This window comes from Seohaeicola zhoushanensis (assembly GCF_014656415.1).
GTDB classification, from domain to species: Bacteria; Pseudomonadota; Alphaproteobacteria; order Rhodobacterales; family Rhodobacteraceae; genus Seohaeicola_A; species Seohaeicola_A zhoushanensis.
Genome location: NZ_BNCJ01000002.1, coordinates 180,101 through 234,859, shown reverse-complemented (window position 1 = coordinate 234,859; position 54,759 = coordinate 180,101). Strand labels below are relative to the sequence as shown.

Sequence of the window (54,759 nt, the reverse complement as noted above, 5' to 3'; positions counted from 1 at the left end):
TTGGGAACAGTCTACCCTGTCCGCCCGCCGGCGGAAAGGCGCTCGGATTGAAACGGCGAGGCCTCGCTCAGCCGGCCTCGGGCGGCTCCTGGTCGAGCTGGTTCAGCGCGGTCAGCAGGTCGAGCAGGGTATCGAACCGCTCGGGGCCAAGGCGGGTGCGCACCTCTTCGAGGAAGGCGAGGTTCTTGTCGAGGTTCTCCTCGATCAGCCGGCTGCCCCTGGGCGTGATGCGCACGATCTGGCGGCGGCGGTCGGTCTTGTCGGTCTTGCGCTGGATCAGCTTCTTCTCGTCCAGCTTCTGCAGGATGCGGGTGAGGCTGGGCAGCAGCAGGCAGGATTGCTCGGCGATGCGGGTCGGCTCCATCGGGCCGCCCTCTTCCAGCACCCGCAGGACGCGCCATTGCTGCTCGGTCACGTCGACATCGGCGAGAAGGTTGCGAATCGGCCCCATGACCTTTTCACGCGCCCGCAGAAGCGCGATGGGAAGCGACCGGGATGTGGACAACAAGGGTTTGGACATAGACCATTTTTGCCGATCCGCGACAACTGTGCAATGCTGTTGAGCAACGCCCTCCTTGACGGCACCGCAGAAAATGATAAACATGTTAAATATATCGGCTGCGGGGGAGCTTGCCGGGAATGCCGCATATCACTGTCGACTACTCGCCGAACATGGAAGACCGGGCCGATATGGCCGCACTTTGCGACCTGCTGCGCCGGGCCGCAATCGAAACCGGCGTGCTGCCGATGGCGGGCGTGCGGGTGCGGGCGATCCGGGCCGATCACACAAGCATCGCCGATGGCGATGCGGCGCATGGTTACGTCGATATCGCCCTGCGGCTGCGCGGCGGGCGCGACCTGGCCACGCGCAAGGCGGCCACGGCCCATGTCTTCGCCGCGGCCGAGGCCTTTCTCGCGCCGGCCATGGCGCGGCATTCCATCGCGCTCTCCTTCGAGATGCGCGACATCGACCCCGAGCTTTCGCCCAAGGCGGGCAACATCCGCGACCACCTGAAAGGGGAGGCTCATGACTGAGCTGCAGGCCAACCTCGACCGCCTCGGCGGGCTGCTGGAGCGGTTCCGCCGCGACGGGGTGATGAACCTGATCGGCGGGCAGAGCGTGCCGGCGCAGTCGGGCGCGACGTTCGACAATGGCTCGCCGGTGGACGAGAGCCACATCTGCGCGGTGGCGCGGGGCGGCGCGGCGGACATCGACGCGGCGGCCCAGGCGGCGAAGGCGGCCTTCCCGGCCTGGCGCGACATGGGCGGCGAGGCGCGGCGCAAGATCCTGCACCGCATCGCCGACGCCATCGTGGCCCGGGCCGAGGAGATTGCGCTCTGCGAATGCTGGGACACCGGGCAGGCGCTGCGCTTCATGTCCAAGGCGGCGTTGCGCGGGGCCGAGAACTTCCGCTTCTTCGCCGACCGCGCCCCCTCGGCGCGCGATGGGCAGATGCTGCCCTCCGAGACGTTGATGAACCTGACCACGCGGGTGCCGATCGGGCCGGTGGGGGTGATCACGCCCTGGAACACCCCCTTCATGCTCTCGACCTGGAAGATCGCCCCTGCCCTCGCGGCGGGCTGCACGGTGGTGCACAAGCCCGCCGAGTTCTCGCCGCTGACCGCGCGGCTGCTGGCCGAGATCGCCCGCGACGCCGGGCTGCCGGAGGGGGTGTGGAACCTGGTCAACGGGCTTGGCGAAGAGGCCGGGAAGGCGCTGACCGAACACCCCGATATCAAGGCCATCGCCTTTGTCGGCGAAAGCCGCACCGGGTCGATGATCATGAAACAGGGCGCCGACACGCTGAAACGGGTGCATTTCGAGCTGGGCGGCAAGAACCCGGTGGTGGTCTTCGGCGATGCCGATCTCGACCGCGCGCTCGATGCGGCGATCTTCATGATCTACTCGCTGAACGGCGAACGCTGCACCTCCTCCTCGCGGCTGCTGGTCGAGGAATCGGTGGCCGACAGCTTCCTCGCCCGGCTGACCGAGCGGGTGAAGCGCATCAAGGTGGGCCATCCGCTGGACCCGGCAACCGAGGTCGGGCCGCTGATCCACGAGACCCATTTCGCAAAGGTCTGCTCGTATTTCGACACCGCCCGCGCCGAGGGCGCGACCATCGCCGCCGGCGGCGCGCGGATCGGCGAAAAGGGCTGGTATGTCGCCCCGACCCTCTTCACCGGGGCCGACAACGCCATGAAGATCGCGCAGGAGGAAATCTTCGGCCCGGTCCTCACCGCCATCCGCTTCCGCGACGAGGAGGAGGCGCTGCGGATCGCCAATGACATTCCCTACGGCCTGACCGCCTATGTCTGGACCAACGACCTGACCCGCGCGCTGCGCTTCACAAACGTGCTCGAGGCGGGGATGATCTGGGTGAACTCGGAGAACGTGCGCCACCTGCCCACCCCCTTCGGCGGGGTCAAGGCCAGCGGCATCGGCCGCGACGGCGGCGACTGGTCCTTCGACTTCTACATGGAGACCAAGCACATCGGCCTCGCCACCGGCCAACACAAGATCCCGCGCCTCGGAGCCTGATTTCTCTTCTTTCCAAATACCTCCGGGGAGTTTGAGGGGCAGCGCCCCTCATCACAGAAAATCGAATGCGCGGCACGCGCTCATTTTTGGACCGCGCCGCCGCAGGAGGAGATGACGAAAATGCCGGTTCCCGCAGCGAACCTCTACCCGCCGTTCAACATCGTCCGGCTGAGCCACGTCGAATACCGCGTCACCGATCTCGCCGCCTCGCGCGCCTTCTATGTCGACACGCTTGGCCTGCAGGTGACCGACGAGGACGATCAGACCATCTACCTGCGCGCGATGGAGGAACGCGGCCATCATTGCATCGTGCTGGTCAAGGCCGGTGCGCCTTCGGTCGGGGTCCTGGGGTTCAAGGTCTTCGACGAGGGCGATCTCGACAGGGCCGCGGCCTTCTTCACCGCGCGCGGCCTGCCGGTCGAATGGGTCACCCGCCCCTTCATGGGCCGCACCCTGCGCACCCGCGATCCCTGGGGCATTCCGCTGGAGTTCTACGCGCGCATGGACCGGCTGCCACCGATCCACCAGAAATACAAGCTTTACAACGGGGTAAAGCCGCTGCGGATCGACCATTTCAACATGTTCGCCGCGGATGTCGATGCCTCGGTCGGCTTCTACAACGACATCGGCTTCCGGGTGACGGAATATACCGAGGACAGCGAGACCGGCCGGCTCTGGGCCGCCTGGATGCACCGCAAGGGCGGCGTGCATGATGTCGCCTTCACCAATGGCCTTGGGCCCCGCCTGCATCACACCGCCTTCTGGGTGCCGACCCCACTCAACATCATTGACCTGCTCGACCTGATGAGCACCACCGGGTATCTCGCGAATATCGAGCGCGGGCCGGGGCGGCATGGCATCTCGAATGCCTTCTTCCTCTACGTGCGCGACCCGGACGGGCACCGGATCGAGATCTATTGTTCGGACTACCAGACGGTCGACCCCGACCTGGAGCCGATCCGCTGGAATCTGAAGGACCCGCAGCGCCAGACGCTCTGGGGCGCGCCGGCGCCGCGGAGCTGGTTCGAGGAGGGCTCGATGTTCGAGGGGGCCGAACCGGTGGCCTCGGCATTGCAGGCGCAACCGATCATCGCGCCGTAGGGAGGGATTGGGCATGAAGTGGGATGAATTCGGCGCTTGGGGCGCGCGGGTCTCGGAATGGGCGCAGGCCTATCACCAGACGGTGGGCGACCGCCCGGTGCGGGCGCGCACCAGGCCGGGCGAGGTGCTGAACGCCCTGCCCGTGGCCCCGCCCGAGACGCCGGAGTCGCTGGAAGAGGTCTTCGCCGATTTCGAGCGGGTGGTGATGCCCGGCATCACCCATTGGCAGCATCCCCGCTTCTTCGCCTATTTCGCCTCGAACGCCGCGCCGGCCTCGGTGCTGGCCGAGTTCCTGGCGATGGCGCTCGCGCCGCAATGCATGCTCTGGCAGACCTCGCCGGCGGCGACCGAGATGGAAACCCGGATGATGGACTGGCTGCGCCGGGCGCTCGGCCTGCCCGAGCCGTTCCAGGGGGTGATCCAGGATTCCGCCTCTTCCGCCACGCTCGCCGCCGTGCTGACCATGCGCGAGCGGGCGCTGAACTGGACCGGCAACAGCGAGGGGCTGGCGGGCAACGACCGCGTGCGGATCTATTCGACCGCCGAGGTGCATACCTCGATCGACCGGGCGATCTGGATCTCGGGCATCGGCATCGCGAACCTCGTCCGCATCTCCACCAGGGGCGCCGGGCGCGGCATGGACCCCGAGGCGCTGGAGGCGGCGATCCTGGCCGACAGGGAGGCGGGGATGCTCCCCGCCGGGGTGATCCTCTGCGTCGGCGGCACCAGCACCGGGGCGAGCGATCCGATTGCCGCCTGTCTCGAGGTGGCCGAGCGGCATGGGCTCTATTCCCATGTCGATGCCGCCTGGGCCGGGTCGGCGATGATCTGCCCCGAATTCCGCCATCTCTGGGAAGGCGTCGAACGGGCCGACAGCATCGTCTTCAACCCGCACAAGTGGCTGGGCGTGCAGTTCGACTGTTCGGCGCATTTCCTGAAGAACCCCGACAGCCTTGTGAAGACGCTGGCAATCAGCCCGGAGTTCCTCAAGACCCATGGCGCGGACGGGATCATCAACTATTCGGAATGGTCGGTGCCGCTGGGCCGCCGCTTCCGCGCGCTCAAGATCTGGTTCGTGCTGCGCGCCTACGGGTTGGAGGGGCTGCGCGCCCGCCTGCGCAACCACGTCGCCTGGGCGCGGCAGTTGCATGACCGGCTGGCGGCGGAGCCCGATTTCGAGATCGTCACCCAGCAGATGTGGTCGCTCTTCACCTTCCGCTATGCGCCCGAGGGCGTGGCCGACCTGGATGCGCTGAACTTGCGCCTTGTCAATGCAATCAACGACGATGGGCGTATCTACCTGACCCAGACCCGAGTCGACGGCGCGATGGCGATCCGCTTCCAGGCCGGGCAGTTCGAGACGACCGAGGCAGACGTCATGATGGTACATGACGTCGTCACCGAGATTGCGAGGGGGCTGACATGAGCCGGTTTGCAAGCTTTTCCGCCGGGGGAGAGACCTTTTACGGCGCGATCATCGAGGGCGGCGCGGTGGCGCTGTCGCCGGAGTTCCCGCAATGGCCGACGCTGAAGGACGTGATCGCGGCCGATGGGCTGCACACACTGGCGATGGCGGCGCGCAACAGCGAGGTGACGCATTCCTCCTTCACCTACGAAATCCCGATCCCGGCGCCCGAGAAGATCATCTGCGTCGGCGTGAATTTCCCCGACCGCAACGCGGAGTACAAGGACGGCCAGGAGGCGCCGGCGAACATGTCGCTCTTCGTGCGCTTCCCGCGGTCGTTCACCGGGCACGGCCGGGCGCTGATCCGGCCGAAGGCCTCGGATCAGCTCGACTACGAGGGCGAGATCGCTGTGGTGATCGGCAAGGGCGGGCGGCATATCCCCGAGACCGAGGCGCTGAGCCATGTCGCGGCGCTGACGCTCTGCAACGAGGGCACGCTGCGCGACTGGGTGCGGCACGCCAAGTTCAACGTGACCCAGGGCAAGAACTTCGACGCCTCGGGCGCGATGGGGCCTTGGCTGGTGCCCTTCACCCATCCGGCGCAGATCGAGGACGTGCGGTTGACCACGCGGGTCAACGGCGAACTGCGGCAGGACGACCGGACCGGGCGGATGATCTTCCCGGTGGCGCGGCAGATCGCCTATATCTCGACCTTCACCACACTGGTGCCGGGGGACATCATCGTCACCGGCACGCCGACCGGCGCGGGGGCGCGGCTGGACCCGCCGCAGTTCCTCAGGCCCGGTGACGTGGTCGAGGTCGAGGCCGAGGGCATCGGCATCCTGCGCAATACCGTCGAGGACGAGGCATGACGCCAGAGCAGGTTGCGGCAGCGGCCGATGCGCTATTCGAGGCCGAGCGCAGCGGCGTGCAGACCGGGCTGCTCTCGCTCGCCTGGCCGGGCATGGGCATGGATGACGCCTATGCGGTGCAGGCGGCCTTCGTCGCACGGAAGATGGCGGCGGGGCGCAAGCGGATCGGCTGGAAGATCGGGCTGACCAGCCGAGCGATGCAGGACGCGCTGAAGATCGACACGCCGGACAGCGGGATATTGCTCGACGACATGCTCTTCGCCGATGGCGCCGAGGTGCCGGCGGGGCGGTTCATCCAGCCGCGCGTCGAGGCCGAGATCGCCTTTGTCATGAAGGCGCCGCTCTCGGGCGGCGAAAGCCGCGAGGCGGTTATCGCGGCGACCGAGACTGTCGCGCCTGCGCTGGAGATCCTCGACACCCGCGTCCTGCGGGCCGATCCGGCAACCGGCCGCGCGCGGATCATCACCGACACCATTTCCGACAATGCCGCCAATGCCGGGATCGTGCTGGGGGCCGAGCGCCATGCCATCGACGCCTTCGACCTGCGCTGGGTCGGGGCGGTGGTGACGCGCAACGGGGTGGTCGAGGAGACCGGCCTCGGCGCGGGCGTGCTGAACGACCCGGTGACATCCGTGCTCTGGCTGGCGCGACGGATGGCGCAATACGGCCAGCGGATCGAGGCCGGCGACCTGGTGCTCTCGGGCTCGTTCATCCGGCCGGTCGAATGCCCGCCCGGCGCGCGCATCGCGGCGGATTTCGGGACGTTCGGGAGCGTTTCGGTGCGTTTCGGATAGGCGAATTCCTTCGAGGAATTCGGTCCGTTTTCCTGCGAGGAAAACGGGCGCCGGCGGTTGGGTCGGGACAAAAATCCTCGCAGGATTTTTGACGTTTTCCGCGAGGGACAACGGCTCAGCGGGCCTTGATCTGCGCCGCCGCCAGGGCATACCCGCCCGCCGCGCCGTCGATGAAATGCACGTGGTCCTCCTGCATAGCCGAGGGCACGATGCAGGTCATCATCGCCTCCTCCTGCTCGTAGAGACCGTAGCGGATACTGCCCTCGGCCTGCGCCGCGTCGAGTACCGCGCGCAGGCGGGACACGGTCTCGGGGTCACAATCGAGCGTCATCTTCAGCCCGTCGTCGAACTTGCGGAAATCGGCGTTGCGGCCGACCGCCTGCTTGTAGGCGCGCGGGTCGAAGCGGCCGACGCGCAGGTCGAAACGGAGCACCGCCCAGGCGAAGAAGGTCTCGGCCAGCAGGGCAAGGCGGTTGCGCCGGCCCGCTTGTGCCTCGAGCGCGATGCCCGAGGGCGGCCAGCCGACCGGGGCGCCCTGCACCGGTATCGGGTGGCCGTCGCGGTCGAGCGCACGGGCGATGGACAGCACCGCCTCGGCGGTCCGGGCAAAGCCCGTGCCGGGCACGCCCCCTGCGGGCACGATGACCAGCGACAGGATGGTGCCGTTGCGGGCGCGGATATGCGACCAGCGGCAGGAGAGGCCGGTGAGGTCGGGCCGGGTGCCGGCCCTTGCGGGCGGCAGGGCGAATTCACCCGCCTTCATCCGCGCCTCGAGCCAGGCGATCCCGCCCCCGGCGAACATCGCGTAATCGACATCGGGCGAGGCCTGGTGCCTAGCCACCGCCACGTCGACCCCGGCCGAGCGGATCTGCACCAGGCTGGCCTGGGCGATGCGCAGGGTGATGCCGAATTCCTCGCCCGCCCAGCGCTGCACCGCCGCCAGCTGCGCCGCCGCGATGCCCGCCTGCCCCGGCGCGGTGGCAAAGGCCGCGCCGTCGCCGCCGAAGACATAGGGAAAGGCCCGCCCGCCGGCGGCATTGATCTGCGCCGAGATCACCGCCGCGCCGATCATGTTGACCGTCTTGTAGCGCCCCGCGGCGATCTCGCGGGTCGAGCCGACGATATCGGCGCATCCCACCACCCAGTCATCGGGCAGCGCGGCATAGCTCGCGGGATCGGCCAGGGCCTCGAAGGCGGCGAGCCGGGGCAGGCTGTCGTAGAAGGCGGCGCTCTCCATGCCCCTGTCTAGCACCCTGCCCGGCCGCCTGGATAGCGCCTGCGCGATTGCCCGCTTGCGCCCGGCCGCCCGCCGTGCCACGCAGGCGGGACCTTTCGGGAGGAGGACAATCGAAATGCAGGCCGGTCTGGTCCTTCTTTGCCTTGCCTATGTGCTGAGCCAGTTCTTCCGCGCCTTCCTCGCGGTGCTGACCGCGGTGCTGGAGCGTGACATCGGCGCGCGGCCCGAGGACCTGGCCGATGCCTCGGGTCTGTGGTTCCTCGCCTTCGCGGCGATGCAGCTGCCGGTGGGCTGGCTGCTCGACCGGGTCGGGCCGCGGCGCACCGCCTCGACCCTGCTGCTGCTCGGTGGCGGCGGCGGCGCGGCGGTTTTTGCGCTGGCGAGTGCGCCCGCGCATATCAGCGCCGCCATGTTCCTGATCGGGATCGGCTGCTCGCCCGTGCTGATGGGCTCGTATTACATTTTCGCCCGTGAATATCCTCCGGCGCGCTTCGCCACGCTGGCGGCGCTGATGCTGGGCATGGGCTCGGTCGGCAATCTCGTCGCCTCCTATCCCACCGCGCTGGCGGTGGAGTGGATCGGCTGGCGCGGGGCGCTCTGGACCCTGTCGGCGCTGTCGGCAGCGGTGGGGCTCGGAATCTGGATGACCGTCCGCGACCCGGCCCGCCACGAGGGCGGCGGCGGCGGATCGGTGCTGACGCTGCTGAAGCTGCCGGTGATGTGGACCATCCTGCCGATGATGTTCGTCTGCTACGCCCCCTCGGGCGCGGTGCGCGGGCTGTGGATCGGCCCCTATCTGCGCGACGTCTTCGGCCAGGACACCACCCAGATCGGCACCGCCACGCTGATCATGGGCTGTGCGATGATCGCCGGCACGCTCTGCTTCGGGCCGCTGGACCGGATGCTCGGCACCCGCAAGTGGGTGATCTTCGCAGGCAACCTCGGCGGCGCGCTGGCGATGCTGGCGCTGGTGGCGGTGATCGACCATTCGGTGGCCGCCTCGGTCATCCTGATCGCCGTGGCGGGCTTCATGGGTGGCACCTTCGCGCCGATGATCGCCCATGGCCGCGCCTTCGTGCCGCCGCACCTGGTGGGGCGCGGGGTCACGCTGATGAACCTCTTCGGGATCGGCGGGGTCGGGCTGATGCAATTCGCCTCGGGCCGGATGCACCAGAGCTTTGCCGGCGGCGCGGACCCGACCGCGCCCTATGCGGCGATCTTCCTGTTCTTCGGCCTTGCCCTGCTGTTGGGTACGGCGATCTACCTCTTCTCGCGCGACAGTCTGGATTAAGGCCTTTCCCCAGCCAAGCTTTGCCTATATGGAACCGGCGCCGGATCGCGCCGGCCATTCTTGGAGAAGAAAAATGGGTTACCGCGTCGTCGTTGCGGGCGCCACAGGCAATGTGGGCCGCGAAATGCTGAACATCCTGGCCGAGCGCCAGTTCCCGGTGGACGAGATCGCTGCGCTGGCATCGCGCAAATCGCTCGGCACCGAAGTCAGCTTCGGCGACAAGACCATCAAGACCAAGGATCTGGACACCTTCGACTTTACCGGCTGGGACATCGCGCTCTTCGCCGTGGGGTCGGGCCCGACCAAGGAATACGCCCCCAAGGCGGCCAAGGCCGGCTGCGTGGTGATCGACAACTCGTCGCTCTACCGCTACGACCCGGATATCCCGCTGATCGTGCCTGAGGTGAACCCCGAGGCCGTGATGGGCTATGCCAAGAAGAACATCATCGCCAACCCGAACTGCTCGACCGCGCAGATGGTGGTGGCGCTGAAGCCGCTGCATGACCGCGCGAAGATCAAGCGGGTGGTGGTCTCGACCTACCAGTCCGTTTCGGGCGCCGGCAAGGACGGCATGGACGAGCTCTGGGACCAGACCAAGGCGGTCTACAATCCGACCGACGACAAGCCGGCGAAGAAGTTCACCAAGCAGATCGCCTTCAACGTGATTCCGCACATCGACGTCTTCATGGAAGACGGGCAGACCAAGGAAGAGTGGAAGATGGTCGTCGAGACCAAGAAGATCATCGACCCCAGCATCAAGGTCACCGCGACCTGCGTGCGGGTGCCGGTCTTCGTCGGCCACTCGGAAGCGGTGAACGTCGAGTTCGAGGAGTTCCTCGACGAGGACGAGGCCCGCGAGATCCTGCGCGAGGCGCCGGGCTGCATGGTGATCGACAAGCGCGAGAACGGCGGCTACGTGACCCCGATCGAATGCGTCGGCGACTTCGCCACCTTCATCAGCCGGATCCGCCAGGACTCGACCATCGACAACGGTCTGAACATGTGGATCGTCTCGGACAACCTGCGCAAGGGCGCGGCGCTGAACGCGGTGCAGATCGCCGAGCTGCTGGGCAACCGGGTGCTGAAGAAGGGCTGAAGCCCCTGGCCCTCCTCCCGGACGGGGGGAGGGGTTTTCTTTGTAATGACCGGAGAGGTCGCGGCCCCTGGGGCGGGCCGCGCATGGGGGCGCTGCCCCCGCCGCGCCTGCGGCGCGACTCCCCCGGAGATATTTTCAAAGAAGAGAAGCAGCAGGCGGGGCGCGGTTAGGTCGGCCTTAACGCCTTTGCGGCATATGCTGACTGGCCACCGATTCCCGGCCAGGAGCGCGCATGGAAGAGCTGCATTTCAACTGTCCCGCCTATCTTGCCCAGCGGTTCTGGCTGATGTGCGCCGAGCGGCGCGAGACGCCGGGCGCGGTGCTGCGCGAGTTCATGCTGGGCGAGATTTCGAAGACCGATGCGGGGTTCGAGTTCGACCTGAAGGCGATCACCGGGTTCGACGCCTGGGCCATCCGCGAGGGTAAGCAGGGTGGCACGCAGAGGTAGCCCCGGCTTGATTTGCGCGCGGCCTTGGCAGAGGCTGAGGGCATTGCTGCCCGAGGTATTCGTCATGCGCGTTCTTCTTCCCCTCGTCGCCTTGCTGATCGGCTCTCAGGCGCTGGCCGAGGACATCGTTCTGGCGAGCCCGGTCACCGGCGCGACCGTCTACACCGCGGGGGCCGAGATCGTGCGGCGGGTGCCCTTCTCGGTGCCACCGGGCAAGCACCGGCTGATCCTGCAGGATCTGCCGGCCTCGACCGATTTCGAAAGTATCCGCATCGAGGCGGAGGGCGTGGTGGCGGGCCCGCTGACCATGCGCTCGGATTTCACGCCGCCGCGCGACCGGCGCAAGCGGCCGGAGGTGCAAGCCGCCGAGGCGCGCGTCGAGGCGCTGGAGCGGCAGATCGAAGGGGTGCGCGACCGCGCGGCCGCCGCGCGCCTGGCTGTCGGGGCGGCGGAGGTGCGCAGGCAGTTCCTCGGCGATCTCGGCAAGGCTGAAGGCATGGCGACCGCCGGGATCGATGCGCTGCGGGCGCTGTCGCAGATGATCGGCGACGAGGCGCTGGACGCGGCGCGGGCGGCGCAGCTGGGCGAGATCGACGCCCGGCGCACCGAGCGCGGGCTGGCCGACCTGGAGGACCAGCTTGCCGATGCCAGACAGGCGCTGGCGGCGGTGACGCCCGAGAGCGGCGCGCGGGCCTATCTCGCGCTGGAGGTCGAGGCGGCGGCGGCGACCGAGGGGGCGCTGACGCTGAGCTATTACACGCAGGATGCCTTCTGGGTGCCGGTCCATGACCTGCGGCTCGACCGCAAGGCGGGGCGGCTGGCGATCGAGCGGGGCGCCCATGTCGGCCAGCACACCGGCGAGAGCTGGCGCGAGGTGGCGCTGGTGCTGTCGACCGCCGAGCCCGCAAGCCAGATGGAGCCGCGCGAGATCTACCCGCGGCTGCGGCGGATCGAGGACCCGGTGGTCTATCGCGATGCCACCGCCGGGGCGCGGCTGGCGGCGGCGCCGATGGCCGAGCCGGTGGTCGTGGCGCAGCAGAAGGCGATGCTGGACCTGAGCGGCCATGTCGCCACCTACCGCTATCCCGAGCCGGTGACCGTGACGACGGACGCCGACTCGGTGCGGCTGAAGCTCGACACATTGGAGCTGGAGGCGAAGATATTCGCCCGCGCGGTGGCGGGATACGGCGAGAGCAGCGCCTTCCTCGGTGCCCATGTGGTGAACAGCAGCGGCGAGGAGATCCTGCCCTCGGTCCAGTCGGCGCTCTATGTCGATGGCAGCTATGTCGGCTCGACCGCCACGGAAGCGATTGCCGCCAATGACAAGGCAGACCTGTTCTTCGGCCCGGTGAAGGGGTTGCTGCTGGACCGCGTGGTCGAGGACGAGAACGAGGGCAACCGCGGCTTCATCAGCCGCTCGAACGAACAGGGCGAGACGGCGCGGCTGACCCTGCGCAACCTGACCGGCGAAGCCTGGGAGGTGACGGTGCTCGACCAGGTGCCCTATGCGACGCAGGAGGAACTGGAGATCACCTGGCAGGCCGACCCGCGCCCGGATGTGACCGACTGGCAGGACAAGCGCGGCGTGCTGGCCTGGGAGCTGAGCATCGGGCCCGGCGAGGAGAAGCGGATCACCCTGCGCCAGAAGCTGAGCTGGCCCGAGGGCAAGGTGCTGCAATAGGGGCGCGCAGCCGCGCCCCCGCGCGCGGTCAGACCGGGATGAACTTGCCGGTGTCGCCTTCGTACCAGGCCAGGCCGCCCTCGCCGATATCGGTCCAGAGGCCGTGCAGGGTGAGCTGGCCCTCGTCCACCGCCTGCTTGACGAAGGGGAAGGTCATCAGGTTCTCGAGCGAGGCGACCACCGCGAACTGCTCCAGCGTGCGGATCTGCTGGGCGCCGTCCTCGATGTCCTTCACCAGCTCGAACTTCGGCTTGAGGATGTCCATCCAGCGGCCGACGAAGCTCTCCTTGACCTCGAGCTGCGGGGCCTTGCCCTGGCACATGTCGAGGCAGCCCTGCACGCCGCCGCATTGCGAGTGGCCGAGCACGATGAGATGCGCGACGCCGAGCACGGTCACCGCGTATTCCACCGCGGCCGAGGTGCCGTGATGGTCGCCATCGGGTTCGTAGGGGGGCACCAGGTTGGCGATGTTGCGGTGGATGAAGAACTCGCCCTGGTCGGCCCCGAAGATCGAGGTGACATGCACACGGCTGTCGCAGCAGGAGATCACCATCGCGCGCGGATGCTGTCCGCCCGAGACGAGTCGGCGGTACCAGGCCTGGTTCTCCTTGTAGGTGGTGGCCTTCCAGCCGTGGTAACGCTGCACCAGATACTGTGGCAGGGGGCGGGCGGTACTCACATCAACTCTCCTTGCGCGGATTGCTTCCGGGGTCAGATAGCGCGGATTGTTACCGAATTTAAGGGAATAAAGCACGGCGCCTAAACCTTTTGCAAAGATCGCAGGCGCATGGTCGGCGCCTGCCGTGGGGGCGGGAAAGAGCTTAGGGGTGCGTGGTGGCCGAAGTGATGGACCTTGTTCAAATCGAGAGCGTGCGGCTGGATCAGGACCGGCTGCACGCGCTCTACCTGCAGATGGGCGAGGCCGGCGCCGAGGACGTGGTCTGCCGCGCCATCGAGGAGCTGGCGGTGCGGCTGGCCCATTGCGAGCGGCTGTGGCGGGAACAGGACCTGGCCGACCTGCGCAAGAGCGCGCGCTCGCTGATCGCGATCTCGGACCAAGTGGGCATGACGACGCTGGCGCGGGTGGCGCGGGACGTGACGCTGTCGATCGACAGTGGCGACCGGATCGCCGTGGGGGCGACGCTGTTCCGGCTGATGCGGATCGGCGACCGCTCGCTGACCGCGGTCTGGGACTTGCAGGATATCTCTATCTGATATGACATAAACGCCCCTTGCAGCCCCCGCCATGGGGCGTAGGCTGCGCGCCGACCGTTCCGACGCAAGAGGCCCCACATGCCCTATCAGTTCGCCCCGCCCACCGATGCCGCCCTGCCCCTGCACGTGATCGAGGCCGCCGCGCTTGACGCCTGGCTTGACGGGCAGGCGCCAGAGGTTGCGGCCTGGGTCCGGCTCAACGGTTTTGCCGGCAAGATCGGCCAGGCGCTGCTGGTGCCGGGCGCCGGCGGTCTCGCGGCGATGGCGCTGGCGGGCTATGGCTCGGCGCGCGAGCGCGCGCGCGGGCATTTCGCGCTGGCGGCGGCGGTGGCGAAGCTGCCCGAGGGCACCTATGCGCTGGCCTCGGGGCTGGAGGGGCCCGAGCGCGAGACCGAATGCCTGGGCTGGCTGCTCTGCGACTATGCCTTCGACCGCTACCGCAAGAAGCATCCCCGCGCGGTGCGGCTGGTGGCGCCGGAGGACGTCGACGCGGCCCGCATCGAGGCGATTGCCGCCGCCGAGGCGATGGTGCGCGACCTGGTCAACACCCCGACCTCGGACATGGGGCCCGACCGGCTCGAGGCCGCCGCGGCCGAGCTGGCGCAGGCACATGGCGCGCGGTTCTCGTCGGTGGTGGGCGACGACCTGCTGGAGCAGAACTTCCCGATGATCCACGCGGTGGGCCGCGCCTCGACCACCGCGCCGCGGCTGATCGAGTTCCGCTGGGGCGAGAGCGGGCCGAAGCTGACGCTGGTCGGCAAGGGCGTCTGCTTTGACACCGGGGGGCTGGACCTGAAGCCCGCCGCCAGCATGAAGCTGATGAAGAAGGACATGGGCGGGGCAGCCAACGTGCTGGGCCTGGCCGCGATGATCATGACGCTGAAGCTGCCGGTGCAGCTGCGCGTGCTGATCCCGGCGGTCGAGAACTCGGTGGCGGGCAACGCCTTCCGCCCCGGCGACATCCTGACCTCGCGCAAGGGGCTGACGGTCGAGATCAACAACACCGACGCCGAGGGCAGGCTGGTGCTGGCCGATGCGCTGGCGCTGGGGGCCGAGGAGGCGCCCGACCTGATGATCTCGATGGCCACCCTCACCGGCGCGGCGCGCGTCGCCGTGGGGCCGGATATCGCGCCCTTCTACACCGATGACGACGACGCGGCGGCGCGGCTGGCCGAGGCGGCGAAGGCGGTCGACGACCCGGTCTGGCGGATGCCCTTCCACGCGCCCTACGAGAAGAAGATCGAGCCGGGCATCGCCGACCTCGACAACGCGCCCGAGGGCGGATTTGCCGGGTCGATCACCGCCGCGCTGTTCCTGCGCCGTTTCGCCGGAGACGGGCGCTACATGCATTTCGACATCTACGCCTGGCAGCCGTCGAGCGAACCGGCACAGCCCAAGGGCGGCTCGGGCCAGGCGATCCGCGCGCTGTTGCAGGCAATTCCGGGCATCGCCGCATCATGAGCGACGCCCGCGAAATGCTGTTCAGCGGCCGGGTTGCGCATGAATCGCTGCGCGGCAAGGTCGAAGCCGAGAGCTATGTTCCCGGCCGAACGCGCCGCATCTGCCACCCGGTCGCCGACGTGCTGCGCGCGGCCGGTCCGGGGCGGCTGGACCGGCAGCTTCTGATGGGCGAGCCCTTTCTCGAGATCGACCGCAAGAACGGCTACAGCTTCGGCCGGGCCGAGTTGAGCGGCTTTGTCGGCTGGGTGGCGACCAAATCGCTCGACGACGGGCCGGCAGCGACGCACCGGGTCGCGGTGCGGATGACGCTGGCCTTCGCCACGCCCGATATCAAGACGCCTGCGCCGACGAGCCTGAGCCTGAACAGCCGGCTCTGCGTGATCGGCAGCGAGGGGCGGTTCCTGGTCACCGACGAAGAGCGGTATATCCCCGCCAGCCATCTCGCGCCGCTCGACAGCCCCGCGACCGACCCGGTCGAGGCCGCGCGGCTGCTGCTTGGCACGCCCTACCTCTGGGGCGGCAACTCGGCTTTCGGGATCGACTGTTCGGGGCTGGTGCAGGCCAGCCTGCGCGCTTGCGGCCTGCCCTGCCCCGGCGACAGCGACCAGCAGCGCGTGCGGCTGGGCACCGAGATGCCGGCGGGCACGCCCTATGCGCGCGGCGACCTGCTGTTCTGGCCGGGCCATGTGGTTACTGTGTCGGGGCCCGAGACCATCCTGCACGCCAATGCGCATTACATGGCGGTGGTCGAGGAACCGATTGCCGAGGGTCTGGCGCGGATGGGCCCGCCCATCGCGCACCGGCGGCGATAGGCCTATTCGACCGCGCGGATCAGCTTGCGTTCGAGCACGCGGAGCACCGTGCGCAGGTCGTGTCCGCGCTTGAGGATGCGCCCGTCCATGCCGACGACCGAATACATTCCCTGCCGGCCACGCAGGCGGGGATGCTTCTCGATCCGGTAGAGCGGGTTCTCGGCGGTGCGGCGGAAGACCGAGAAAACCGCCATCTCGCGCAGGCAGGAAATGCCGTAGTCGCGCCATTCGCCGGCGGCGACCATCCGGCCGTAGAGCGTCAGGATTTCCTGCATCTCGCGGCGGTCGAAGGCGACCTGTTCCTGCATGTTCGGGAACGGATAGGGCGGCTGGATCGTCATGACACAAGACTTGCGCCAAACGCCGCGCAAATCAAGCCTGTTGCGGGCCCCGGAAGCGTAGCGCGAAACGGCCGTCCGCCTGCGGCAGGCGGTCGGGGTCGTCCTCGGCGGTATCGAGCCAGGTCTCGGCCAGCGGCGCGATGCGGGCATAGGTCTCGGCCACCTGGCGGCGCGGCTCGGCCAGCGGCGTGTCGGCGGGCATCAGCTCGGGCGGCAGGTCGGCGTAGCGCAGCACGATGCGGCGCCAACGGTGGATCAGCAGCATCCGCGCGGCGGCGGCGTCGAGCGGGTCGCTGATCACCGTAGTGTGCAGCGCGCGCAGGTCGCACGCCAGCCCGTCGAGCGCGGCGCGATGCGCCTCGGGCAGCAGCGTGGCGCGCCAGGCGTCCGAGAGCCGGGCGAGTTGGCCGGTCACCAGCAGGTCGGCGGGGCCGGCCTCGTCGGCGGGGGTCAGCCGCAACTCGGGTGCGCCGCCGGTCAGCGTGGCGGCCAGCGCCCATTCGGCGACCGGGGCGCGACGCGGGGCGGCATAGATGCGGGCGGTGGCGGGGGCAAAGGTGTCGAGCCCCTCCTGGCTGAGGCGGTAGAGGCTGAGCCGCCCGCGCCGCTCGCTGCTGACCCAGCCGTCCTGGCCAAGGCGCGACATGGCGGTGCGCATGGTGCCCTGCTCGACCCCGACGCGGCCCAGCAGGCGGCCAAGCCGCCCCGAGGAGACCGCGCCGCCGCGATGCTGGAACAGGTCGCCAAAGGCGGTGATGACCAGCGACCAGACGCGCAGGCGGCCCTGCGCGTGGAGGTTTTCGATCAGCGGGGCAATCGGGTCGCTCATGGGGGCATGGACTTACCCGGCGCGGCCGGTCTTCACAAGACCGGCTCAGCGTTCGGGCGTCTGCCAGTCCGAGGGCGGCACATGGCGGCGGCGAAGCCGCAGGGCGAGGCCCACGGCCACCCCGACCGAAATGGCGACGGTGAGGTCGGCCACCACCGTCAGCAGCAGTGTCATCACGATCAGCAGCCGGTCCGAGCGGCGCGCGGCCATGTAGCCCTTCCACTTGTGCGGCTCGCTCATGTTCCAGGCGGTGAGGATCAGCAGCCCGGCCAGCGCCGGCATCGCCAGATAGCCCGCCAGCGGCGCGGCCAGCAGCATCACCAGCAGCACGGTCAGCGCGTGAACGATGCCCGCCACCGGGGTGCGCCCACCGGCGCGCACGTTGGTCGCGGTGCGCGCGATGGCCCCGGTGGCCGGCAACCCGCCGAACAGGGCCGAGCCGATATTGGCCGCGCCCTGGGCGATCACCTCGGCATTGGGGCGGTGGCGGTCGCCGATCATGCGGTCGGCCACCATGGCGGAGAGCAGCGACTCGACCCCGGCCAGGAAGGCGATCACCAGCGCCGAGGGCAGCAGTTCAACCACCCGCTCGTAGCTCAGCGCCGGCAGCGCGGGCATCGGCAGGCTTGAGGGCAGATCGCCAAAGCGCGACTGGATGGTGTCGACCGGCAGGTCGAACAGCGCCACCGCGCCCGAGGTCAGGCCGACGGCGACGATCAGTCCCGGCAGCTTGGGGGCGAGGCGGCGGAAGAGAACGATCAGCACCATCGTCGCCAGCCCGATAAGCAGCGAAACCGGGCCGAGGCTGGCCCGCGCCTCCCAGAGCGCAGGGAGTTTTTCGAGGAAGTCCGCCGGCACATGGGCCATGGACATGCCGAAAAGGTCCTTGATCTGGCTGGTGGCGATGATGACGGCGATGCCCATGGTAAAGCCACTGACCACCGGTTCGGGGACATATTCGATCAGCACGCCGGCGCGCAGCCAGCCGGCCAGCAGCAGGATGATGCCGGCCATCAGCGTGGCCAGCACCAGCCCGTCATAGCCGTATTTGGCGATGACGCCGTAGACCACCACGATGAAGGCCCCGGTCGGCCCGCCGATCTGCACCTTGCTGCCGCCGAGCAGCGAGATCAGCAGCCCGCCGACGATGGCCGTGATGAGCCCGGTGCCGGGATCGGCGCCCGAGGCGATGGCGATGGCGAGGCTGAGTGGCAGCGCCACCATGGCGACGCTGATGCCGGCCAGCAGGTCGGCCGTGAAGAGCCGCCTGTCATAGACCGGGAGGGTACTTAGGATCTGGGGACGCATGATGCGCCGAGCCTAACGCCCGGCGCATCTGCCGCAATGGAAATTACGCGCCCGCGTCAATTGCTCGCGGTCGAGGTCAGCCCGTCGGGCCTGCCCACCACCACGAAGTGCAGGTTGGCGGGGTCGAGCAACTCGCGCGCCACGCGGTTTGCCTCGTCCAGCGTCACCGCGTTCACCATGTCGTTGCGGGTGGCGATGTAGTCGATCGGCAGGTTCTGCATCTGCATACCCAGCAGGATCTCGGCGATGTCGCCGTTGCTGTCGAAGCGCAGCGGATAGGCCCCGGTGAGATAGGTCTTGGCGTCGGCCAGTTCCTTCTCGGTCACGCCGTCCTGCGCCATCTTGGCCCATTCGTCCTTGATGACCTGCACCGCCTCGGCGACGGTGGCATTCCCCGAGGAGACCGAGCCCATGTAGACCGAGGCGAGATCCTTGGGCGCGAGGTAGGAGTAGACGCCATAGGTCAGGCCACGCTTTTCGCGCACCTCGTTCATCAGGCGGGATTCGAAGCCGCCGGCGCCGAGGATCTGGTTCACCACATAGGCGGCGAAGAAGTCCTTGTCGTCGCGGTCGATCCCCTTCTGGCCGAAGACCGCCACCGATTGCGGCGTGTCGAAGTCGATCACGGTGACGCCGCCCGAGATGGTCACATCTGCCTTGGGCGGCAGCGGTGCGCCGGTGGCGGGCAGGTCGCCCAGCAGCGTGTCGAGGAGTTTGCCCAGCTCCTCGGGGGTGATGTCGCCCACGGCCGAGACATAGAGCCGGTCACGCGCGAAAACCGCCTTGTGCGCGGCGAGCATGTCGTCGCGGGTCAGCGCGGTGACCGAGTCGATGGTGCCCTTGCCGTCGCTGCCATAGGGGTGGGTGCCGAAGGCCATGGCCGAGAAGGCATTGCCGGCGATGTCGCGCGGGTCCTTGGCGTCGGAGGCCAGCCCCGAGAGCACCTGCGCGCGCACCCGGTCTACCGCGTCCTGGTCAAAGCGCGGCGCGTGGATCGACTGGTGCAGCAGGGCCACCGCCTCGTCGCGGTTCTCGGTCAGGAAGCGGGCCGAGATATCGACGGAATCGTCGTTTGAGCTGTAGCTGAACGAGGCCGCGAGCCCTTCGAGCGCGCGGGCGAAACCGCGCGAGTCGAGCTCGGCCGAGCCTTCCTCGAGCAACGCCGTCATCAGGTAGGTCGCGCCCCGCTTGCCCGGCGCATCGAGCGAATTGCCGCCCCGGAAGCCGAGTTCGAGCGCGGTGAAGGGGATCGAGTGTTCCTCGACCAGCCAGGCCTTGATGCCGCCCGGCGAGGTCACTTCCTGGATCTTCACCTCGGCCCAGGCCGGCAGCGCGACGAGGAAGGCCGCGACGGTCAGTGCAAAACGGATCATTGGGTAACCTCCCCATCGCGCATCAGCCAGCCGGTGACCGAGCTTTCGTCGCGGAACACGTCCTGCGCGGCCTTCATGATGTCCTCGGCGGTGATCGATTGCAGCACGTCGGGCCAGGCCTGCACGTCCTCGACCGTCAGCCCCACCGCCAGCGCGCGGCCATAGCGGTTGCCGATGCTGCTGACGTTGTCGCGTTCATAAACCTGCGAAGCGCGGAGTTGCATCTTGATGCGGTCGAGCATCTCGGCGTCGACGCCCTTCTGCATGAAATCGGCAATCGCCTTGTCCATCGCCTCCTCGGCCTGTTGCAGCGTCACGCCGGGGGCCGGCACCACGACCAGGTCGAAGGTCGTCTTGTCGAGCGTGGTGCCATTGTAGAAGGCACCGGAATAGACCGCCGTCTGAGTGTCGAACTGCAGCTTTTCGGTCAGGAAGGAGGTGGTGCCGCCGCCCAGCAGCTCGGCCAGCAGCGAGAGCGCCGCGGCCTCCTTCTGGTCGCCGCTGTTGCGTTCGGGCGCGAGGTAGGAGCGGCTGATGTAGGGCTGCGCCACGCGGGCGTCGCGGTAGGTCAGGCGGCGCGCGGCGGTCTGCGGCGGCTCCTGCGTGCGGTAGCGCTGCGGCAGGTCGGGGTTGGCGGGGATCTTGCCGTAATATTCCTCGGCGAGGGTCTTCACCGCGTCCGGCTGCACGTCGCCCGAGACCACCAGGATCGCGTTGTTGGGCGCGTAATAGGTGCGGTAGAAATCGAGCGCGTCGGCGAGCGAGAGCTCTTCCATCTCGTGCCGCCAGCCGATCACCGGGGTGCCGTAGCGGTGGTTGAGGAACTGCGCCGCGCTGACCTGCTCGCCGAAGAGCGCGCGGGGGTTGTTGTCGGTGCGCTGGTTGCGCTCTTCCAGGATCACGTTGCGCTCGGTCACGATGTCCTGCTCGGACAGGCGCAGGTTGACCATGCGGTCGGATTCCATCTTCATCATCAGCCCGAGCCGGTCGGCGGCGACCCGCTGGAAGTAGGCGGTGTAGTCGTAGGAGGTGAAGGCGTTGTCCTCGCCCCCATTGGCCGCGACCGTGGCCGAGAACTCGCCCGGCTTGAGCGTGTCGGTGCCCTTGAACAGCAGGTGTTCTAGGAAGTGGGCCACCCCGCTCTCGCCCACGGGTTCATCGGCGGAACCGGCGCGGTACCAGACCATCTGCTGCACGACCGGCGCGCGGTGGTCCTCGACCACCACCACCATCATGCCGTTGTCCAGGGTGAAGGTCGTGACCGCCTCGTTAGCACGCACCGGCGCGGCAAACATCAGCGTCAGCGCCACAAGGGGCGTCAGAACACGTTTCATCAAAGGTCCTTTCCTCGCATGTCCCACTAGTTACGCCCCGCGCAGGCGCGTTCAAGTGGATTGCAGAAAAGTAAGATTCCGTGAGCGCGCGTCAGCGGTTGCGCGCCGGCGGTGAGGTCGGGGTCTCGCGGCCCGAGTAGCGCCAGCGCTGGGTCTCGTCGAACGGGTCGATCTTGTCGCGGCGATAGGCCTGCGAGTAGCGGTCGACCGGGAACAGCCGGAAGCGGCCGCTGCGCGCCGATCGCTTGCGGAACTTGGCGTCGGCCTCGGCCAGCGCGACGCGGGTGTCGGCGGGCACGCCATAGCGGCTGGCCTGGGCCAGCAGCGCGGCGTCGGTTGCCGGGACGGCGGTCTGGCCCAGCATGTCGGGCTTGCCGCCCAGCGCGGCCACGGCCTCGGCATTGGGGTTGATGTCGGTGATATTGGTGCCGCCCGGCGTCGGCTCGGGCAGCGCGCGCAGCTCGACCGGCATGGTCAGCGGCTTGGCCGGCATCACCAGGAACTCGTCGGGGCCGTCACCGTTGTGCCGCAGGTCGTGCAGACCCTTGTTCGAGCAGCCGGAAACCCCGACCGCCAGCGCCAGAACGACCAATCCCACCAAAGTCCGCAACGGTCCACTCCCACCTGTTGACGGGGTTTTAACGCATATCCCCGCCGGGGTCACGATCCCTTTTTGCGCTTGGATGCGCGCGAGTCGAACAGGATCAGCATCCCGGCCCCAAGGAAGATGAAGATATCGGCGACGTTGAAGACGAAGGGATTGCGGATGGTGCAGCAGGACATGTTCAGGAAGTCGAGCACATAGCCATAGGCCAGCCGGTCGACCACGTTGCCCAGCGCGCCACCGATCAGCAACCCGGCGCCGATCAGCAGCGGCAGGTTGCTGGCGTGGCTGCGGCGCACCCAGACCAGCACCGCCCCGACCACGATCAGCGAGAAGACGATCAGCACCCAGCGCGCGGCGTCGCTGTCGCCGTCGAGGAGGCCGAAGTTGATGCCCCGGTTCTCGCCGTAGCGGAAGGTCAGCAGCGGCGGCAGCACGTCGATCTGGTGGCGCGTGGCCAGCCCCATCGCGTGCACCACCGCGTATTTGCTGGCCTGGTCGAGCAGCAGCGCGACCAGCGCGGCGAGGGAGAGCGCCCGCATCGCCGCTCAGTGCCGGAAGTGGCGCATGCCGGTGAAGACCATCGCCAGCCCGGCCTCGTCGGCCGCCGCGATGACCTCGGCGTCGCGCATCGAGCCGCCCGGCTGGATTACCGCCGTCGCCCCGGCCGCCGCCGCCTCCATCAGCCCGTCGGCGAAGGGGAAGAAGGCGTCGGAGGCGACCACGGCGCCCTTGGCGAGGCTTTCCGGCAGGCCGAGCGCGTCGGCCATGCGCTGCGCCTTGATGGCGGCGATGGCGGCGCTGTCGACCCGGCTCATCTGGCCGGCGCCGACGCCGACGGTCGCGCCGTCACGGGCATAGACGATGGCGTTGGACTTGACGTGCTTGGCGACCTTCCAGGCGAAGAGCAGGTCGGCCATCTCCTGCGCGGTGGGCGCGCGTTTGGTCACGACCTTGAGGTCGTTCTGGGCGATGCGGCCCGCGTCACGGTCCTGCACCAGGAAGCCGCCCGCGACCTGGCGGAAGGTCAGCCCTGCCGCCGAAGGATCGGGCAGCGCGTCGGTCAGCATCAGGCGCAGGTTCTTCTTGGCCGCGAAGATCTGCAGCGCGGCGTCATCGGCGCCGGGGGCGATCACCACCTCGGTGAAGATGCCCGAGATCGCCTGCGCGGTCACCGCGTCCAGCGGACGGTTCAGCGCAACGATGCCGCCGAAGGCCGAGGTGCGGTCGCAGTCGAAGGCGCGCTCGTAGGCTTGCAGCAGGGTCTCGCCCACTGCGACGCCGCAGGGGTTGGCGTGCTTGATGATGGCGCAGGCCGGGGCGTCATTCGCCGCGAATTCCGCCACCAGCTCGTAGGCCGCGTCGGTGTCGTTGATGTTGTTGTAGGACAGCTCCTTGCCCTGCACCTGCCGCGCGGTGGCGACGCCGGGGCGGGCCGAGCCGTCGGTGTAGAAGGCCGCCGACTGGTGCGGGTTCTCGCCATAGCGCAGGGTCTGCGCGAGCGTGCCCGCAAAGGCGCGGCGGCGCGGCGTGGTCTCGCCGATGGCGCCGGCCAGCCAGGTCGAGACGGCGGCGTCATAGGCGGCGGTGCGCGCATAGGCGGTCAGCGCGAGGCGCTTGCGGAAGGCCAGCGAGGTGGAGCCGTCGTTGGCTTCGAGTTCCGCCAACAAGGCGGCATAGTCCTCGGTGTCGATCACAACGTTGACGAAGGCGTGGTTCTTGGCAGCGGCGCGGATCATCGCCGGGCCACCGATGTCGATGTTCTCGACGCAGTCGTCGTAATCGCCGCCCTTGGCCACGGTGGCCTCGAAGGGGTAGAGGTTGACGACCAGCAGGTCGATGGCGCCGATGCCGTGCTGTTCCATCGCGGCGACATGGCCCTCGTCGTCGCGCAGGGCCAGCAGGCCGCCGTGGACCATCGGGTGCAGCGTCTTGACGCGGCCGTCCATCATCTCGGGAAAGCCGGTCAGCTCGGAGACGTCCTTGACGGCCAGACCGGCCGCGCGCAGCGCGGTGGCGGTGCCGCCGGTGCTGACGAGTTCCACCCCGCGGGCGGCCAGGGCATGGCCAAGCTCGGCCAGCCCGGTCTTGTCGGAGACGGAAAGCAGGGCGCGGCGGACGGGGTGCAGGTCGGTCATGACGGATCCTAGGTTGGGGCAGCAGTCGCGGCTGCCTTTAGAGCATCTGCGCGGCAGAGTTAACCGCCTTTCTTGTCGCGCCAGTTGTTCCGTCGGCGCCGAAATCCGTCGCGGATTTCGGACCGTTTTCCGGCGAGGAAAACGGCGCGGCGGTTGGGCCGGTTCGTGATCGCGCCGGGGCGCAGGCGAAATCCTCGCAGGATTTCGGCCGTTTTCCGCGCCGGAAAACGGCGGCTCAGCTCTCGAAGACCGGCTCGTCGCGCGCCAGGTCGCGCACCGCCACCGCCGTCTCATGCGCCTTGGCCAGCGTCCAGCGCACCCGCGTGGCATGGCCGACCGCCCGCCCCGAGACCACGATCTGCCGCGTGGCGCGCGGCTTGAGGCGGCCGTTCTCGAGGTAGACGCTCGGCTCCAGCGCCAGGTCGAAGGCCCCATCGTGGCGGAACACCCAGATCTCGCCGCTCTTCAGCGCCATGGAGACCGCCGCGCCGCCGAGGTCGAGCGTGGCGTCGACATCGGGATGCAGGTGCAGGCGGATGTCGAAGCCGATCCCGGCGAGGTTCACGGCATCCATCGCCTTGTCAAAGCGGCGCTTGTCCGCATCTTCGAGCGCCAGCAGCATGTCCTCGCCCGCCATGCCGCGCCCGTCGAAGGCCAGCTCGAGCGTGCGTGCATGGGTCAGGCCGAAGTTCTTCACATAGCCGTCATGGCCGCCGCGAAAGCGCAGCCCGTCGGCCATGTCCGAAAGCTCGATCGGCACCCTGGTCGCGGTGTCGCGCAGTGACTCGATGCCCGGATCGCGCGGGTCGGCGACGAGACGGCCGCTGGAATAGCCCTCGATGCAGAGCGTCGAATGCGAGGGCGTTGCCCGCCCTGCCCGGCGCCATTCCGCGCCGAAGGAGACGCCCGAGCCGCAGTTGACCACCAGCGGCCGCCGGCCCGAGGTCAGCTCGAAGGCCAGGGTCGAGGCATGGGCATTGCCCGCCGCCGCGCCCGAGGGCGGCACCGCCGCGTCGATGATGACGCTGGTGCGCCGCGCGCTCATCCTGGCATAGCCCATCGACAGGCCCTTCGGCTCGCCCGGCTTGACGTGGCTGGCCGCCAGCGCGTGGTCGAGCCGCCCTTCCAGCCCGCGCCCGCCGCCGTGGAACCGGGCCAGCCCGCCGTCGGCATGGCGCAGCGCGCGCAGGGTCGGCGCGATCCGCTCGATCGCCGCGGTATGGGCGTGCGGCGCGCCCCGGCCCACCTCGTGCAGCACCGCGGCGGCCCAGTTCAGCAGGGTGAAGACCTCGAGCAGCTCTTCGGGGTTGCGCGTCGGCAGGCCGCCCTGGGCGTCGATCTGTGTGGCGCATTCCTGCGCCAGCGCCTTGACCGCCGGATCGGCCATCTCCTCGCGCCCCTCCAGCGAGAGGCCCGAGAAGACCAGCCCGGTCAGCGCCTCGAAACGCGCCAGGCCCGGCGCGGCGGCGTTCCAGCGTTTCGACAGGAACCAGGTCTGCGCGGCCAGCGCGCGGAAAAAGGCCTCGCTCTGCTCGCGGCTCTGCCCGCGCAGCAGGAAGATGGCGTGGTTGATCCAGCGGATCACCCGGCGTCCGGTCAGGTCGGGCGTCCAGCCCGGCCCGGTGCCGTTGCCATAGGCCTCGATCCAGCCCCAGAGCCAGCGTTGCGCCTTGGCGCGCGCCGCCATGTCGCCCACCGCGGCAAGATCGTCGAGCCAGGCGAAGCCGTGGCGCTCGCGGTCGAAGGCGGCGGTCGGGGCCTCGACCTCCCACAGACCGGTGTTCGGGCTTTCGACCAGGTAGCCGGCGAAGAGGATATTGCCCGCGATCAGTTGCCGGCCCCGCGCGAAACTGCCCACGGTGCGCGGTTCGGGCTGCGAGACGAAGCCCTTGACCGCCTTCTGCCGGCTGCTCATGCGCGCGTAGAGGCGGTTCAGGAACCGCAACCGCCGTCCGGCAAGGGTATCGGGGGTCGACATGCGCTCTGCCTCTCACGCTCTCCGGCGTCTTTCGGGCAGCATATCGTCAAAGCGGCTGCAAGTCACCGCTGTTTCGCCCCGCCCGAAACGGGCGGCGGCGATCAGCCGGACTTGCGCAGGCAGGCGATGTAGAAGCCGTCCATGCCGCCGCGCTCGGGCCAGTAGTCGGGACGCAGCCGCAGCCCGCCCTCCTCGGTCAGCCATTGCGGGTGGACGCCGGGCAGGCCCAGCGCCGCGCGGTCGGCGCGCATGTCGGGATAGGCGGCGAGCGCCTCCTCGACCTGCACCTCGCCTTCGTCGGGGATCAGCGAGCAGGTGCAATAGACCAGCCGTCCGCCGGGGCGCACCAGCGTCCAGGCATGGGCCAGCATCTGCGACTGCAGCTCGATCAGCCCGCCGATCTCGTCGCCGACACGGGCGTGCGGCAGGTCGGGGTGGCGTCGGATCGTGCCGGTTGCGGAACAGGGCGCGTCGAGCAGCACGGCGTCATACTGGCCCTGGTGCTCCAGCGCGTCGCCGACGACGACCTGCGCCGACAGGCCGGTGCGGACGAGGTTGGCCTGCAACCGCTTCAGCCGCTGGTCGGAGAGGTCGAGCGCCGTGACCTCGGCCCCGGCGGCGGCGAGCTGCATGGTCTTGCCGCCCGGCGCGGCGCAGAGGTCGAGCACCCGCTCGCCCGGTTGCGCGTCGAGGATGCGCGCGGGCAGCGCGGCGGCGGCATCCTGCACCCACCAGTCGCCGCTGTCATAGCCCGGCAGCGCGGTGATCTGGCCCGGCTGGGCCAGCCGGAGCGAGCCGGTCGGCAGCAGCTCGGCGCCGGGGATCTCGACTGTCGCCGCCGGTTTCAGCGTGAGGTCGAGCGGCGCACCGGCGAAATGGGCGGCTTCCATGGCGTTGACCGCGGGCGTGCCCCAGGCGTCGATCAGCGGGCCGCGCAGCCAGTCAGGCAGGCGGGGCACGCGCAGGGCGTTCCAGGCCTCGGGCCCTTCGGCGGCGATCTTGCGCAGCACGGCGTTGACCAGCCCCTTGAGGCCCGCCGTGGCGCGGTCGGCGCCGACAAGGCCGACCATCGCGTTGACCACCCCATGCGCGGCCTCGCCGGCGCAGAGTTCCACCGTGCCGACGCGCAGCGCGTTCTTCACCGTCAGCGGCGGCGGCTTGCGCAGGTATTTCGCCAGCATCCGGTCGGCGCGTTCCAGCCCGCGCAGCGTGTCGAGCGCCAGCCGGTTTGCCCGCGCGCGGTCGGCCGGGTCGAGCCCGTCAAGCGCGCCGAAGCCCTGCAATTCGGACATCAGGCGGTGTTGCTCGCCCAGCACCTGGTCGAGCAGGTAGATCGCTCCGGCCCTTGCGCCGGTAATGGTCTTGTTGTCTTTCAACGCGCTGGAACCTTGCCCCTCGGGAAGAGCGGCCTATAACAGGGCAGTCCCTGCAAAGGAAGCCAAATGAGCGACGAAGCCCGCCCCGATCTGCCCCCTGCCGCCCAGCGCGCGCTGGCCGAGGCCGCGGAACGCCGCAAGGCCGCCGAGGCCGCGCCGAAGCCACCGAAGGAACTTGGCGGGCGCGACGGCCCCGATCCGGCCCGCTATGGCGACTGGGAGAAGAAGGGCATCGCCATCGACTTCTGAACGGTCAGTCGTTCAGACGGAATTCGGCCGAGGGCCCCTTGCCCCTGTCCGAGGTGAAGCGGATGCGGCTGCCCTTCACCCGCACCTCCTGGCAGTTGTAACCGAGATCGTCGCCGCCCCAGTTCAGGTCGCGGCAGAAGTAGCCGTCCTGCCAGGTCCAGCGGCCCGAGACCTCCCAGCGCGCGCCGGTGCCGCTGATGGTGCCGGCGGGCGAGACCTCCAGCCGGATTAGCGGGCGGGTCAGTGTCTTGCCTGCGACGAGCGCGCGGAACTGCTCGGCGTCGGCAATCTTGGCGTATTCGGCCTGCGCCGGGGTGGCGCAGAGGAGCATGAGCGAGAACGGCTTGAGCATGGCATCGGTCCGATTTCTGTGACCGATACGGCCGAGCGGCCCGACTGGATCACGCGGCGCGCATGAAACGGCCCGGCGGCTGGCCGACATGGCGACTGAAGGCAGTGCTGAAGGTGCTGGCCGAGCCATACCCGATCCGCCGCGCCACCTCGTCGAGTGGCAGGTGGCCCGCGCGCAGCAGGTCCTTGGCCAGCGCCATGCGCCAGGACAGCAGGTATTCCATCGGGCGCAGGCCGACAGTCCGGGCAAACCGGTCGAAGAAGGCCGAGCGCGACATGCCCGCCGCGCGGGCGAGGTCCGTCACCGTCCAGCCGCGCTCGGCATCGCCGTGCATTGCCCGAAGCGCCTGGGCGATGCGGGCATCGGCGAGACCGCGCAGCAGGCCCGGCGGGGCGTCGCGGCCCGGTTCGGCGCGCAGTGCCTCGATCAGCAGGATCTCGACCAGCCGGGCGAGGATAAGCTCGCGCCCCGCCTCCTGCCGCGTGGCCTCCTCGCCGACCATGCGAACGAGTTCGGTCAGGCGGGGCAGGCCCCGGATATGGATCTGGGCGGGGAGCAGCGCCACCAGCAGCCCGGCATCGGGCGAGCCGAACTCGAAATAACCGCCATAGAGCCGCACGTCGGGCGGGCCGTCGGGGCGGCCGTGCCGTATCTCGTCGATGGTTGCGGGCAACTGGTGGGGATCGACCAGCCGGGGATGGACGAGATCGAAGCCCGACATCTCGAAGGCCGGAGTGGCCGGCAGCAGCACGAAATCACCCGCCTCCAACACCAGCGGCGGCGCGCCCTCGACCGCCAGCCGGCAGCGCCCCTCGGTCACCGCGCAAAAGCCCGGCGCGCCGAAGGTTGCATAGCGCACGCCCCAGCGGCCGGCGCCGCTGATCGTCTTGGCCTGCACGGCGCGGGGGCGCAGCAGCTGTATGACCTGGGAGAGCGGATCGGACATTTTCGGACTATTGCAAAGCAAAACTGGATCATGCGTGGATGATAGTCCTGATCCTGCCGGTTATCTCTGCCCTGTCAACAGCAAAGACAGGAGTTCGACATGCCCACCATCCTCATCACCGGCTGCTCGTCCGGCTACGGACTGGAAACCGCCCGCCGCTTTCTGGACGAAGGCTGGGAGGTGATCGCCACCATGCGCCGCCCCGAGGCCAGCCCCCTGCCCGCCTCGGACCACCTGCGCCTGCTGGCGCTCGATGTGACCAGGGCCGACAGCATCGCGGCAGCCATTGCGGCCGCCGGCCCGCTCGACGCGCTGGTCAACAATGCCGGGATCGGCGTGGTTGGCGCCTTCGAGGCGACGCCGATGGCGCATGTCCGCAGGGTGTTCGACACCAATACCTTCGGCGTGATGGCGATGTGCCAGGCGGTGATCCCGCAGATGCGCGCCCGCCGCGCCGGCACCATCGTCAACGTGACCTCGAGCGTGACGCTGGCGCCGATGCCGCTGGCCGCCGCATACACGGCGAGCAAGATGGCGATCGAGGGCTTTACCGGCTCGCTCGCCCACGAGCTTGGCCATTTCGGGGTGCGCGCGAAGCTGGTCGAGCCGGGCTACGCCCCGACGACGCGCTTTGCCGCCAATACCGACGTGAAGGTCGAGGACCTGATCCCCGAGTCCTATTCGGCCTTTGCCGCCCCCATCTTCGCCGGCTTCGCCAACCCGCCGCTGGTCACCCGCGAGGCGGATGTGGCCGAGGCGGTCTGGCAGGCGGTCGGCGATTCAACCGGGCGCCTGCGCTGGCCGGCGGGGCCGGATGCGGTGGCGCTGGCGGCTCAGAGCCCCAGCACGTCGGCCATGCTGTAGATCCCCGGCGCGCGGCCCTGACCCCAGATCGCGGCCTTGAGCGCGCCGCGCGCGAAGACCGAGCGGTCGGTGGCGATGTGGCGCAGGATGACGCGCTCGCCGGGGGCGAGGAACATGACGTCATGCTCGCCCACGATGTCGCCGCCGCGGATGGCGCTGAAGCCAATGTGGCCCTTCTGGCGCGCGCCGGTGATGCCGTCGCGGCCACGGTCGGCCACGTCCCTGAGCTGAACGCCCCGGCCCGCCGCCGCCGCCTCGCCGAACATCAGAGCGGTGCCCGAGGGCGCGTCGACCTTGTGGTGGTGATGAGACTCGACGATCTCGACGTCGAAATCCTCGTCCAGGGCTTCGGCGATCTTGCGGGTCAACTGGGCCAGCAGGTTCACGCCCAGGCTCATGTTGCCCGAGCGGATGATGACCGCGTGGCGCGCGGCGGGTTCCAGCGCGGCGATCTGCTCCTCGGTCATGCCGGTGGTGCCGATCACGTGGACCGCCCGCGCCTGCGCCGCCAGCGCGGCGAATTCCAGCGTGGCCTCGGGGGTGGTGAAATCGACGATGCCCTGCGCCTTGGCGAAGGCGTCGACAGCCTCGTCCGTCACCGTCACGCCCAGCGCCGGCCCGCCCATGGCGGTGCCGATATCCTGGCCGACCCAGGGGTGGCCCTTGCGTTCCACGGCGCCGACCAGCCGCATCTTGTCGTTCTCGCCGATCATCCTGATCAGCATCTGCCCCATGCGCCCCGAGGCGCCGGTGACAACGAGTCCGGGGGTATGGGTCATGTCGGTCTCCGTTTTTCGCTTATCCGCCGCATAGCGGTTTGCGCGCTCCTTGGCAAAGGGGCTGCGAGAGCGTAGATGGTCGGGCATGTCACGCAACAGAACACATGACGGCGGCGGGCCGTCGCAGCGGCAGCTCCGGGTCGGCGAACTGATCCGACGGGCCCTCTCCGAGGTGCTCGCCCGCGGCGACGTGCACGACCCCGACCTGAACCGCATGTCGATCACCGTCGGCGAGGTCCGCACCTCGCCCGATCTGAAGATCGCCACCGCCTATGTGCTGCCGCTGGGTGGCCGCGGGCAGGAGGACGTGCTCAAGCTGCTCGCCCGCAACAAGGCCGAACTGCGCCGCCAGGTGGCGAGCCGGCTGGCGCTGAAGTTCGCGCCCGAGTTGCGTTTCCAGCTGGACGAGACCTTCGACCGCCTCGACGACACCCGCCGGATGTTCGAACAGGACGCGGTGCGCCGCGACATCGAGGAGTGATCCGGGCGCTTGCGGCGCTCTTCCTCGCCGCCCTCGCCGCACCAGCGGCGGCGGGCTGCCGCGAGGTGAGCTACATGGGCGACGATTACACCGTTTGCGAGGTCGAGATGGAAGGCGCCGACCTGCGGCTGTTCCTGAACGGCCCGGACGGGCGGCCCTATGGCCAGTTCGGCGCGGTGGACCGCGCGCTCGAGGCCGAGGGGCGCGAGCTGGTCTTCGCGATGAATGCCGGCATGTATCACTCCGACCGCTCGCCGGTGGGGCTCTATGTCGAGCACGGGCAGGAAAGCGCGGGCCTCGTCACCCGCGCCGGGCCGGGCAACTTCGGGCTGGTGCCCAACGGCGTCTTCTGCATCGCCGCCGGCCGTGCCGAGGTGATCGAGACCCAGGCCTTCGCCGCCCGCGCGCCCGCCTGCCTCTATGCCACGCAATCCGGGCCGATGCTGGTGATCGGCGGCCAGCTGCACCCGCGGTTCCTGCGCGACAGCGACTCGCGCTATGTGCGCAACGGCGTCGGCACCAGCGCCGACGGCCGCCGCGCGGTCTTTGCCATCTCGCAGCGCGCGGTCACCTTCCACACCTTCGGCAGCTTCTTCCGCGACCACCTGCGCACGCCGAACGCGCTCTATCTCGACGGCAGCATCTCGCGCCTCTACGCGCCCGAGCTGGGCCGCAGCGATGTCGGCTTTGCCATGGGGCCGATCGTCGGGCTGGTGGCGCCGCGCAACTAGTCGGCGCGCGATTGCTCTCTTTCCTTTCAAGGTCCGTTTTGCGAAACTCGCGCCAAGGAACCGCTCCGGCGGCAATGGAATTTACCATGACAGGGCCCATATTGGCCTGACGATTTCGATCAACGGGAGTGTTTGAGAATGGCCGACTTCGACGCATTGGTACGCGACTCTCAGGCGAAGGTGGCCAAGAGCCAGGCCGAGATCCAGGCGATGACCAGCCGGATCGAGGCGGCGCGCGCCAAGATCGAGGCCGGAGAATCCGACATCGACATCGAGAACGCGACGCTCGACGACGTGCACAAGCATACCGACGTGATGAACGCCAACATCGCCGAGCTGATCATGGGCCTCGACGACGTCACCAGCGCCTTTTCCCGCGATTTCGACGAGATGCGCAACAAGACCGGCTGGGAGAGCTTCGTCGGCATCTTCTCCAAGGCCAAGTCGGATTCGATGCGGCAGGAGCGGATGCGCATGGCCAGCATCGACGACAAGCTGCAGGACCTGATCTCCAAGTCGGACGTGATCGTCAAGCTGCTCGACGGGCAGCTCGCCATGCTGGAGCAGCAGAAGACCAAGGTGGGCGCGAACCTCTCGACCACGCTGGACGAGCGCGAGGCGGTGGTGGGCGAGCTGGAGACGCTGCGCGCCGATATCCTGGCGATGGACCCCAAGATCATCGAGCTGGAGAACAAGATCAGCATGGAGCAGGACGCCGCGGCGCGCACCAAGCTGGAGACGGAACTGGCCGAACTGAACGCGCAATACAACGAGATGGTGCAGCAGGAGCAGGTCAAGCTCGCCAAGAGCCAGACGCTGGAGCGCTATATCGAGAAGGGCAAGACCTGGGTCGACTCGCTGCAGAACCAGGCGGCGACGCAGATGGTGCTGATCAACAAGCTGCAGACCGACACCAAGCAGCGGGTGGTGCTGTATGACGCGCTGTCAAAGTCGCTGAAGACCGCCCAGCAGCAGGACGTCGCCCACCGCATCAACGAGATCGGCGTGAAGACCGACCAGGAGGCCCAGACCGCCATGGCCACCATCGGCACCGCCACCAACCAGAAGATGGCCGACATGCTGGAAGCGCACGAGGGCCACATGGTCTTTGCCCGCGAGGTGCTGGAGGCCAAGGCCAAGGCCGACGAACGCTTTGCCCGCCGCTTTGCGGCGATTGTCGAGAAGCATGACAAGAACCTCTATGGCGAGTGAGGACAGCTTGTAGGATCCCGAAAAATCCCTAAATTAGCTAATATCGGTAATTTAGGGATTACGGAGGCGGATATGCGGGAATACTCCTCGACCGAACTTGCCAACAACACCGGCGACGTGCTGTCGGCCGCCGCACAGGAGGCCGTGGAAATCACCCGGCATGGCAAGCCGCGCTTCGTGCTCATGAGCCGCGAACGCTATGAGCGGCTGATCGCCGGAAGCGATACGCGCCACGCGGTGCGCAACGAGGATCTGACCGATGCCGAAGCCGGGCAGCTCATCGCGGCGCTGGAAGATTCGATCAGAAATGACTGATGGCGCGCAACACGGCGATGTCTGGAACTATCCCTATCTTCGGGCCAGGCAGGCGCGTAAGGGCGAGTCCGGGGGCAGGAAGTCCCGCCCCTGCGTCCTTGCCGTGACGATCGGCAAGGCAGAGGGGCGGACATGGGTCGTCCTGCTCGCGGTCACGACGCAGCCGCCCGCGCCGGATGCCCATGCTCTCGAAGTTCCCGAGACGGAAAAGCGCCGCGCCGGTCTCGACACCGGGCGACCCATGTGGGTGATCCTGGACGAACATAACAGGGATATCGTGGAAACCTCCTTCTACTTCGAGCCGCAGGGGAAGATCGGCCGCATCGGCGCCCCTTTCCTCAAGCAGGTCCAGGCCGAATTCATCAAGGCGTTGAGGGAACGGCGCTCTCTCGCGGTCGGGCGTGCGGATGCCTGAGAACATCACCAACCTCGCCGACGATCACACCGGCCTGTCGGACACTTTCGTCAGCCGCCGCTACTTCCAGAAGTTCGAGACGATCATGTCCCATCTGGGCCGGGTCGGCGGGACGATGGAGGCCGAGGGCAAGCTGACGCGCGAGGAGGTCACGATCCTCACGCGCTACATGGTGGCGCTCACCTACACCTTTCGCGCGCTCAGCCTGAAATACCTGATGGTGGGCCGCGACACCGGGAGGTTCTTCGGTTCGCTGACCATCGACACCTCGGACAGCGGCTTCCCGGTCGCCTCGGAGCTGATGACGATGGCGAATGATGCGCAACAGGCGGCCTCGCACCTGGCCGGGATGCCCTCGGAGGAGCAACTCAAGGAAGAGATGGTGCGCACCATCATCGGCGAGCGCGAGATCCCCACCAAGCTGCAGTTCGCCCTGTCGCAGCGGAAGTATTACCAGGAGTTGGTGCGGGGCAGCCTGTTCTGGGTGCAGAACCATCCCGAGAGCCAGTGGATCGGCAATCTCTCGGACGAGCGCCGCCGCTTCCTGCTGCACTGGGCGGCCTATGACACCCAGACCAACCTGCCGGTGATCTACCTGATGGAAGTCGAGGACACCGGGCGCACCGCCCTGCCCAAGGACCAGCGCCGCTGGCCCGAGGTGCAGGCGCACCTGATGGCGCAGGCCCTGGGCGGGCTGAAGCTTTTGACCATCGCCAAGGGGTTCGACGAGGATTTCGACGACCTGCACCCCAAGCGGCTGCGGCGCTGGCACATCGGGCCGATGTATTCCCACGCCTTCACCCACCAGACCGGGCCGCTGCGCCAGGTGCTGGCCGAGGCCGACGCCCCCGAGGGACAGGACTGGGCGCTGGTCTGGACGGTCGAGGAGTTGCAGAGCGAGAGCGTCAAGCAGGAACGCTCGGGCTGGTTCGGCACGGTGGAGCGCGAGGTCTTCGCGCTCGACCCCTTCGCGGGGCGCGGTGCGGATACCGGCGCGACGCTGACGGAGCGCATGATCATCCTGCCGCAGCGGCCGTTCCAGGTGCTGGCCGAGCACAACCCGCCGGGCTTCGCCAGCGTTCGGAAGTTCGTGGTTGGCGAGGGGGGGCGGGTGCTCAGGTATTGACGGTTAGGAAAGGTGCGCCTGAAGGCGCACCCTACGGCACCACGGCATGAACCACGTAGGGTGCGCCTTCAGGCGCACCATTACCGGGAACACCCACCCGGCCCACCGCCGGACCGTCTCCGGTGGGAGTATTTGAGAAGAGAAGAATTACAGGGAGCGCGCCGAGATGAGCCTGAATGCCGACCAGATGGAACTGCGCGAGGAGGACATCCGCAAGCACTATGCGGCGTCAGTGGCCATGCTCGAAGGCTTCGACCATGCGCCGCGCATCGCCAGGGCGACCGCCGCCGCCCCTGCCCCGGAACGCTCGTCCGGCATCGGCACGCGGCGGGCCTTCCGTTCGACCACGCCGGGGCTGGTGACACGGCAGACCGCCCGCCCCGAGGGGGTGCGCCTGCTGGAACGGATCGAGGCGGCCGATGACGGCGACGCCATCGTCTCGACCGGCCAGGCGACCGCGATGAACGCCCTGCGCCGCGCGGTGGCGATCGCGCTGGCGGTGACGGACAATTTCGCCACCGCCACGCCGCTGGCCGACCTCAAGCGCGCCAACCTCGCCGGCAACCTGCCCGCCGCAGGCCGGACCGAGTTTTCCGAACTGCTCGCCGCCGAGGCGCTGGTGGCGCTGCATGTCTTCGGCAATGCGCTGGCCTACCTGCTGTCGTCCCATGCCAGCGAGGTCAGCGTCGAGGTCGGCGAGGTCGAGGAGATCCTGACCGACAACAGCCTGCTGGCCCTGCATGGCGCGCTCTGGGAGCTGGACCAGGACATCGCCACACATGCCAGCGACGACGCCCGGCTGATCGCCACCCTGGCCGCCTTTGCCGAGCAGCTGATGGAGAAGGTCGCCTTGCGCGCCCAGAATGCCGGGCATCTTGGCGCCTTCACCGGGGCGACCTGGAAGGTCGATGCGGATGACCTGACGATCCGCGGCTTCACCCCGGCGTCCAAGGCGAAATCCTCGACGCTGACCATGACCTTCAAGAAGCCGAACGAGGTGGTCGGCAACCATATCGCCAAATACCAGGCGATGAAGCTCAGCAAGATGCTGATGGCCTATGATTTCGAGCGCCGGCTGAACCCCTTTGCGGAACTCGGCGGCTTCATCTTCACCTTCATGGGCGATGGCAAGCCCGGCACCGGCAAGACCACGCTGATCCAGATGATGGCCGGCCTCATCAACGATTACTGCCAGAACGCGGGCTATCCGTTCCGCTACCAGAACCTGAGCGTCGACAATATCGACAGCTACCAGGGCAAGTCGGGGCAGAACGCCAAGGCCTTCATCAACAACGTGCTCGACCCCACGGTGATCGGCTTCGGCACCATCGACGACATCGACCAGCTGGCCGGCAAGCGCGGCGACCGGCAGTCCAGCGCCGGGCAGCTGGAGATCACGGCGGTGCTGATGGAGAGCTTTGCCGGGGCGAACACGGTGGTGCGGGGCAATTGCACCTTCGGCATGTTCTCGAACTACCCCGAGAACGTCGACGACGCCCTGCGCCAGCGCGCCGGGGCGCGGTTCCTGGTCGATGGGCCGCAGACGCGCGAGGATTACATCGACATCCTGTCGCTCCTGATGGGCAAGAACCACTCGATCCCGCTGGGGGCGCATGAGTTGTTTGCCGCGCAGGAGATCAAGAAGGCGGTGGCGGCCAGTTTCGAGAGCCATTCCAGGCCGCATGAGGAGGGGCTGATAGCGGTCTTCGACAAGGTCCACGCGCAGGTCGGCGCGCTGGATACGATTGCCAAGCTGGGGACCTATCTCAAGGCGATCCAGGAAGCCGACGAACGCTTCACGGGGCGCGCGATCAAGAACATCACCGACGCGATCAAGGTGCGGGCGATGGACTTCGAGCTGCCGGACGAATGGATGGAGAACCCCGAGCTGTTCCTGTTCAAATCCTACGACGAGAAGAAGGCGATGATCGCGGAGCTGCGCCAGCCGATCACGGTCGAGATGGTGATCCAGGAGATCAATCGCTATGCCGATTCCGAGTTCCGCTATGCGGACAAGTCGGATGAGGTGGCAATCGACAACATGGTCCGGGAGTTCGGACGAACAGAGGAGGCGAAGAAGAGGTATCTGGAGGGGAAGGCCTGACGCTGGCCTCACCCTTCCAGAGTGAATTTATGAGCAATATTTTATCGGAAAGGATTTCAACATGGCAGTTCCCACCTACCTTCAGCCGCAGCCGCACAAGCTCCGCAAAGGCGAAACGGTTGTCTCGGTGCTGAAATCGAAGGGTTTCCCCGCCAAGGCCGCAGACTGGGTCTTCGGCCTGGATGCCAACAGGAAGCTGCGTACGGACAAAGGCTATAAATCCCACACCGAACTGCAGCCCGGCGATGTGATCCACGTCCCGGTGCTGACCAAGGATCAGATCCACCTGATCATCGAGATGATGATGAAGCTGCAATTCGAGGCCAGTTCGCTGGTCAGGGCCGATGACTTCCAGCAGAGGGTCTATGACACCGAGGACGCGATCAACAAGGCGAACGCGCAGCTGGAACAGATCTGGAGGTCGATGCCCCCGGCGGGGCAGGCGCTGCGCAACTCGGCCGAGGAATGCAAGAAGAAGCTCTATCGCAGCCCGGCCTGGAACGACGTGGTCAAATGCATGACCGAGATCGAGAAGTGGGGCAAGGAGCGCCAGAAGCTCGACAAGGACACGCTGAGCCGGGTCAACCAGCTGGAAAGCACCCTGCGCAAGGCACAGTCCGAACTCTCCTCGGCGCAGACCGTATTGCAACGCCTGACGCAGATCGCGACGAATATCGAGAAACACGCGCAGTCGGTGGAGAACACCCTGCGGCCCTTCGCCTCCAGCAAGTTCTGACGGTTGGAGCGATTGCGCGAATTTCGACACAGCGCGCGGGGGCCCGCCGGCCCCCGCGAAGGCGAGGAGGCGAGGCGCATGCGCCGTTTCGAAGGGACTACAGCGGATACACTCCCATGATCCTCGCCATCGCCCTCCCCATCTTCCTCCTCATGGCCCTCGCCGCCGCTCTGCCCCACCTGCTGCTGCGGCTCTTCCCCGAAACCTTTGCCGGCGTCCTGCTCAACGCAGCCGTCTGCGCCTTGCTGGTGACGGCAATCGCGGCGGGCTATTTCTTTGCCAGCTACCTCGCCCGGAGCACTGCCCTGCTCGACCTTGCCGGGATCGCCCCGGCGGAGACGGTGCTGCATTTCCTGAAGCTGGGCCTGGGGGCGGGTCTGGTCTGGGGGCCGGTTCTGGTGTTGAGTGTCAGCTACACCCCCTCGCGGTGGAAGGAGAACGTCTGGTGAAGGCCCCGGCCATCTGTCCGACACGAGGAAGCGTCGCGCCTCCCCTCCCCCTCGTGGGGAGGGGATGGGGGTGGGGGGCGCTGCCGAAAGGGCGGGCACGATGACCCGGATCGCTCGGCAGACCCGAGCCCATGCGCGTCGGCTCAGGTCGGAGATGACGCCACAGGAGCAGCGGCTCTGGCGCGAGTTGCGCGACCTGAACCGGCGGCTCGGCACGCATTTCCGCCGGCAGGCTCCGGTCGGCCCCTATATCGCCGATTTCGCCGAGCTTGGCCGGCGGCTGGCGATCGAGGCCGATGGCGGCGGGCATGGCGGGCCCGCGGACAAGGCGCGCGACGACTGGTTCGTGGCACAGGGGTTCCGGGTGCTTCGGTTCTGGAACACGGAGATACAAGGGAATATCGACGGCGTGATGCAGACCGTTCTCGAGGCGCTCGACGGGGGCGGCCCCCCTCCCCCATCCCCTCCCCACGAGGGGGAGGGGAGGCGCGGGCCCCTGCGGTCGCGTTCAGACAGAACCGGGGCGGGACAGATCGAGGACAGACAGTCATGAAACGTCTCATCGAAAAGGGCCTGATGTTCGGCAATCTCTACCGCGTGGCCTCGCCCGCGCTGGTGGAGCGCTACAACCGGGCGCTGGAGCATCTGACCGGCAAGCGCACCAAGCTCAGCGATTTCCACATCGACCTGTCGGGCTACTCGCCCGAGATCGGCGATGAATTCGACGACCTGCTCTATCTCAACCACAACGGGGTGAACCGGCAGTTCATCCTGCTGTCGACCGAGCAGAAGTCCTGCCCGCTGCTGAACGTCAAGTTCTCGACCTCGCGCACCATCCTCAAGCAGTTCATCGCGGACAACGAGGCGCAGCTCTTCGCGCTGACGGCGACCGATGCGGTGGCGGGCGAGCTGGTCAATTCGGTCTTCGACATCTCCGAGCCGCGGAAGCTGTTCGAGGTCGCCAAGATCCGTGTCGAATGCGACACCACCGGCGGCACCATCCGCCATGCCGAGAAGCTGACCGAGCTGGTCGGGCGGTTCAAGGCCGAGGAGGATGGCTGGTTCGATGACGTGCTGATCGCCGAGATGATCGGGCTGGCGCAGAAATCGGGCGATATCACCCGCAACCCGGTGCGGCTGAAACGGCAGGACTATGAGCAACCCGACTTCTGGACCGCGCATTTCGGCGGGCTCTACCTGTTCCAGTCGGTGGCGCATCCGGCGGTGATTTCAAGCGGGCCAAAGGAAGAGCTGGGGGCGCTGCCGATCAAGTATGTCTTCGACCTGAAGGACCGCAACCAGATCGCGAAGTTCTTCGACTACAACGACCTGGTCGAGCCTATCGTGAAGGCGCGCGGCATCGATGCGGCGGCGATCCTGGCGCAGAAGATGGATTTCATCGTGATCGACGCGGCCGCCGACCTCGGCCTCGACCTCACCGGGCTGACCCGCGCCGATATCCGCCGTCTGGCGCGGCAGAACGCGCACCGGCTGCCGCGCGAGTATCACGGGCTGCGCGAGCTCTACAAATGGGCGACCGAGGGCGGCGCATGGCCGCGTATCACCTCGGACGACCCGGCCTATTTCTACTCGCTGCGGGCCGCCGACACGCCGCTGCAGGACCTGGTCAACATGTTGCTGGCGAACCTCACGCCGCTCGACATTCGCCAGCTCTTCATCTGCCACAAGGAGCTGTTTTACCGCCTCTACGCCACCTGGCCCGAGGCCAAGCGCGCCTTTGTCGCCGATTTCCTCGCGCGGGAATACCAGGTGGACAAGGCCGGCGCGCGCGCGGCACTCTTCGGACGCGAGCCGGACATGAAGGGCGAGGCGCCCGTTGCCCCGGTGGAAGAGATCGTCCGCAGGGTCGGCCCCTGGGGCGCGGTGAGGAGGTAACGCATGGGCTTTGTCCGGCTGATGTTCCTGGGCCTGATCGCCTGCACGGCGGCCTATCTGCTGATCTCGGTCTATTCCCGCTCGGTCCGGCGCGAGAAGCTGGAAAAACGCTGGGCGGCGGAACACCCGGAAGGGGGTGACCCCGAGGCGCGGGATGCCTATATCGAGACCGGGATGACCGAATACCACCGGGGTTTCCGCAAGAAGCTGATCTGGCTGGTCTACGTGGTGCCGCTGATTGCTCTGCTGGTGGTGCAATATCTGGTGAATTTCGACTGAGGCTGGAATGCGCAAAATCAAATGGGCCCTGATCGCCATCGTGGTGCTGATCGTCGGCGGCTTCCTGCATTACACGCTGCCGCGGCACGATATCGTGCGGGTGGTCAACACCTACCAGGAACGCCAGGAGCTGGGCGACTGGACGCGGATCTTCTGGTCCAAGCCCGATGATCTGTCGGCCGGGCTCATCAACCGCGATGTGCAGTTCATCCAGACCGTCCTGCCCAACGGCAAGCCCCGCGTCTTCCGCAACGAGGATACCGGCTGGTCCTGGCCGCCCTATTTCAAGTTCGACACCGCCAACCTGCTGACCCAGGCCGAAGACCTGAAGTCTACGGCGGATGCGCCCAAGTGGGCGGTCGTCACCTTCTATGGCTGGCGCAACGAATGGCTGACGGTCTTTCCCAACGCGATCTCCATCAAGCCGGTGGCCGGGCCCGACGTGACCGTGATCCCATGGTTCAACATCTTCTTCTTCGTCTTCCTGCTGGTGGCCTTCCTGTTCCTGCGGGCGGTCTGGCTGCAATTCCGCGAGCGCACGATCGACCCGGCGCTGGAAGAGGTCGAGGAACGCTGGGACGCGGTCGAGGACCGCGTGGCCGAGCGGCGCGGGCGGCTGAGCCGCTGGCTCGACACCTGGCGCAGCAAGAAACGATAAATCCGCACCTCGCGGGAACCGAATTCCGGATGCGACGTTGACTGCATGACCCGGCCATTACGCCGGATCGCTTACCTGTCCCATCCGGGAAGTCCCGCCCGGACCTCGCGCCTGCTCTTCCCCCGAGAGCAGGCGCTTTTTCTTGGGCGCCTCAGTCGGCGAAGAGATGATCGGGCCGCACGATCTGCAGGGCCTTCTCGGGTGCGATCGTCAGGAACTCGGCCAGTCTGCCGGCATTTTCCTCGACCGTCGCGTTCTCGCGCAGGCGGCCATGGCGCGGGAAACCGGCGTCGCGGATGCGGTCGGTCTCGTAGATCATGTCGTTGCGGATGGTCGGCAGCAGCCGGGCCAGCGTCGCGGCACTGGTCTGTTCGCCCGCCAGCCCGACCCGGCGGGCGTGGCCGGCCAGATAGTCGTCGCTGAACTGGCATTCGATCTCGAGCAGCCGGGTGGTCGAGCGGTCGGCGAAGAAATCCTCCATCAGGTCGAGGTTGCCCGGGTCCATGCAGACGATCAGCCGGTCGGTCTCGTAATAGTCGAAGAGCATCCGCATCAGCGACCGGCGGTGGCGGGTGCGCTTTTCCAGCGTCGACTGGATACCGCCGAGATCGGGCAGCGCGGTGTTCTCCTCGTTGAACAGGTAATCGACCGCAGGCACATTCGTCACCTGCCGGATCCGCTCCAGCAGGCGCTTGGCCACGTGCCATTTCTTGCAGACCACGATCATCAGCTCGCGCTCGCGCCCGAGGCTGCTCTCGGTCTCCCAGAAGCGCATCCCGAAGCGCCGCCCGATCCGGCCGCGTCCGGTGAGGAAGGCATAGAGGCTGCGCCCCTCGTTCGAGATCTGGAAGGAGACGTCGCGCGCGGCATAGAGCCGGCCCAGCCGCGCCTTGAGGTCGGTCGCCTCGGGGCTGATCTTGCGGGCGAAGAGGTAATCCTGCGCCAGCAGCAGGTCGTAATGGTCGTTGTAGAAGGTGACCGGCAGGCCGTAGTCCGAGAACAGCAGGAAGGTCAGCGTGCGGCTCTCGATCTCGGTATCCGGGACGAGGTGGCGCACCAGGGACTGGAAGAAGGTCTCGTCCGGGATCCAGGTGGTGCGGAAGAAGCGCATGACGTCGCGCCGCTTGGCCACCATCGCAAGGATCGCCTCGACCGTGCGGCGGCGCAGACACCACCACTGGCTGCCGATCTGCACCTGGATATCGGCGGGGATCGCCCGTTTCAGACCCAGGCGGCGTTGCAGGTTGAAGGCGGCGTAGAAGCGGCGCTTCTGGGTGCGTTCGTTGAAGTAGTGGCGATAGATCAGCCGGTCTTCCTTCATCCCGGTCTTGATCCAGTCGCTGTCGAAGAAATCGAAGCTTTCGATGAAGTCGACATCGCGGGCGTCGAGGAACTGGTGGGCGTATTCGGCTGTCTTGATCGCCATGCAGTCGCCCGAGAGCATGTAGAAATGCGTCGCGCGCGGGAAGGCCTCGATGGCGCTTTCCAGCGCGTTCAGCGTGGCCTGCACCAGCGACCACTCGCCCCAGCCGCATTTCACGCGCTTCTTCGCGAAGGTGACATTGGGCAGCCCGTCGAGTTCGGCCCTGATGCGCTCGTACTGCTCGGCGGGGGCGCTGGCGTCGAAGTGGATCGCCATGTTGTCGCCGGCCACGGTCAGCCGCCGCGCCTGCTGGATCACCGCCTGCGGGTCCTTGTGGCACAGGAGGATATACGCGATCTCGGCCATGTCGGGGGTTCAGGCGCCTGTGGGTGCTGCTTTTCCTGCGATGATAGAGATGAAGAAGTCGTGAATAAACCTGCAATTGCGCGGGAAGGCCCCCGCGCCGCAGGTCTCAGCCCTTCGAGCCGACGTTCTGCTCGAATGCGACCTTGAAGGCGGCCTGCTTGTCGGCGCCGGCCTCGGTCTGGTGCTTCGCCTTCCACTCGTCCATGGTCATGCCGTAATAGATCTCGCGGGCCTCTTCCTTGCCCATCTCGATCCCCTTCTCGTTGGCGGCCTCCTGGTACCAGCGGGCGAGGCAATTGCGGCAGAAACCGGCGAGGTTCATCAGGTCGATGTTCTGCACGTCGGTGCGGTCTTCCATCAGGTGCTGGCGCAGGCGGCGGAAGGCGGCGGCTTCGAGTTCGATCTGGGTCTGGCGGTCCATGGGTTCCTCCGTTGGCTTGTCTTCGATGTAGGCGCGCGCCCCGGCCTTGTCACCCTGGCTCAGAGGCCCGAAAGCGCCAGCGCGCGTTCCAGGATCGGCGCCAGGCGCTCGGCCCAGGCGCGTTGCCCGGCATTGTCGGCGATCAGGTCGTTCCTGACCTCGATCAGCACGTTGGGACGGCCCGGAAGGATCGCGTGACGGTCGACCGCATCGCCCGGCAGGTGGCCGGAATAGGGCTCGTTGTCGCCGGTGCAAAGGTCGGGTTCGGCATGAAGCAGGTCGAGCAGCGGCCGCGCCAGCCGGTCGTCGCCGGCATAGAGCACGCCGACCTGCCAGGGCCGCGGCTCGCGCCCGCGCAGCTGGCGGGTGAAGCTGTGGATCGAGAGCAGCACCGCACCGGGCCGTGCCATCAGCCGCGCCAGCTCGCGGTGGTAGGGGCGGTGGCACATCTCCATCCGCCGCTCGCGCTCGGCGGCGTCGGCGTGGCGGTTGGCCGGGATCACCGAGCCGTCGTAGAGCTTCATCAGCAGCGTCGGGTCGTCCTCGCCCCGGTTCGGGTCGATCACCAGCCGCGAGAAGTTCGAGGCGATCACCGGCGCGTTCAGGATCTCGCCCAGGTGGCGCGACACGCCCAGCGCGCCGACGTCATAGGCGATGTGGCGCTCCATGTCCTCGCGCGGCAGGCCCAGGTCGCCGCCGTTGATCGCGGGCGGCACCGTGTTGGCGGCATGGTCGCAGGTGACGAGCCAGCGGCCGGGCCGATCCTCGCCGTAGGTGAAAAACGGGGTGTATGTCATATGCCTGTCTCAAGCTTCACCCTTCTTTAGGCCAGTTGCCCGCAAATGGGAATCGCGTCATAACCGGCGACGACATGTTTGCGGTAACGCAGGAAGGAGTTGCGGCATGAGACGCGGCAGAAACGTCAAGATCGTCGCCACCCTCGGCCCGGCGTCGGACAGCTACGAGATGATCCGCAAGCTGCACGAGGCGGGGGCGGACGTGTTCCGCCTGAACATGAGCCACGGCACCCACGAGGAAATCCGCGTGAAGCACGCGCATATCCGCAAGGTCGAGGCCGATCTGAACAGCCCGATCGCCATCCTGGCCGACCTGCAGGGCCCCAAGCTGCGCGTCGGCGCATTCGCCAAGGGCAGCGAGGAGCTGACCGAGGGCGCCGCCTTCCGGCTCGACCTCGACGAGACGCCGGGCGATGCCAGCCGCGTCTGCCTCCCCCACCCCGAGATCTTCGCCGCGCTCCAACCGGGCAAGCGGCTCTTCGTGAACGACGGCAAGATCCGCCTGCGGGTCGACAGCTGCGGCCCCGATTTCGCCGCCTGCACGGTGACGACCGGCGGCACCATCTCGAACCGCAAGGGCGTGAACGTGCCCGACGTGGTGCTGCCGCTGGCGGCGCTGTCGGAGAAGGACCGCGAAGACCTTGAGTTCGCCTGCGAGCTGGGCGTCGACTGGCTGGCGCTCTCCTTCGTGCAGCGCGCCGCCGACGTGGACGAGGCGCGCGCCCTGGCCAGGGGCCGGGCTGCGGTGCTCTCGAAGATCGAGAAACCCTCGGCGGTCGAGAATTTCGACGCCATCCTCGATGCTTCGGACGGCATCATGGTGGCGCGCGGCGACCTCGGGGTCGAACTGCCGGTGCAGGCGGTGCCGCCGATCCAGAAGCGGCTGGTGCGCAGGTGCCGCGCCGCCGCCAAGCCGGTGATCGTGGCCACCCAGATGCTCGAATCGATGATCGAAAGCCCGATGCCGACCCGCGCCGAGGTCTCGGACGTCGCCACCGCGATCTATGAGGGGACCGACGCGATCATGCTCTCGGCCGAGAGCGCGGCGGGCAAATATCCGGTCGAGGCGGTGCAGACCATGGACCGCGTCGCCACCGAGGTCGAGGCCGACCCGACCTACCAGCAGATCATCGCCGCCTCGCGTGGCGGCCGCGCGTCGACCGTGGCCGACGGCATCGTGGCGGCGGCGCGCGAGATCGCCGAGACCACCGACATCAAGGCGATCTGCTGTTTTACCCAGTCGGGCACCACCGCGCTGCTCACCGCGCGCGAACGTCCCGGCCTGCCGATCATCGCGATGACCTCGGTGCGCCGCACCGCGCGCCGTCTGGCGCTGTCCTGGGGCTGCAACTGCGTGATGACCGAGGAGCTGCACCGCTTCAAGATGGCGGTGGTCAGCGCCGCCCGCGCCGCGCGCGCCGGCGGTTTCGCCACCGAGAGGGACCAGATCATCGTGATCGCCGGCGTGCCCTTCAACATGGCGGGCACCACCAACATCCTGCGCGTCGCCCCCTGCGACGAGAAGCTGATCTTCAACACCGATCCGGGCTGACGGAGCGCAACGAGAGCTGGCATGACCCACGACCAGATCCTCTCCATCGGCCTCGTGCTTGCCGCGCTGGCGATTCCGGCGATGGTCTCGGCATGGGTCGACCGCCGCCCGCCGCGCGGGGCGATGATCACGATCGTGATCGCGGCGGGGATGATCATCTATGCCGAGCGCACCAAGCCCGGCGGCTACCGCCTCGGCGATATCCCCGAGGCCTTCTATTCAGTGATCGGCGGCCTGATCCGCTGATTTTCCCGGCACAAACCCCTTGCAACCTGTCCGATGCTTGCGTAAACGGCGCCTCTGACCGCGCGGCCGGCCTATGTGGCATGCCGAGTCGCGCTTTGACCGTACTTGAAGAACAGGAGACGGAAATGCCCAAGATGAAGACCAAGTCGAGCGCCAAGAAGCGCTTCAAGATGTCCGCCACGGGCAAGGTGATCACCGCCCAGGCCGGCAAGCGCCATGGCATGATCAAGCGGACCAAGAAGTTCATCCGCGATGCCCGCGGCACCACCACCCTTTCCGCCCCCGACGCCAAGATCGTCAAGGGCTACATGCCCTACGACCGCTGATAGGAGGCCCGAGAGATGTCCCGAGTCAAAGGTGGAACCACCACGCACGCCCGTCACAAGAAGGTCTTGAAGGCCGCCAAAGGTTACTTCGGCGCCCGCAAGAGCAACTTCCGCACGGCAACGCAGGCCGTCGACAAGGCGAACCAGTATGCAACCCGCGACCGCAAGGTCCGCAAGCGGAACTTCCGCGCGCTCTGGATCCAGCGGATCAACGCCGCTGTGCGGATGCATGACGAAGCCCTGACCTATTCCCGCTTCATCAACGGCCTTTCGCTGGCCGGCATCGAAGTGGACCGCAAGGTGCTGGCCGACCTGGCCGTGCACGAGCCCGAAGCCTTCGGCGCGATCGTCGCCCAGGCCCAGGCCGCTCTGAGCGCCTGATCGGCACCGCCGCGAGAATTGAAGGGCCGTCCCGCCGGGGCGGCCCTTTTCGTTTTGGCGGAACAACCGACCCGCGCCCCGCGTTTCCCTTCCATCCAACGGAAGGGGAAACCATGTCCAGCTATCCGCGCTTCCTGCTGATGATCGCCACCTCGACCGGGGTGATGTTCTGCCTGACCTATCTCAATTCCTACGTGCTCGGGCATGTCTACTTCAGCGAGACACGCCTCTACATGGCGCTGCTGATGGGTTCGGTCATGGCGGTGGTGATGCTGACCTTCATGCTCGGCATGTATCGCAACCGCGCGGCAAATCTCGCCATCGTCGCGGGCGCGGTCGTGGTCTTCGCGGTCTCGCTCTTCCTCGTGCGATCGCAGGAGACGGTCGAGGATGTCTCGTGGATGCGGGCGATGATCCCGCACCATTCGATTGCCATCCTGACATCGGAACGCGCGCATCTGTCGGACCCGCGGGTGCGCGAACTGGCCCAAGGGATCATCGAGGCCCAGAAGCGCGAGATCGCCGAGATGAAGGCGCTGATCGCCGACCTCGACGACGGCGGCGCCCGGAGTGCGCAGGTGAGCCAATGACCGCCGCCGCCACCGAAGCCGTCACCGAACGCCCGCGCGCCGTGCTCTACCGCATGGCGACGCCCGACCACCTCTGCCCCTACGGTCAGAAGAGCCGCTACCTGCTGGAGAAGCAGGGCTTTGAGGTCGAGGATCACTTGCTGACCAGTCGCGAGGAGACCGAGGCCTTCAAACATAAGCATGGCGTCGAGACCACGCCGCAGACCTGGATCGCCGGGGTCCGCGTCGGCGGCTACGACGACCTGCGCGAGCGCTTCGGACTGAAGGACGACAGCGACACCAGCTATCGCCCGGTGATCGCGATCTTCGCCATTGCCGCACTGCTGGCGGGGCTGCTGGTCTGGCTCACCGGGGCGGATCTGCTGCGCGGCATCGAGTGGTTCGTGGCGCTGGCGATGGTCCTGCTGGCGCTGCAGAAGCTGCAGGACGTCGAAAAGTTCTCGACCATGGTGCTGAACTACGACCTGCTGGCGCGGGCCTGGGTGCCCTATGGCTATGCCTATCCCTACCTCGAAGCGCTGGCCGGGCTGCTGATGGTGGGCGGCCTGCTGCCCTGGCTTTCGGGGCCGGTGGCGCTGGTCATCGGGCTGGTCGGGGCGGTTTCGGTGTTCAAGGCGGTCTACCTCGACGGGCGCGAGTTGAAATGCGCCTGCGTCGGGGGCGACAGCAAGGTGCCGCTGGGCTTTGTCTCGCTCAGCGAAAACCTTGCCATGATCGCGATGGGCGTCTGGACGCTGGTCAAGCTGGCTGGCTGAGCGGCCGCTGCAACAGCGCGCAGACCGCCCCGGCCATCAGGATCACGGCGGCGGCGACGAGGCTAACGCCGATGCCGCCGGCGAGGTCGCCCAGCCATCCGGCGGCATAGGGGCCGACGGTCTGCGCCACCGCGAAGATCACCGTGTAGAGGCTGATCGCCCGCCCCCAGGCCGCCGGGTCGAGGTTGCGCCGCACGAAGTTGGTCACCGCGCCGGGCGACATGAAGACCGAGAGCCCGAAGATCGCCGCCGAGAGCACCAGCCCCAGCGCGTTCGGCAGGATCACGGGTAGCACCGAGCCGATGGCGATCCCGGTCAGCACCATCGCCAGCGGCATGCCGGAGGCGAAGCGCGCGAACACCGGCCGCCAGACGAAGGGCGAGACGCAGAGGCAGATGCCCAGCATCACCCAGACAGAGGCGATCAGCGGCGGGCCGGCGCCCTGCTCGGTCATCCAGGCCGAGAGGAAGGTGAAATAGACGATGTAGCCCAGCCCGAAGCCGGCATAGCCCGCCATCTCGCCCAGCATCCCGCGCAGCGGCAGCGGGGCGGCGCGGTGCTCCTTCGGGGGCGGGACATGCACTGCGCGGGCTGCCCAGAGGCTCAGCGGCAGCATGGCGAAGCAGGCCAGCCCGATCAGCGTCCAGGCCCAGGGCCACGAGCCGTTGCCCCAGGCGCCGATCATCAGCGGCAGCACCGCGCCGGCCAGCACGATCCCCGCGCCGCCGCCAAAGCCGAAGAGCAGCGCGATGGCCAGCGCGTTCTTGCGCGGCTCGGTCTGGAACAGCTGCGCCGTCAGCGCCCCGGCGGTCGAGAAGGACATCGCCCCGAACAGCCCGGCCAGGATGCGCCACAGGGTCTGCCACCACATCGCCTCGTCCTGGCCGGTGGCGAAAAGCGCCACCGCCGTGGTGACCAGCCCGAAGCTGAACAGCCGCGAGGGGCCGATCCGCCCGATCAGCACCATGGTCAGCACCGCGCCGCCGAGATAGCCCAGCGCGTTCACCGTGTTGAGCCAGCCGGCCTGGGCATAGGTCCAGCCCAGCTCTGCCTTCATCGCGGGCAGGATCAGCCCATAGGCGAAGCGGGCAAAGCCGTTGGTGACGGTGACGCCCAGCGCCAGCCCGAAGAGCACCAGCCAGGGGCGTTTCAGCTCGCCGCTCACCGCTCAGGCCCCGGCATAGACCGCCCGCTCGAAATCGTCGTAAAGCTGCAGCATCCCCGGTTCGAGGAAGGGCAGCGACTGGGTCATCAGCACCGCGGCCAGCCCACTGGCCGGGTCGATCCAGTAATGCGTGTTGCAGATCCCGGCCCAGCCGAGCGACCCTGCGCGGCGCTTGTCAGGCAGGTCTTCCTCGAAGCGCATGAAGACCGCGCTGTGGGTCACCCGCTGCCCCGGCGCGAGGTCGACATCGCCGCTCAGCCGGCGGTCGACCGAGATCATCGGCGGCACCGTCAAACCGCCCATCTGGTCGGCGCACATCGTGCGCAGCGCCTTGGGCGAGAGCACCCGCTGCCCGTCGAGCGCGCCGCCGTTCAGCACCATGCGCAGGAAGCGCAGGTAGTCGGGCGCGGTGGAATAGAGCGCATGGCCCATGCCATAGACCTCGGGGTTGGACGGCGGCCCGATCCGCATGGGCGCAAAGCCTCCCTCAGGGGTGCGCCGCGACACCACAGCCAGGCGGTCGGCCAGCGGTTCCGGTTCGAACATGGTGTCGCCCATGCCCAGCGGCGCGAAGATCTCGTCGCGGCAGAAGGCGTCGATGCGCCGCCCGTCCACCGCCTCGGCCACCTGCCCCAGCCAGTCGGTCGCCAGGCCATAGCCCCAGCGCGTGCCGGGGTCCGAGGTCAGCGCATACATCATCGCCGCCCGCGTGCCGGTGATCGCCAGCGGATGGCCGGTCGCCTTCATCCAGGCCCGGGTTTCGGGGCTCCAGGTGTCGTATTCCAGCCCGGCGGTATGGGTCATCAGGTGACGCACCGTCGCCACCGTGCGGGGCGCGCGCATCCGGGGCTGGTCGCCGTCCCAACCGTCGAGCACCTGCAAGTCGTTCCAGCGCGGCAGCACCTCGGCCACCGGCGTGTCGAGGCTCAGTTGCCCCCGGTCGATCAGGATCATCGCCGCCAGCGAGCCGATCGCCTTGGACATCGAGAAGATGCGAAAGCCCGTGTTCTCTGCCGCCGCCTGCCCCGGCGCCGCCTCGCCCGCCGCGCCGCTGAAGGCGACACCCTCTGCCGTTGCGGTCATCGCCACGACGAAGGGGACCTGGCCCCCGGCCACGGCCCGGTCCAGCACCGATTGTAGTTCCTGCACGTCGTTCCTCCCTCTCTCGCCGGTCACGCTATCGGCAGCGGCGGGGCGCGTCCATTGGCGACGTGGCGTGCCATCCAGCCGCCCTTCGCCCGAATAGCGCATTGCATTTGCGCGGTGCGGCGGCTAGCAGAGCGTGGACTTTGAACCGGAGACCGTCATGGACGATCTGAGAACCAGATATCTCGACGCCATCGCAGGCGCGGCGGACGAGGACGCGCTGGAAGGCGTGCGCGTCTCCGCGCTCGGCAAGAAGGGCGAGATCGCGCTCAAGATGCGCGAACTGGGCGGGATGAGCCCCGAGGAACGCAAGACCGCAGGCCCGGCGCTGAACGCGCTCAAGGACGAGATCACCTCGGCGCTGGCCGCCCGCAAGGCCGCGCTTGGCGATGCCGCGCTCGACGAGAGGCTGCGCGCCGAATGGCTCGACGTCACCCTGCCCGCGCGCGACCGGCGCATGGGCACCGTGCACCCGGTGAGCCAGGTGACCGAGGAACTGACCACCATTTTCGGCGAGATGGGCTTTGCCGTCGCGCAGGGGCCGCGGGTCGAGACCGACTGGTACAACTTCGACGCGCTGAACATCCCCGGCCACCACCCCGCGCGGGCCGAGATGGACACCTTCTACATGCACCGCGCGCCCGGCGACAACCGCCCGCCGCACGTGCTGCGCACCCATACCTCGCCGGTGCAGATTCGCACCATGGAGGCCCAGGGCGCGCCGCTGCGCATCATCTGCCCGGGCGGCGTCTATCGCGCCGACTACGACCAGACCCATACGCCGATGTTCCACCAGGTCGAGGGCCTCGCCATCGACCGCGATATCTCGATGGCCAACCTCAAGTGGGTGCTGGAGGAATTCTTCTCGGCCTTCTTCGAGGTCGACGACATCAAGACCCGCTTCCGCGCCTCGCACTTCCCCTTCACCGAGCCTTCGGCCGAGGTGGATATCCAGTGCTCCTGGGTCGACGGGCAGCTGAAGGTCGGCGAGGGCGACGGCTGGCTCGAAGTGCTCGGCTCGGGCATGGTGCACCCCAAGGTGCTGCAGGCCGGCGGGATCGACCCGAACGAATGGCAGGGCTTCGCCTTCGGCATGGGCATCGACCGCATCGCCATGCTGAAATACGGCATCCCCGACCTGCGCGCCTTCTTCGACAGCGACCTGCGCTGGCTGCGGCATTACGGCTTTGCGAGCCTCGACGTGCCTACCCTGCATGGCGGGCTTTCGCGCTGAGGGATTGCGCCGCGCTGCGCGCGTCGCCAGGGCGGGGGGCTCCGCCCCCCGCACCCCCCGTGAGTATTTGAGAAGAGAAGAAATCAGGGGCGCAGGTCCCGGCTTCTTTCTGTTGCAGATACTCACTGAGGGCGGCCTGCCCGGATCGCGCCGCCGGAGGTATCGCACCCTTGAAGCCGCGCAACGCTTCTGGAAGGGTCGAGGCACCTTTACCGGAGATCTCTCATGCCCCGCCGCGTTCTGCTGATCCGTCACCGTCATGGCCCCGAGGACGACCGGGTTGCGACGACACTCGCCGCCAATGGCTACGAAGGAGACAGCCGCTATCCCTTCGCGGGCGATCCGGCCGGCGAGGTCGGCGGCGATGTCGCGGGCGTGGTGATCTACGGCGGGCCCTACAACGCTTATGACACTGCCCAACACCCCTTTCTGCGCGAGGAATACCGGCTCATCCGGGAAGCGCTGGCCGCCGACGTTCCCCTGCTTGGCATCTGCCAGGGCGCGCAGATGATCGCGCATCATGCGGGCGCCTGGGTCGGCCCGCCCGAGGCGGGCTGGCACGAGTTCGGTTACTACGAGATCTCCCCGACCGAGGCGGGCCGCGACTTCCTGCCCGCACCGCTGCACATGGCGCAGGCGCATTTCCATACCTTCGACGTGCCCGCCGGTGCCGAATCGCTGGCGTCGAGCGCGCTGTTCCCCAACCAGGCCTTCCGGATGGGGCCGCGCACCTACGGCTTGCAATTCCACGCTGAGCAGACCAAGGCTGGATTCACTCGCTGGCAGAACGACTCCGATCTCTACGGCAAGCCCGGCGCGCAAAGCCGCGGGGAACAGACTGCGCTGATGCACCGCCACGACGCCGCGCAGGACGCGTGGTTCACCCGATTTGTGTCCCGGCTGTTCCCTCCGACGCCCGCGATGTCTTGAAAAGCGCATGAAATGTCGGAGATGTCATAGTCTCTTTCCCCCGCTGCGTATTGCATCTCAACTCACCCGGGGCCTACCATGCCCCGGTAGACCGACTTCGGGGAACGTGGCCCACGCCGCGCGGAAGGGTCGGGAGGGAGACAAGGACAGGATCGGCGGCCCGGACTCCGGGAGCTGCAAAAATGTTACCGATACCCGGTCAGAAAAGCGGTGCGAAAACCGCGGCAACATGACTCAACAGAGAGGAAGACCATGACCTATACCACGCGCACCGGAAAACCCCTGCCCCAGTCGATCGTCGACTCGGCCGGCAAGGTTGGCAACGATCCGGTCAACCGGCGGGAATTCCTGGCGCTCGCCAGCGCCTTCGGCGCCACCGCGGCGACCGCCTACTCGATGATCGGCATGGCCGCACCGGCCAAGGCCGCAGCCCATGCCAAGATGGGCGGCGTCGTGCGCATCCAGATGGAAGTGCGCGGCCTCAAGGACCCGCGCACCTACGACTGGAGCCAGATCGCCAACTTCAGCAACGGCTGGCTGGAATACCTCGTGTTCTGGGAGAATGACGGCACCTTCTCGCCCATGCTGCTGGAAAGCTGGGAGATCAACGACGACGCCACCGAATACACGCTGATGGTCCGCAAGGGCGTCAAGTGGAACGACGGCAGCGACTTCACCGCCGAGGACGTGGCCCGCAACATCACCGGCTGGTGCGAGAAGGGCATGGAAGGCAACTCGATGGCCGGCCGCTTTGCCGTGCTGATCGACGAGGCCACCGGCAAGGCCCGCGAGGGCGGCGTCGAGGTGGTCGACAGCCACACCGTCAAGCTGCACCTGCCGCGCCCCGACATTACCCTGATCGCCGGCATGGCCGACTATCCGGCCGCCATCGTCCCGGCGGGCTTCGATGCCGCCACCATGCTCGACAAGCCGGTCGGCACCGGCCCCTACCTGCCCGAGAGCCTGGAAGTGGGCGTGAAGGGCGTGCTGGTGAAGAACGAGAACCACGAGTGGTGGAACAAGGGCAACGGCGCCTGGGCCGACCGCGTCGAGTTCATCGACTACGGAACCGACCCCTCGGCCTGGGTGGCCGCGGCCGAGGCCGACGAGGTCGACATGCTCTACTCGGTCGATGGCGATTACATCGACATCATGGGCGCGCTCGACGGCTGGACCCAGCACGAGATCGTGACCGCCGCCACGGTGGTGATCCGTCCCAACCAGCTGGCCGAGGTCGACGGCAAGAAGCCCTATGCCGACCCCAAGGTGCGCCAGGCGATCATGCTGGCGGTGGACAACAACGTCCTGCTCGAGCTCGGCTACGGCGGGCGCGGCCAGGTCGCCGAGAACCACCACGTCGGCCCGATGCACCCGGAATACGCCAAGCTCGACCCGCTGCCGCACGACCCGGCCAAGGCGCTGGAACTGCTCAAGGAAGCGGGCATGGAAGACTTCGAGATGGACATCGTCTCGATCGACGACGCCTACCGCAAGGACACCACCGACGCCGTGGCCGCGCAGCTGCGCGACGCCGGCTTCAAGGTGAAGCGGACGGTTCTGCCCGGTTCGACCTTCTGGAACGACTGGACCAAGTATCCGTTCAGCTCGACCAACTGGAACGCCCGCCCGCTGGGCGTGCAGATCTGGGCGCTGGCCTACAAATCGGGCGAGGCCTGGAACGAGTTCGGCTATGCCAACCCCGAGTTCGACAAGCTGCTGGAACAGGCGCTGGCCACGGCCGACGTCGAGAAGCGGCGCGAGATCGTGGCCAAGGGCGAGAAGATCCTGCAGGAGGATGGGGTCACCATCCAGCCCTACTGGCGCTCGCTCTACAACCACACCAAGTCGAACCTGGAGGGCGGCGCCCACCACATCGGCTTCGTGATCATGCCGTCCCGCCTGGCCTGGACCTGATCACCGCCCGAGAATTGCGAAGGGCCGCCTCCGGGCGGCCCTTTTGCCTGCGCAGACCCCCTGTGCGCGGATGCCGGTTTCCCCGGAGGCTGCTTTCGCGCATCATCGCGCCACAGCCAGGGAGGACGACATGCGCAAACTCCAGACACAGGGCGTGCATCACATCACGCTGACCGGCGCCGACCGGCAGACCTCGATCGACTTCTGGGAGGGCGTCCTGGGGATGCCCTTCGTCTTCGAGCAGCCCAACCTCGACAATGCCGCCGAAGGCCATCTCTACTTCGATCCCGGCGACGGGCGGCTCATCACCATCTTCACCAACGAGGAGCGCAAGCCCGACCGCCGCCGCACCCCGACCGAGCCGGGCTGCGTGCATCACCTCGCCTTCGCGGTCTCCAAGGCCACCTTCGACCAGGCGGTGAAACGGCTCGACGAGCGCAGTATCGGCCACTCGGGTCCGAAGGACCGCGGCTTCATGGATTCGATCTATTTCAAGGATCCGCTGGGGCTGCTGATCGAACTGGCCTGCTACCGCTTCGAACCGCCGGCGGGCTGCACCCATGCCGATGTGATGATCCGCGCCCACCGCATCCGCGTGGCGCGCGGCGACAAGAACATCGAGACCGAGCACCTGGCCGACGCCATCGAGGAGCTGGTGCTGGCGCGGCAGGAGTCGCTTTCGGCCGACCGCGGGCCGCGCGACCCGTTCTGAGGTCCACGCCCGCATCCGGCCTTGCCTCGGGGGCGC

General features: G+C 67.8%; 59 protein-coding genes. 38 read left to right on the top strand and 21 right to left on the bottom strand.

Translation table 11 applies throughout. The features are described from left to right. Nucleotides 1-67 precede the first annotated feature (67 nt). Nucleotides 68-520, bottom strand: a complete 453-nt coding sequence (gene hpaR / locus IE266_RS05160) for a homoprotocatechuate degradation operon regulator HpaR (RefSeq protein WP_189678976.1) — start codon at nt 518-520, stop codon at nt 68-70. A gap of 119 nt (nt 521-639) precedes the next feature. On the opposite strand from hpaR, the gene IE266_RS05155 reads away from it, so the two are divergent. The 6 genes from IE266_RS05155 (at nt 640) to hpaH (ending at nt 6,711) form a co-directional block, all read left to right on the top strand. Next, the gene (locus IE266_RS05155) at nt 640-1,035 is read left to right on the top strand and encodes a 5-carboxymethyl-2-hydroxymuconate isomerase (protein ID WP_189678975.1); all 396 of its coding nucleotides are present in this window, start codon (nt 640-642) and stop codon (nt 1,033-1,035) included. Next, entirely contained in the window at nt 1,028-2,539 is a 1,512-nt protein-coding gene (gene hpaE, locus IE266_RS05150; RefSeq protein WP_189678974.1) for a 5-carboxymethyl-2-hydroxymuconate semialdehyde dehydrogenase, read from the top strand. Before IE266_RS05155 ends, hpaE begins: the two co-directional genes overlap by 8 nt. Before the next feature lie 120 nt (nt 2,540-2,659). Beyond that, nucleotides 2,660-3,640, top strand: coding sequence for a 3,4-dihydroxyphenylacetate 2,3-dioxygenase (gene hpaD, locus IE266_RS05145; RefSeq protein ID WP_189678973.1), 981 nt, complete (start codon nt 2,660-2,662; stop codon nt 3,638-3,640). A gap of 13 nt (nt 3,641-3,653) precedes the next feature. Further along, on the top strand, nt 3,654-5,066 hold the full coding sequence (locus tag IE266_RS05140; protein WP_189678972.1) for a pyridoxal phosphate-dependent decarboxylase family protein: 1,413 nt from the start codon (nt 3,654-3,656) through the stop codon (nt 5,064-5,066). Beyond that, nucleotides 5,063-5,917, top strand: coding sequence for a fumarylacetoacetate hydrolase family protein (locus IE266_RS05135; RefSeq protein ID WP_189678971.1), 855 nt, complete (start codon nt 5,063-5,065; stop codon nt 5,915-5,917). The genes IE266_RS05140 and IE266_RS05135 overlap by 4 nt, the downstream gene beginning before the upstream one ends. Then, nucleotides 5,914-6,711, top strand: a complete 798-nt coding sequence (hpaH, locus tag IE266_RS05130) for a 2-oxo-hept-4-ene-1,7-dioate hydratase (RefSeq protein WP_189678970.1) — start codon at nt 5,914-5,916, stop codon at nt 6,709-6,711. The genes IE266_RS05135 and hpaH overlap by 4 nt, the downstream gene beginning before the upstream one ends. A 115-nt stretch (nt 6,712-6,826) precedes the next feature. On the opposite strand, the gene IE266_RS05125 is transcribed toward hpaH, so the two are convergent. Beyond that, nucleotides 6,827-7,948 (bottom strand): DUF3095 domain-containing protein, encoded by a 1,122-nt coding sequence (locus IE266_RS05125; RefSeq protein ID WP_189678969.1) that lies wholly within the window; start codon nt 7,946-7,948, stop codon nt 6,827-6,829. Nucleotides 7,949-8,063: 115 nt separating this feature from the next. Between IE266_RS05125 and IE266_RS05120 the strand changes: the two genes are divergently transcribed. The 4 genes from IE266_RS05120 (at nt 8,064) to IE266_RS05105 (ending at nt 12,464) form a co-directional block, all read left to right on the top strand. Then, nucleotides 8,064-9,239 (top strand): MFS transporter, encoded by a 1,176-nt coding sequence (locus tag IE266_RS05120; protein ID WP_189678968.1) that lies wholly within the window; start codon nt 8,064-8,066, stop codon nt 9,237-9,239. A gap of 73 nt (nt 9,240-9,312) precedes the next feature. Further along, the gene (locus tag IE266_RS05115; protein WP_189678967.1) at nt 9,313-10,335 is read left to right on the top strand and encodes an aspartate-semialdehyde dehydrogenase; all 1,023 of its coding nucleotides are present in this window, start codon (nt 9,313-9,315) and stop codon (nt 10,333-10,335) included. Between the two features lie 232 nt (nt 10,336-10,567). After that, a complete protein-coding gene (locus IE266_RS05110; RefSeq protein WP_189678966.1) occupies nt 10,568-10,783 on the top strand; it encodes a hypothetical protein in 216 nt (71 codons plus the stop codon). Nucleotides 10,784-10,847: 64 nt separating this feature from the next. Then, nucleotides 10,848-12,464 (top strand): DUF4139 domain-containing protein, encoded by a 1,617-nt coding sequence (locus IE266_RS05105; protein WP_189678965.1) that lies wholly within the window; start codon nt 10,848-10,850, stop codon nt 12,462-12,464. Nucleotides 12,465-12,492: 28 nt separating this feature from the next. On the opposite strand, the gene IE266_RS05100 is transcribed toward IE266_RS05105, so the two are convergent. Continuing rightward, nucleotides 12,493-13,143 carry a carbonic anhydrase gene (locus IE266_RS05100; protein WP_189678964.1) on the bottom strand — a complete coding sequence of 217 codons (651 nt, stop codon included), beginning with the start codon at nt 13,141-13,143 and terminating at the stop codon, nt 12,493-12,495. Between the two features lie 167 nt (nt 13,144-13,310). Here IE266_RS05100 and IE266_RS05095 point away from each other — a divergent pair, with 167 nt between their 5' ends. From IE266_RS05095 to IE266_RS05085, 3 genes are all read left to right on the top strand, one after another. After that, entirely contained in the window at nt 13,311-13,679 is a 369-nt protein-coding gene (locus IE266_RS05095; RefSeq protein WP_189678963.1) for a hypothetical protein, read from the top strand. A gap of 78 nt (nt 13,680-13,757) precedes the next feature. After that, nucleotides 13,758-15,140, top strand: a complete 1,383-nt coding sequence (locus tag IE266_RS05090; RefSeq protein ID WP_189678962.1) for a leucyl aminopeptidase family protein — start codon at nt 13,758-13,760, stop codon at nt 15,138-15,140. After that, a complete protein-coding gene (locus IE266_RS05085) occupies nt 15,137-15,952 on the top strand; it encodes a C40 family peptidase (RefSeq protein ID WP_189678961.1) in 816 nt (271 codons plus the stop codon). The genes IE266_RS05090 and IE266_RS05085 overlap by 4 nt, the downstream gene beginning before the upstream one ends. Before the next feature lie 2 nt (nt 15,953-15,954). Here IE266_RS05085 and IE266_RS05080 read toward each other — a convergent pair whose 3' ends face one another. The 10 genes from IE266_RS05080 to IE266_RS05035 form a co-directional block, all read right to left on the bottom strand. Next, nucleotides 15,955-16,293, bottom strand: coding sequence for a DUF2794 domain-containing protein (locus IE266_RS05080; RefSeq protein ID WP_189678960.1), 339 nt, complete (start codon nt 16,291-16,293; stop codon nt 15,955-15,957). Between the two features lie 31 nt (nt 16,294-16,324). Then, nucleotides 16,325-17,122, bottom strand: coding sequence for a PaaX family transcriptional regulator C-terminal domain-containing protein (locus tag IE266_RS05075; protein WP_189678959.1), 798 nt, complete (start codon nt 17,120-17,122; stop codon nt 16,325-16,327). Between the two features lie 45 nt (nt 17,123-17,167). Further along, nucleotides 17,168-18,430, bottom strand: a complete 1,263-nt coding sequence (locus IE266_RS05070; protein WP_189678958.1) for a SulP family inorganic anion transporter — start codon at nt 18,428-18,430, stop codon at nt 17,168-17,170. Between the two features lie 56 nt (nt 18,431-18,486). After that, the gene (locus tag IE266_RS05065) at nt 18,487-19,803 is read right to left on the bottom strand and encodes a M16 family metallopeptidase (RefSeq protein WP_189678957.1); all 1,317 of its coding nucleotides are present in this window, start codon (nt 19,801-19,803) and stop codon (nt 18,487-18,489) included. Further along, complete coding sequence (locus IE266_RS05060) at nt 19,800-21,098, bottom strand: M16 family metallopeptidase (protein WP_373310535.1); 1,299 nt, start codon at nt 21,096-21,098, stop codon at nt 19,800-19,802. Before IE266_RS05060 ends, IE266_RS05065 begins: the two co-directional genes overlap by 4 nt. Nucleotides 21,099-21,228: 130 nt before the next feature. Then, entirely contained in the window at nt 21,229-21,747 is a 519-nt protein-coding gene (locus IE266_RS05055) for a DUF3035 domain-containing protein (RefSeq protein ID WP_189678955.1), read from the bottom strand. Nucleotides 21,748-21,797: 50 nt separating this feature from the next. Then, nucleotides 21,798-22,283 carry a signal peptidase II gene (gene lspA / locus IE266_RS05050; RefSeq protein ID WP_189678954.1) on the bottom strand — a complete coding sequence of 162 codons (486 nt, stop codon included), beginning with the start codon at nt 22,281-22,283 and terminating at the stop codon, nt 21,798-21,800. A gap of 6 nt (nt 22,284-22,289) precedes the next feature. Next, on the bottom strand, nt 22,290-23,879 hold the full coding sequence (gene purH / locus IE266_RS05045; RefSeq protein ID WP_189678953.1) for a bifunctional phosphoribosylaminoimidazolecarboxamide formyltransferase/IMP cyclohydrolase: 1,590 nt from the start codon (nt 23,877-23,879) through the stop codon (nt 22,290-22,292). Nucleotides 23,880-24,114: 235 nt separating this feature from the next. Next, nucleotides 24,115-25,857, bottom strand: a complete 1,743-nt coding sequence (locus IE266_RS05040) for a heparinase II/III family protein (RefSeq protein WP_189678952.1) — start codon at nt 25,855-25,857, stop codon at nt 24,115-24,117. 101 nt (nt 25,858-25,958) lie between these two features. Next, nucleotides 25,959-27,233 (bottom strand): RsmB/NOP family class I SAM-dependent RNA methyltransferase, encoded by a 1,275-nt coding sequence (locus tag IE266_RS05035; protein ID WP_268249744.1) that lies wholly within the window; start codon nt 27,231-27,233, stop codon nt 25,959-25,961. A 66-nt stretch (nt 27,234-27,299) separates the two neighbouring features. Between IE266_RS05035 and IE266_RS05030 the strand changes: the two genes are divergently transcribed. After that, entirely contained in the window at nt 27,300-27,482 is a 183-nt protein-coding gene (locus tag IE266_RS05030) for a DUF1674 domain-containing protein (protein ID WP_189678951.1), read from the top strand. A 4-nt stretch (nt 27,483-27,486) separates the two neighbouring features. On the opposite strand, the gene IE266_RS05025 is transcribed toward IE266_RS05030, so the two are convergent. Beyond that, nucleotides 27,487-27,834: a dihydrodipicolinate reductase gene (locus tag IE266_RS05025; protein WP_189678950.1), complete on the bottom strand. Its 348-nt coding sequence runs from the start codon at nt 27,832-27,834 to the stop codon at nt 27,487-27,489. Nucleotides 27,835-27,883: 49 nt separating this feature from the next. Continuing rightward, nucleotides 27,884-28,780 (bottom strand): AraC family transcriptional regulator, encoded by an 897-nt coding sequence (locus IE266_RS05020; protein WP_189678949.1) that lies wholly within the window; start codon nt 28,778-28,780, stop codon nt 27,884-27,886. A gap of 99 nt (nt 28,781-28,879) precedes the next feature. Here IE266_RS05020 and IE266_RS05015 point away from each other — a divergent pair, with 99 nt between their 5' ends. Further along, the gene (locus IE266_RS05015) at nt 28,880-29,644 is read left to right on the top strand and encodes an SDR family oxidoreductase (protein ID WP_189678948.1); all 765 of its coding nucleotides are present in this window, start codon (nt 28,880-28,882) and stop codon (nt 29,642-29,644) included. Here IE266_RS05015 and dapB read toward each other — a convergent pair. Further along, nucleotides 29,614-30,423 carry a 4-hydroxy-tetrahydrodipicolinate reductase gene (gene dapB, locus IE266_RS05010; RefSeq protein ID WP_189678947.1) on the bottom strand — a complete coding sequence of 270 codons (810 nt, stop codon included), beginning with the start codon at nt 30,421-30,423 and terminating at the stop codon, nt 29,614-29,616. The genes IE266_RS05015 and dapB overlap by 31 nt on opposite strands. A gap of 85 nt (nt 30,424-30,508) precedes the next feature. Here dapB and rbfA point away from each other — a divergent pair, with 85 nt between their 5' ends. From rbfA to IE266_RS04945, 13 genes are all read left to right on the top strand, one after another. Next, complete coding sequence (gene rbfA / locus IE266_RS05005; protein WP_189678946.1) at nt 30,509-30,904, top strand: 30S ribosome-binding factor RbfA; 396 nt, start codon at nt 30,509-30,511, stop codon at nt 30,902-30,904. After that, on the top strand, nt 30,901-31,635 hold the full coding sequence (locus IE266_RS05000; RefSeq protein WP_373310505.1) for a phosphodiester glycosidase family protein: 735 nt from the start codon (nt 30,901-30,903) through the stop codon (nt 31,633-31,635). The genes rbfA and IE266_RS05000 overlap by 4 nt, the downstream gene beginning before the upstream one ends. 138 nt (nt 31,636-31,773) lie before the next feature. Continuing rightward, on the top strand, nt 31,774-32,847 hold the full coding sequence (locus tag IE266_RS04995; RefSeq protein WP_189678945.1) for a hypothetical protein: 1,074 nt from the start codon (nt 31,774-31,776) through the stop codon (nt 32,845-32,847). 72 nt (nt 32,848-32,919) lie between these two features. Continuing rightward, nucleotides 32,920-33,162, top strand: a complete 243-nt coding sequence (locus tag IE266_RS04990) for a type II toxin-antitoxin system Phd/YefM family antitoxin (protein WP_189678944.1) — start codon at nt 32,920-32,922, stop codon at nt 33,160-33,162. After that, a complete protein-coding gene (locus IE266_RS04985; RefSeq protein WP_189678943.1) occupies nt 33,107-33,577 on the top strand; it encodes a hypothetical protein in 471 nt (156 codons plus the stop codon). Before IE266_RS04990 ends, IE266_RS04985 begins: the two co-directional genes overlap by 56 nt. Next, on the top strand, nt 33,570-34,703 hold the full coding sequence (locus tag IE266_RS04980) for a hypothetical protein (protein ID WP_373310504.1): 1,134 nt from the start codon (nt 33,570-33,572) through the stop codon (nt 34,701-34,703). The genes IE266_RS04985 and IE266_RS04980 overlap by 8 nt, the downstream gene beginning before the upstream one ends. A 166-nt stretch (nt 34,704-34,869) precedes the next feature. Next, nucleotides 34,870-36,807, top strand: coding sequence for an ATP-binding protein (locus tag IE266_RS04975; protein WP_189678942.1), 1,938 nt, complete (start codon nt 34,870-34,872; stop codon nt 36,805-36,807). Nucleotides 36,808-36,868: 61 nt separating this feature from the next. Next, entirely contained in the window at nt 36,869-37,543 is a 675-nt protein-coding gene (locus IE266_RS04970) for a hypothetical protein (protein ID WP_189678941.1), read from the top strand. 116 nt (nt 37,544-37,659) lie between these two features. Continuing rightward, complete coding sequence (locus IE266_RS04965) at nt 37,660-37,992, top strand: hypothetical protein (RefSeq protein WP_189678940.1); 333 nt, start codon at nt 37,660-37,662, stop codon at nt 37,990-37,992. A 100-nt stretch (nt 37,993-38,092) separates the two neighbouring features. After that, nucleotides 38,093-38,545: an endonuclease domain-containing protein gene (locus IE266_RS04960; RefSeq protein ID WP_189678939.1), complete on the top strand. Its 453-nt coding sequence runs from the start codon at nt 38,093-38,095 to the stop codon at nt 38,543-38,545. Continuing rightward, entirely contained in the window at nt 38,542-39,888 is a 1,347-nt protein-coding gene (locus IE266_RS04955) for a DUF6638 family protein (protein WP_189678938.1), read from the top strand. Before IE266_RS04960 ends, IE266_RS04955 begins: the two co-directional genes overlap by 4 nt. Nucleotides 39,889-39,891: 3 nt before the next feature. After that, on the top strand, nt 39,892-40,167 hold the full coding sequence (locus tag IE266_RS04950) for a hypothetical protein (RefSeq protein WP_189678937.1): 276 nt from the start codon (nt 39,892-39,894) through the stop codon (nt 40,165-40,167). A gap of 7 nt (nt 40,168-40,174) precedes the next feature. Then, the gene (locus IE266_RS04945) at nt 40,175-40,825 is read left to right on the top strand and encodes a DUF1523 family protein (RefSeq protein ID WP_189678936.1); all 651 of its coding nucleotides are present in this window, start codon (nt 40,175-40,177) and stop codon (nt 40,823-40,825) included. Nucleotides 40,826-40,976: 151 nt separating this feature from the next. Here the strand turns inward: IE266_RS04945 and IE266_RS04940 are convergent, their stop codons facing one another. The 3 genes from IE266_RS04940 to IE266_RS04930 form a co-directional block, all read right to left on the bottom strand. After that, nucleotides 40,977-42,554 carry a DUF5928 domain-containing protein gene (locus tag IE266_RS04940; protein WP_189678935.1) on the bottom strand — a complete coding sequence of 526 codons (1,578 nt, stop codon included), beginning with the start codon at nt 42,552-42,554 and terminating at the stop codon, nt 40,977-40,979. 106 nt (nt 42,555-42,660) lie between these two features. After that, complete coding sequence (locus IE266_RS04935) at nt 42,661-42,975, bottom strand: DUF1244 domain-containing protein (protein WP_189678934.1); 315 nt, start codon at nt 42,973-42,975, stop codon at nt 42,661-42,663. Between the two features lie 59 nt (nt 42,976-43,034). After that, entirely contained in the window at nt 43,035-43,772 is a 738-nt protein-coding gene (locus IE266_RS04930; RefSeq protein WP_189678933.1) for an N-formylglutamate amidohydrolase, read from the bottom strand. Between the two features lie 106 nt (nt 43,773-43,878). On the opposite strand from IE266_RS04930, the gene pyk reads away from it, so the two are divergent. The 6 genes from pyk to IE266_RS04900 all read left to right on the top strand — a co-directional run bounded on the left by pyk (nt 43,879) and on the right by IE266_RS04900 (nt 47,622). Beyond that, nucleotides 43,879-45,324 (top strand): pyruvate kinase, encoded by a 1,446-nt coding sequence (gene pyk, locus IE266_RS04925; protein ID WP_189678932.1) that lies wholly within the window; start codon nt 43,879-43,881, stop codon nt 45,322-45,324. Between the two features lie 21 nt (nt 45,325-45,345). Further along, nucleotides 45,346-45,570 (top strand): hypothetical protein, encoded by a 225-nt coding sequence (locus IE266_RS04920; RefSeq protein WP_189678931.1) that lies wholly within the window; start codon nt 45,346-45,348, stop codon nt 45,568-45,570. Between the two features lie 125 nt (nt 45,571-45,695). Next, nucleotides 45,696-45,896, top strand: a complete 201-nt coding sequence (rpmI, locus tag IE266_RS04915; RefSeq protein WP_189678930.1) for a 50S ribosomal protein L35 — start codon at nt 45,696-45,698, stop codon at nt 45,894-45,896. Nucleotides 45,897-45,911: 15 nt separating this feature from the next. Then, nucleotides 45,912-46,277, top strand: a complete 366-nt coding sequence (gene rplT / locus IE266_RS04910) for a 50S ribosomal protein L20 (RefSeq protein WP_189678929.1) — start codon at nt 45,912-45,914, stop codon at nt 46,275-46,277. Between the two features lie 113 nt (nt 46,278-46,390). Then, on the top strand, nt 46,391-46,867 hold the full coding sequence (locus tag IE266_RS04905) for a DUF305 domain-containing protein (protein WP_189678928.1): 477 nt from the start codon (nt 46,391-46,393) through the stop codon (nt 46,865-46,867). Continuing rightward, complete coding sequence (locus IE266_RS04900) at nt 46,864-47,622, top strand: MauE/DoxX family redox-associated membrane protein (protein WP_229863899.1); 759 nt, start codon at nt 46,864-46,866, stop codon at nt 47,620-47,622. The genes IE266_RS04905 and IE266_RS04900 overlap by 4 nt, the downstream gene beginning before the upstream one ends. On the opposite strand, the gene IE266_RS04895 is transcribed toward IE266_RS04900, so the two are convergent. After that, nucleotides 47,606-48,787: a YbfB/YjiJ family MFS transporter gene (locus IE266_RS04895; RefSeq protein WP_189678927.1), complete on the bottom strand. Its 1,182-nt coding sequence runs from the start codon at nt 48,785-48,787 to the stop codon at nt 47,606-47,608. The genes IE266_RS04900 and IE266_RS04895 overlap by 17 nt on opposite strands. A 3-nt stretch (nt 48,788-48,790) precedes the next feature. Next, nucleotides 48,791-49,936, bottom strand: a complete 1,146-nt coding sequence (locus IE266_RS04890) for a serine hydrolase domain-containing protein (protein WP_189678926.1) — start codon at nt 49,934-49,936, stop codon at nt 48,791-48,793. Between the two features lie 157 nt (nt 49,937-50,093). Here IE266_RS04890 and pheS point away from each other — a divergent pair, with 157 nt between their 5' ends. The 4 genes from pheS to IE266_RS04870 all read left to right on the top strand — a co-directional run bounded on the left by pheS (nt 50,094) and on the right by IE266_RS04870 (nt 54,723). Then, nucleotides 50,094-51,167: a phenylalanine--tRNA ligase subunit alpha gene (gene pheS, locus IE266_RS04885; RefSeq protein WP_189678925.1), complete on the top strand. Its 1,074-nt coding sequence runs from the start codon at nt 50,094-50,096 to the stop codon at nt 51,165-51,167. 225 nt (nt 51,168-51,392) lie between these two features. Further along, nucleotides 51,393-52,097, top strand: coding sequence for a glutamine amidotransferase-related protein (locus tag IE266_RS04880; protein ID WP_189678924.1), 705 nt, complete (start codon nt 51,393-51,395; stop codon nt 52,095-52,097). A gap of 252 nt (nt 52,098-52,349) precedes the next feature. Next, a complete protein-coding gene (locus IE266_RS04875) occupies nt 52,350-54,011 on the top strand; it encodes an ABC transporter substrate-binding protein (protein ID WP_189678923.1) in 1,662 nt (553 codons plus the stop codon). 130 nt (nt 54,012-54,141) lie between these two features. Beyond that, nucleotides 54,142-54,723 (top strand): VOC family protein, encoded by a 582-nt coding sequence (locus IE266_RS04870; RefSeq protein ID WP_189678922.1) that lies wholly within the window; start codon nt 54,142-54,144, stop codon nt 54,721-54,723. Nucleotides 54,724-54,759: the final 36 nt, after the last annotated feature.

Coding starts and splice junctions, on each gene's coding strand:
- IE266_RS04870 (WP_189678922.1), top strand. CDS start 54,142: ATGCGCAAACTCCAGACACAGGGCGTGCATCACATCACGCTGACCGGC.
- IE266_RS05015 (WP_189678948.1), top strand. CDS start 28,880: ATGCCCACCATCCTCATCACCGGCTGCTCGTCCGGCTACGGACTGGAA.
- IE266_RS05140 (WP_189678972.1), top strand. CDS start 3,654: ATGAAGTGGGATGAATTCGGCGCTTGGGGCGCGCGGGTCTCGGAATGG.
- pheS (WP_189678925.1), top strand. CDS start 50,094: ATGGACGATCTGAGAACCAGATATCTCGACGCCATCGCAGGCGCGGCG.
- pyk (WP_189678932.1), top strand. CDS start 43,879: ATGAGACGCGGCAGAAACGTCAAGATCGTCGCCACCCTCGGCCCGGCG.
- IE266_RS04960 (WP_189678939.1), top strand. CDS start 38,093: ATGACCCGGATCGCTCGGCAGACCCGAGCCCATGCGCGTCGGCTCAGG.
- IE266_RS04940 (WP_189678935.1), bottom strand. CDS start 42,554: ATGGCCGAGATCGCGTATATCCTCCTGTGCCACAAGGACCCGCAGGCG.
- IE266_RS04935 (WP_189678934.1), bottom strand. CDS start 42,975: ATGGACCGCCAGACCCAGATCGAACTCGAAGCCGCCGCCTTCCGCCGC.
- IE266_RS04875 (WP_189678923.1), top strand. CDS start 52,350: ATGACCTATACCACGCGCACCGGAAAACCCCTGCCCCAGTCGATCGTC.
- rpmI (WP_189678930.1), top strand. CDS start 45,696: ATGCCCAAGATGAAGACCAAGTCGAGCGCCAAGAAGCGCTTCAAGATG.
- IE266_RS05025 (WP_189678950.1), bottom strand. CDS start 27,834: ATGCTCAAGCCGTTCTCGCTCATGCTCCTCTGCGCCACCCCGGCGCAG.
- hpaR (WP_189678976.1), bottom strand. CDS start 520: ATGTCCAAACCCTTGTTGTCCACATCCCGGTCGCTTCCCATCGCGCTT.
- IE266_RS05110 (WP_189678966.1), top strand. CDS start 10,568: ATGGAAGAGCTGCATTTCAACTGTCCCGCCTATCTTGCCCAGCGGTTC.
- IE266_RS04955 (WP_189678938.1), top strand. CDS start 38,542: ATGAAACGTCTCATCGAAAAGGGCCTGATGTTCGGCAATCTCTACCGC.
- hpaH (WP_189678970.1), top strand. CDS start 5,914: ATGACGCCAGAGCAGGTTGCGGCAGCGGCCGATGCGCTATTCGAGGCC.
- IE266_RS05065 (WP_189678957.1), bottom strand. CDS start 19,803: ATGATCCGTTTTGCACTGACCGTCGCGGCCTTCCTCGTCGCGCTGCCG.
- IE266_RS05070 (WP_189678958.1), bottom strand. CDS start 18,430: ATGCGTCCCCAGATCCTAAGTACCCTCCCGGTCTATGACAGGCGGCTC.
- IE266_RS04985 (WP_189678943.1), top strand. CDS start 33,107: ATGCCGAAGCCGGGCAGCTCATCGCGGCGCTGGAAGATTCGATCAGAA.
- dapB (WP_189678947.1), bottom strand. CDS start 30,423: ATGACCCATACCCCCGGACTCGTTGTCACCGGCGCCTCGGGGCGCATG.
- IE266_RS04980 (WP_373310504.1), top strand. CDS start 33,570: ATGCCTGAGAACATCACCAACCTCGCCGACGATCACACCGGCCTGTCG.
- IE266_RS04945 (WP_189678936.1), top strand. CDS start 40,175: ATGCGCAAAATCAAATGGGCCCTGATCGCCATCGTGGTGCTGATCGTC.
- IE266_RS05090 (WP_189678962.1), top strand. CDS start 13,758: ATGCCCTATCAGTTCGCCCCGCCCACCGATGCCGCCCTGCCCCTGCAC.
- IE266_RS05125 (WP_189678969.1), bottom strand. CDS start 7,948: ATGGAGAGCGCCGCCTTCTACGACAGCCTGCCCCGGCTCGCCGCCTTC.
- IE266_RS05155 (WP_189678975.1), top strand. CDS start 640: ATGCCGCATATCACTGTCGACTACTCGCCGAACATGGAAGACCGGGCC.
- IE266_RS05105 (WP_189678965.1), top strand. CDS start 10,848: ATGCGCGTTCTTCTTCCCCTCGTCGCCTTGCTGATCGGCTCTCAGGCG.
- IE266_RS05135 (WP_189678971.1), top strand. CDS start 5,063: ATGAGCCGGTTTGCAAGCTTTTCCGCCGGGGGAGAGACCTTTTACGGC.
- IE266_RS04930 (WP_189678933.1), bottom strand. CDS start 43,772: ATGACATACACCCCGTTTTTCACCTACGGCGAGGATCGGCCCGGCCGC.
- IE266_RS05020 (WP_189678949.1), bottom strand. CDS start 28,780: ATGTCCGATCCGCTCTCCCAGGTCATACAGCTGCTGCGCCCCCGCGCC.
- hpaE (WP_189678974.1), top strand. CDS start 1,028: ATGACTGAGCTGCAGGCCAACCTCGACCGCCTCGGCGGGCTGCTGGAG.
- purH (WP_189678953.1), bottom strand. CDS start 23,879: ATGACCGACCTGCACCCCGTCCGCCGCGCCCTGCTTTCCGTCTCCGAC.
- IE266_RS04905 (WP_189678928.1), top strand. CDS start 46,391: ATGTCCAGCTATCCGCGCTTCCTGCTGATGATCGCCACCTCGACCGGG.
- IE266_RS04950 (WP_189678937.1), top strand. CDS start 39,892: ATGGGCTTTGTCCGGCTGATGTTCCTGGGCCTGATCGCCTGCACGGCG.
- hpaD (WP_189678973.1), top strand. CDS start 2,660: ATGCCGGTTCCCGCAGCGAACCTCTACCCGCCGTTCAACATCGTCCGG.
- IE266_RS04990 (WP_189678944.1), top strand. CDS start 32,920: ATGCGGGAATACTCCTCGACCGAACTTGCCAACAACACCGGCGACGTG.
- IE266_RS05120 (WP_189678968.1), top strand. CDS start 8,064: ATGCAGGCCGGTCTGGTCCTTCTTTGCCTTGCCTATGTGCTGAGCCAG.
- lspA (WP_189678954.1), bottom strand. CDS start 22,283: ATGCGGGCGCTCTCCCTCGCCGCGCTGGTCGCGCTGCTGCTCGACCAG.
- IE266_RS04965 (WP_189678940.1), top strand. CDS start 37,660: ATGATCCTCGCCATCGCCCTCCCCATCTTCCTCCTCATGGCCCTCGCC.
- IE266_RS05095 (WP_189678963.1), top strand. CDS start 13,311: ATGGACCTTGTTCAAATCGAGAGCGTGCGGCTGGATCAGGACCGGCTG.
- rbfA (WP_189678946.1), top strand. CDS start 30,509: ATGTCACGCAACAGAACACATGACGGCGGCGGGCCGTCGCAGCGGCAG.
- IE266_RS04970 (WP_189678941.1), top strand. CDS start 36,869: ATGGCAGTTCCCACCTACCTTCAGCCGCAGCCGCACAAGCTCCGCAAA.
- IE266_RS05080 (WP_189678960.1), bottom strand. CDS start 16,293: ATGACGATCCAGCCGCCCTATCCGTTCCCGAACATGCAGGAACAGGTC.
- IE266_RS05115 (WP_189678967.1), top strand. CDS start 9,313: ATGGGTTACCGCGTCGTCGTTGCGGGCGCCACAGGCAATGTGGGCCGC.
- IE266_RS05060 (WP_373310535.1), bottom strand. CDS start 21,098: ATGTTTGCCGCGCCGGTGCGTGCTAACGAGGCGGTCACGACCTTCACC.
- IE266_RS04995 (WP_189678945.1), top strand. CDS start 31,774: ATGGCCGACTTCGACGCATTGGTACGCGACTCTCAGGCGAAGGTGGCC.
- IE266_RS05030 (WP_189678951.1), top strand. CDS start 27,300: ATGAGCGACGAAGCCCGCCCCGATCTGCCCCCTGCCGCCCAGCGCGCG.
- IE266_RS04975 (WP_189678942.1), top strand. CDS start 34,870: ATGAGCCTGAATGCCGACCAGATGGAACTGCGCGAGGAGGACATCCGC.
- IE266_RS04880 (WP_189678924.1), top strand. CDS start 51,393: ATGCCCCGCCGCGTTCTGCTGATCCGTCACCGTCATGGCCCCGAGGAC.
- IE266_RS05075 (WP_189678959.1), bottom strand. CDS start 17,122: ATGAGCGACCCGATTGCCCCGCTGATCGAAAACCTCCACGCGCAGGGC.
- IE266_RS04900 (WP_229863899.1), top strand. CDS start 46,864: ATGACCGCCGCCGCCACCGAAGCCGTCACCGAACGCCCGCGCGCCGTG.
- IE266_RS05040 (WP_189678952.1), bottom strand. CDS start 25,857: ATGTCGACCCCCGATACCCTTGCCGGACGGCGGTTGCGGTTCCTGAAC.
- IE266_RS05085 (WP_189678961.1), top strand. CDS start 15,137: ATGAGCGACGCCCGCGAAATGCTGTTCAGCGGCCGGGTTGCGCATGAA.
- IE266_RS04920 (WP_189678931.1), top strand. CDS start 45,346: ATGACCCACGACCAGATCCTCTCCATCGGCCTCGTGCTTGCCGCGCTG.
- rplT (WP_189678929.1), top strand. CDS start 45,912: ATGTCCCGAGTCAAAGGTGGAACCACCACGCACGCCCGTCACAAGAAG.